Below are 57,671 nucleotides of genomic sequence, written 5' to 3' on the forward strand. Positions count from 1 at the left end.
TTCGAACCGCGGACCCGCTGCTTGTAAGGCAGCTGCTCTGAACCAGCTGAGCTATGCTCCCGAAAAATTGTTTTAAAGAACTACCGTTTGTCTTACGGGATTGCAAAGATAAGGGCTGAAAGTTTTCTGCAAAATTTTTTTGAAATATTTCTTGAAAATCAAAGTTTCCAGTCAACCAGTTCATTCACCCATTCCTCCCGGAAAGGGGTACTTACACGGATATAGTTATCCGTATAACCTTCCATCATCCCGTTTTTCGCGTGGCCTTCAAACAGTACTTTCCGGGTCTGGCCGGCATGCTGCTGCTGGAAGAACTGCTGTTTCATATAACTCAGGTTTCTCAGACTTTTATTCCTGTCATTCCTTACCGGAACCGGAACCACCGGTTTGATATCCAGGGCAACCGTGTTGGCCCTTTCCGAGTAGGTAAACACATGAAGGTAACTCACATCCAGGGAATGGATAAACTCAAAGGTTTCCTGGAACAGATCATCGGTTTCTCCGGGGAAGCCGACAATTACATCCACCCCGACAGATGCATGGGGCATGAGTGTTTTTATCAGTTGCACCCGCCCTGCATACAATTCACGCTTATAACGGCGACGCATCAACGATAACAAATGGTTGCTGCCACTTTGTAGTGGTATATGGAAATGCGGCATGAATTTGTTGCTGTTCGCAACAAACGCGATGATATCGTTGGTCAGCAGATTGGGTTCAATAGAAGAAATCCGGTACCTTTCTATGCCTTCCACTTCATCGAGGGCACGCACCAGTTCATAAAAGTTCTCTTCATTTTTTTTGTTGCCATCGGGTCCTTTGCCAAAATCACCCAGGTTCACACCCGTCAGCACAATTTCCTTCACTCCTTTAGAGCCAAGTTCCCGTGCATTGACCAGAACATTTTCAATACTGTCGCTCCTGCTTTTACCCCTGGCCATTGGAATGGTGCAGAAAGAACAACTGTAATCGCACCCATCCTGCACCTTAAGGAATGTCCTGGTTCGGTCATTCACTGACCAGGAACTGTTGAAACCTGTTACTTCTTCAATATCACAACTGCAGATCTTTGCGGAATCGCCCTTGGTTAATTCGGCCAGGTGAGTGGCAATATTGAATTTTTCCGCAGCCCCCAGCACCAGGTCAACCCCGGGAATGGCGGCGATCTCCTTTGGTTTCAACTGTGCATAACAACCGGTGATCACCACCATACTCTCGGGTGAGCGGCGTTGGATCCGCCTCACCAACTGGCGACATTCCTTATCGGCATTATCCGTAACCGAACAGGTATTGATTACATACACGTCGGCATCCTCTTCAAACTCCTTTTTTTCAAAACCTTCATTCTCCATCAGCCTGCTGATGGCGGAGGTTTCTGAAAAATTGAGTTTGCAACCCAAAGTATGAAAGGCAACTGTTCTTTTTTCGGCCATAGGGCGGCAAAGATACGTAGATTTGAGGCCATGCGAAAGAAGCAGCTCATCTCCGCTCTGATCCTTATTATCCTGGCCCTGGCTATCCTGTATTTCAGGGGAACATTGACGCAAACTATTGATAATGAAGAATTTGACAGGCAAGTGTCTGATCTTCAATATACCCGTCATGCTCGCTGCAGGATGGATTGCCGCCAGATCACGGAGGCTGAAATAATCGATATCCTTCAAAACGGAAGCCTGAACCATCGCAAATCGGACCCGTACGATAAACCTTGTCCCACCTATGCCCTGGAAGGCTATACCAGGCAGGACCGGCAGCATGTGCGGATCGTTTTCGCACAATGTGATAATATTACCAGGGTGGTTACCTGTATTGACCTCGATCGCGAATTCACCTGCAATTGCAAATAACCTAACCATGAAATTGATGAAAAAATCGGTGGTATTTCTGTTCAGCCTTTATGGATTCATACTTTTTGTGGTTTTGTTGCTTTTGCTGATTCCCTTTTTCTTCATGGCTTCACTATTCGGAAAGGTAAGGGGAGGTAATATGATCTATCGCCTCTGTAGTTTCTGGGCCGATGCCTGGCTCCTGATGATTGGCATTCGGGTTCCGGTAATCCATGAGGCCCGAAATGCGGAACAAAGGCCATGCATTTTCGTAGCGAATCACATTTCTTACCTGGATATTCCCATGATTGTAAAAATTGTCCGGGAGCCGGTTCGGGTTTTAGGTAAACAGGAAATGGCAAAAATCCCTGTTTTCGGATTCGTTTACCGCAATGCCGTAGTTATGGTGAACCGGAAAAACCCCGAACAGAGAATGCGTTCGGTGGCAACGCTGAAAAAGGTGCTGGGAAAGGAAATTTCCATTTTTATTTTCCCCGAAGGCACTTTCAATGAAACCGGAAACCCCCTGAAAGACTTTTACGATGGCGCTTTCAGGATTGCGCTCGAAACCCAAACCCCCATCCAGCCAATTATTTTCCCTGATACCGTGAAAAGACTGCATCATGCCACCGTTTTTTCACTTAAGCCGGGAACCAGTCGTGCTGTATATTTACCCATGATCGGAGCCGAAGGGCATGAGGAAGAAGAAGTGGCTGAATTGAAACAAAAAGTTTACGCGGCTATGGAAGCAGCCCTGAACCGGTACAGGCAAAATCAATAATAAGTTGACAGAACTGGAATTCAATAACAATACTGATGTGAGTAATTCGGTTACCCATTACGTTGAGGTGCTGATACCGCTTGCTCTTCCCAGAAATTATACCTGGAAGGTTCCGGTGGAAATGCTTCACCTGGTTCAGCCCGGTGGAAGGGTGGAAGTCATTCTCGGCCGCAATAAAAAATACGCAGGTATTGTCAAGCGCCTTCACACCAATAAACCGGCAGCTTTTGAACCCAAGGAAATCCTGAATGTGCTGGATGATGCTCCCATTGTTTTCAGCCAGCAGCTTGATTTCTGGGAATGGATGGCGCATTATTATTTATGCAGCGAAGGAGAAGTGATGCAGGCCGCGCTGCCAACCCATTTCAAACTGAGCAGTGAAACTGTCCTGCTTTTTAATGATGAAGCCGGTGATGATTTTTCGCACCTCGATGACGAGGAATTCCTGGTGGCTGAGGCGTTGTCGATCCGCAAGGAGTTACGCCTGGCCGAGGTTCAGCAATTGCTCGATGTATCACATGTTTATCCCGTCATAAAAAGATTGCTCGAAAAAAATATCTGCCTTGTCTGGGAAGAGCTGAAACATACCTACAAGGAAAAGAAAGAAACATTTGTCTTACTGCACCCCAAATACATGCAGGAAGAAGCTTTGGCTGAATTGATGAATACATGGGGGAAAGCACCTAAACAACTTGAATTGCTGCTGGCATACCTTCACCTTTCCAAAACGGAAGGACAGGTTACCCAGCCCGAACTACTCAAAAAATCCGGAGCATCCGCCGCACAGTTAAAAGGATTGGTGGAGAAAGGGGTATTGCTGACCGAAAAGCGTTCCGTGGACCGCCTGCAGCAGCTTCCAAAGGAAATCAGTATCAATTTTCAATTGACTGCCGTGCAGGAACTGGCCCTTGAACAGGTTAAAAAACACCTGGAACAAAAACAGGTTTGCCTGCTGCACGGAATCACATCCAGTGGTAAAACCCTGGTATATATCAGGATGATGGAAGACGCCATCCGCCAGGGCAAACAGGTACTTTATATGCTGCCCGAGATTGCACTAACTGCACAGGTTATACGCAGATTGCAACTTTATTTCGGTGGTTATATCGTCATTTATCATTCCCGTTTTAATCCCAATGAAAGGGTAGAACTCTGGAACAAAGTGAAATCCGGTGAAGCTAAAATAGTATTAGGGGCAAGATCCTCCCTATTCCTGCCGTTCCGGAACCTGGGACTTGTCATCTGCGATGAAGAGCACGATCCTTCTTTTAAACAGCAGGACCCGGCCCCGCGTTACAATGCCCGGGATGCTGCCATTTACCTTGCTTCCCTGTTCCGGGCAAAAGTCCTGCTGGGCAGCGCTACACCATCTCTGGAATCTTACTACAATGCGATGCAGGGCAAATACGGACTGGTTGAAATGACGCAACGATTCGGTGACATTGCACTTCCGGAAATCGAACTGGTGGATACAAAAAATATCCGGACGGCAGATAAAAGCAAGCCGATCATCACCCCGGCTTTGCAGCAGGCTGTAGAAGATTGCCTGACCCGTAGCAAACAGGTAATCCTTTTCCAGAACCGCCGTGGTTATTCACCTTACCAGGTTTGCCAGAGCTGCGGATGGATCCCGCATTGCAAAAACTGCGATGTGTCGCTGACCTTTCACAAACTTCAGAACAAGCTGGTCTGTCATTATTGCGGGACCACCTATCCACCGGTAACAGTCTGTGAAGCCTGCGGCAACCATCATTTCACTCAGCAGAATTTTGGTACGGAAAGGATCGAGGAAGCCCTGCAGGAAATTTTTCCCAAGGCAAGGATCGCAAGGATGGACATGGATGCCGTCAAAGGAAAACATGCACACGATGCGCTGATCCAGTTGTTTGAACAACACCGGATTGATATCCTCGTTGGAACACAAATGGTGGTAAAGGGACTCGATTTTGAACATGTTGCACTAGTGGGCATCCTGGATGCCGACGCGATCCTTGGCTTTGCCGATTTCCGGGTAAATGAGCGCGGATTCCAATTGATGGAACAGGTGAGTGGCAGGGCGGGCAGAAAAGGGGAGCAGGGCAAAGTGCTGATCCAGGTACGCAATACAAGTCACCCGGTTTTGCAATTTGTTCGGGCACACGACTACCAGGCTTTTGTACAGACGGAACTCCAGAACCGGCAACAGTTTGGCTATCCGCCTTTCAGCCGCATGATCCAGCTCACCTTCAAACACAAATTGCAGGAAACCGTTGTGGCTGCTGCCCGCCAGATGGCCGACTGGATGAAACCAGCCTTCGGGCATTACCTGATTGGTCCGGCTGCTCCTGTGGTAAACCGGGTGCGCAACCAGTACATCATGGAACTAATGATAAAACTTCCCAAAGACCTCCACCTCCTGCAGCAATGCAAGGACCAGGTGCATTTGCTTACGGCACACCTTCACCAGCAACAACCCTTTAAATCGGTGGTGGTTATTCCGGATATTGATCCTTTGTAAATTTCAGGATATCATCGTAGGTATGGATGAATATCCCCCTGTTCTGCAGTTTCGCAGCAGACAGCATGGCTTTCGCCACAAGCGCTGCCCGGATGGGTTTATATACCCGCCACTTACCGACCATCAAACCGGAAAAAATGGGTGCCATCATTTGCGCAAAACCTTCCCCTGTGCGTTTTTCATTCCGGTGCCCGATTAACAGTGACGGCCTGAATATATGGATCTGCGGGATGTTTTCTTTTGAAATGGTTTCCTCAACAACACCCTTCAGTTTCAGGTAGAAATTATTGTTATTGGCCGCATCTGCTCCGACAGAGGAAACAAGCACAAAATTAAAGACCCCTAACCCCGCTGCAGCTTTTGCCGCAGTCACCGGGATGTTAAAATCCACCTGCCTGTAAGCATCATGATCGCCGCTTACTTTTTTCATGGTAGTGCCGATGGCACAGAAAACAGTTTCGGCTCCGGCAATTCCGGGCTCATAGGCTTGAGAATTTTCGAAATCTATGATGATCTCCGTTAATTTGGGATGGGTTCTGCCCATGTTCCGCCTGACCAGGATGGTTACCTCATCATAATAGGGGTCCGCAAGCAGCAAATCAAGCAAATGACTGCCAATTAATCCGCTTGCGCCGAGTAAGGTTGCCTTTCTGCCCATACCTTTGATATATATTTATTGTTATGAATATCCGGGATAATTATTCACTTCGAACTTCTAACAGTTTCGGAGTCGATGCAATAGCCAGGCACTTTGCCAGCTTTGAAGATACCGAAAGCCTCGAAGATTTATTATCTGTTGTTCAGCAATCTCCACTGCATGAGCAGGAAAAACTGATCCTTGGAGGTGGCAGCAATGTATTGTTTACACGCGATTTCAATGGCTGGGTGTTGAAGAATGACATACTCGGAATTGAGGAATTGCACGAAGACAATGAATTTGTTTATGTCCGTGCCGGGGCAGGGGAAAACTGGCATGCATTCACCAGTTATTGTATTGAACAGGGCTGGGCTGGACTGGAAAACCTATCTCTCATTCCAGGCAACGTTGGGGCCGCGCCAATGCAGAATATCGGTGCATATGGCGTGGAACTCGATGATGTCTTCTGGGATTTGGAGGCTTATCACCTGAACGATAAGGCTGTTCATACATTTACATTACAGGATTGCGAATTTGGCTATCGTGAAAGCATTTTCAAGAAAAAATACCGTAACCAGTTTGTGATTTTGAATGTCACTTTCCGCCTGCATAAACACCCGGTATTTCACACCAGTTATGGAGCAATTACCCAGGAGCTTGAAAAAATGGGCGTGAAGGAACTCAGCATCAAAGCCATTTCACAGGCTGTAATTAATATACGCAGGTCCAAACTGCCCGACCCGGCAGTAATCGGAAATGCAGGTTCGTTTTTCAAAAATCCCGTGATTCCGAAGGCCCAATTCAATGAACTTCAAATTTTGTATCCTGAAATGGTTGGTTATGCCCTGCCTGATGACCGGGTGAAACTCGCTGCAGGCTGGCTGATCGAAAGTTGTGGCTGGAAAGGGTTTCGCAAAGGCAATGTCGGCTGCCATGAGATGCAGGCCCTGGTCCTGGTGAATTATGGCAATGCCACCGGAGCGGAGGTTTTTGCATTCAGCCAGGAAATCCTTGACAGTGTGGCATTTAAATTCGGTATAACCCTGGAAAGGGAAGTGAATATTTATTGATCCGCAAGCAACAGTTATTACGTTTGATCTGTCATATTCAAAACCTTTTCACTATGACGCGTCTGTTAAGCCTGCTTTTACTGCTCGTGACCTGTTCTCCTGCCTTTTCCCAGGACCAGATTTACAAAAAAAGGGGAGAAGTGATCAGGGCGAAAATTACCGAGATCGGTGTTTCTGAGATCAAGTACAAATTATTTGATGAACCTAACGGTCCCGTATATGTGATCGAAAAAGCGCACCTGCTGAAGATAGTTTATGAGAACGGCCGTACCGAGGCCTTTAAAACAAGTTTAAAAGACCCGGAATTGTATGAAGGGCAGTCAAAACAGGCATTGAAATTCAACTTTCTGTCACCCTTGTTTGGCCATACCTGGCTGGCTTATGAAAGGAGCCACAAACCCGGCAGGTCAATGGAATTAAGTCTGTCCGTCATCGGCCTGGGGAAAGACATAAGCTCGGAGGATTATTATTATGACCCCGTGACCAATACAAGTCATTCCTATAGAAGAGGCTCGGCCGGAGGTGCATTGGGTTTTGGATACAAATTCATTAAAACGCCGGATTTCATCAGCAATGGAAGTATTCGCTATGCCCACCTCCTGCAGGGATCTTATGTTAAACCGGTTGTGTATGCAGGGGTTTACAGGGAAAATGCCATCATCGATAAAGGCAATACCACCACTAAGGAAAAGAAGACGATAGTATATGGAACTATGATGATAGAACTGGGTAAACAATGGGTTATTGACAATAAGATATTACTCGATATGTTCTTCGGTATAGGTTATTCCATTGACAATATTCGAGACCTCAACTACCAGTATTCACACAGCGATGAATACAGCGCCTGGCATTATACGCATGCAAAAATCGGCAAGTCACCCGGATTGGCCATCAACACCGGATTCAAGATCGGATTACTGCTGGGTCAGGAGAAATCCTCCCCGTCAAAATCTTCCTCACGGTAACCTGATCCGCCAAGGTTTACCATTGACCCGATCAGGTCCTTGAATTCAATTTTGTTTCCTATCAGTTTTTTGCTGATCAGCGAATATGATGATAGGCCATGCAAAACAAACTCCATCAGAAGGGTGGTTTCTCTTTCATTGGCTTTTGGAAAATATTTTTTCACCAGGGCATGAAGGCCGTCAACCGTGTATAGTTTCAGTTGTTTGTCCTTGTCTGTGGTGTTAAAATAGATATCAAGCTGATTGCCTGCATCAAACCAGCGGGTGATGGCTTTATAAGGATTCTCCTCCTCCTGCAGGGATGCTTTTCCTGTACTCTTTCTTTTCTTCAGGGTTTCCGGGTTAGGAAAATACTGGGCAAACTGTGTACGGATGGCTTTGTCAACCAGGTTCATGGATACCTGGAATGGACCTTCCTGTTCCCCTTCGTAAACCAGTTCAATTTTTCCCGTCAGCGAGGGGATGATGCCTGCAAGGTCACTCATCCATACCTGCGTCTTCTTTTCTTTGTTAAGGATGGCCCTTCGTTCGGCTGAACTGACGGCGTTTTCAAAAGCGGAAATGGTCAGCCTTGCAGATACGCCGCTTTTCTTGTCAACGTATTCATTGTTGCGAGCTTCAAAAGCAACCTGTTCAATCAGTTTCTTGATGAGGTCACTGATGAAAACCCGTTCCAGCTGGTCCTCTTTTACATCTGCTTCCTGCTCAGTGATGGCCAGCGAATGTTCTATTGACCTGGGATAGTGGGTGAGAATCTGGCTCTGGATCCGGTCCTTCAACGGAGTAACGATGGAGCCACGGTTCGTATAATCCTCGGGGTTAGCCGTGAATACGAACAGGATATCCAGCGGCATCCTGAGTTTAAACCCACGTATCTGAATGTCGCCTTCTTCCAGGATATTGAAAAGTGAAACCTGAATCCTTGCCTGCAAATCGGGCAGTTCATTGATAACAAAAATCCCACGGTTGCTTCGCGGTATGATTCCATAATGGATCACCAGTTCATCGGCGAAATTCAGGCGCAGGTTGGCTGCTTTGATTGGATCAATATCACCGATCAGGTCGGCCACGCTTACATCGGGAGTGGCCAGTTTTTCACCATATCGGTCTGAACGATGTATCCAGTGTATAGGGGTTTCGTCACCGTGCTGCGCTACCTGGTCGCGGGCGTATTTTGAAATGGGATTCAGCGGATCATCATTTATTTCACTGCCTGCAATGGCTGGTATATATTCATCCAGCAGGTTGGTCATCTGCCTTGCCATCCTCGTTTTGGCCTGGCCGCGTAAACCAAGGAAAAGTATATTGTGCCGACTCAGCAATGCCCTTTCGGTATCGGGAATTACAGAATCTTCATATCCAATAATGCCTTCAAAACTCTGTGTGCCTTCTGCGAGGTTCTGCAGCAGGTTTTCCCTGATCTCTTCCCTCACCGACCTGCTCTTATAACCGGATGCTTTTAACTCGCCAAGTGTAGTAATTGTATTGTGATTCATTGAACTGTTTGTCGTTTGTTTTTCTGTGATCAGTAGACTGTTTTTCTCTTACCACTTTCAAAATCCCGGAAAATAAAGGCTCCCAGGTGATCCAGTGATGCAAAGAAGGCTTTGCCCTGGTTGGTTTCCGTGAATTCATTTACGAATCGCTGCAGATAAGGGTCTGATGCGATCATAAAAGTGGTGATGGTTATTTTTAATTTCTTGCATTGTGCTGCCAGGTTGAGACAGCGGGTGGTGATCTTCCTGTCCAGGCCAAAACTGTTTTTATAATAGCGTTTGCCGATTTTCAGGCAGGTTGGCTTCCCGTCTGTGATCATGAAAATCTGTTTGTTGGGGTTCCGCCTCCGGCGCAGGATATCCATGGCCAGTTCAAGTCCCGCTACAGTATTGGTATGATAGGGTCCCACCTGCAAATAGGGAAGGTCCTTGATCTCCACCGGCCAGGCATCGTTTCCAAATACTACAATGTCCAGGGTGTCTTTGGGGTAACGGGTGGTGATCAGTTCGCTGAGCGCCATCGCCACTTTTTTCGCGGGCGTAATACGATCTTCTCCGTAAAGGATCATGGAATGCGAAATATCGATCATCAATACGGTGGATGTCTGGGATTTGAAATCACTTTCCCTGATCTGCAAATCGTCTTCCTTCATGTTGAAGGATTCGATGCCGTGGTTGATCTGTGCATTCCTGATGCTCTCGGTAAAATCTATCTGCTCCAGCATGTCGCCGAACTGGAAGGGCCTGGTTTCAGAGTTCTGTTCGTCGCCCGACCCTGGTTTGAAAGTCTGGTGGTTACCTTGTTTGGTCTTTTTGAGTTTACCGAAAATCTCCTCCAGAGATTTCTTCCGGATGCCCTGTTCCGTTTTTGGGGTTATTTTGATGGACCCATTTCCCGGGTTTTCGTCGATATACCCCTTATCCTTCAGTTCTTCAATGAAATCACCCATCCCGTATTCCGGATTGGTCAGTTCATATTCCTGATCAAGTTTGTTCAGCCATTGCAGGGCCTCGCTCACGTCTCCACTGGTGTAGGTGAGCAGCTTCAGGAAGATTTCCAATAACTGATCGAATACTGATTTTCCATCCTCCCCGGGCCTGAATCCTGTAAAATGGTATCCTTTCATTTTTATGCGTCTGACGTGCGTCTGACGTACGTCAGACGCTATACTAACAATTTAAGCGATATAAGGTTCTCAAACAAAAGTGGGGGGTAAAAATATAGGGGGGGCGGGCAGTTGAAAACCGCCTTGGGCCAAAAAAAGAGGTTGTGCCTTTTAAGGAACAACCTCTGTATATTTTCGATAGGTGTCTGACGTACGTCAGACGCACGTCAGACGGGTTATTTTCCGCTGTCAGCAGGAGTAGAGTCTTGGGCACCGATTCCGATTGGCGTTCCGCTTTCCAGCGTTGGCTGAACCGTGCTGCCACCTTTGTAATTATTATCCAGCATCTGCAGCATCTGCAACAACTGCTGTGCACCGGCTATCTCGTTGCGCATGGCCTCCTGCTTGCGCTCCGGTAACTGGCTGTAGTATTTCAACTGCTGTTCGAAATCCTTGTTTAGTTGCCTGGATACTTTTTCTGCCATTTCCTTATAACCTGCCTTATAGGCTGCTTCCAGGAATTTGAAGGTGAAGTAATTGTGCTGGTTGTTCCGGCTCACCATGGCATAGGGCATGTTTACTTCCAGGATTCCTTTGTCAGCAATATCAAGGATCTGTTTGGCCTCATCTTTACGGTTCTGGTCAGCCAGGCTTCCGGCTGCATCAGCATAAGTCGCCCGGATGGAATTCAGATGCCTCCGGTTTTCTTCATCAAAATACACACCATTGATATTGGCACTACCGAAACCGAATTTATTGCGGAGTTTGTCCACCATCCATTCTGTATTGATACCGGTATTATTACCTACCGGAACCAGGCGATAGGTCATACCATCTTTGCGGACAAAATTGCCAAAACCCAGTTCTGATGCGGTATATGGCGCCGTGAAGCAAATCGGGCGCTTCCATTTGTTGGCAGCAATGATATTCAGGATGGCCAGATCATTCTTGAGCAGGGTATTCCTGTTTTCCGGAATCACCACCGGCACAGAAGACACCACACTATCATTCTGATTCACCGTTCCATTGCTGCGAACCAGGTTTTCGTCTACCGGAAGAATGAACTTCTTCGCCGGCAGATAATTGATAGTTTCTCCTCCCTGAAGCGCCACTTTAAAGGCTGCGTCCTCACTTCCTACCACATTCTTCATCACATCATAAAGATCATAATATTTGTCCTGGCTTACATCCGGGCGGGGATTGTACACAATATAATCGCGCTTCCGTCCGCGAATCTGTTCCGCAGACCAGATTACATCGATGGGATCGCTTTCATTCACCTTGTAGCGCAACTGGTTGATGTACCAGTCAATACCCAGCAGACTATTATTGATCACCCTGATATCCCGACGGATTCCTTCCACTTCCTGGGCGTACCAGAGCGGGTAAGTATCGTTGTCGCCATAGGTAAAAAGTATCGCATTAGGCGGACAGCTTTCCAGGTAATCTTTTGCCAGGTCACGTGCCAGTACTTTTTTACTACGGTCATGGTCATCCCATTCCTGGAAGCCCATGAGGACCGGAACGGCCAGTAGACAAACCAGCGCAGCGCTCATGTTGGAAACCGATTCACCGGCCTTTTTCATCAGCCATTCGCGGATCTGCAATACCCCGAGGCCAATCCAGATGGCAAATGCGTAGAAGGATCCCACATAAGCGTAATCTCGCTCACGGGGTTGATTGCCCGCCTGGTTCAAGTATAGAACAATAGCGAGGCCGGTAAAAAAGAAAAGTAATCCCGCCACTATAAAATCACGGCGATTGGCAAAATACTGGTACATCGCACCGAGTATACCGAGCAGTAATGGCAGGAAAAACAATTTGTTATTGGCCTTATTATGCTTAATACTGTCAGGTAAAGTGTCCTGGTTACCAAGGCGCAGGTTGTCAATAGGGGCAATACCGCTGATCCAGTTACCGTCGCGCACATTACCCGGACCAAAGCCCTGCAGGTCATTTTGTTTTCCGGCAAAATTCCACATGAAATAACGCCAGTACATCCAGTTCAACTGGTAACCGAAGAAGAATTTGATATTATCACCCATGCCCGGTTTCTCCCCATCAGCCAGCCCCAGCCAGTCGCGGTAAAAATCCGCATGTTGCTGGTCATTGCTGGCATCCCAAACACGTGGAAACAGCATCATATCTTCAGCTGCATACACCGGCTTGATATCATAACCAACTTCCTCATAGGATTTTTCACCCTTGGTATATTTCATGGAAGTCTGCTCATAGTCAACCGGGGAAGCAGTAAAGACCTGGCCGTATAGAAGTGGGAAATCACCGTACTGGTCACGGCCCAGGTATCCAACAAGTGAATTCGGGTTGTCTACATTATACATATCCACTGCCGGGTTGGCATTGGAACGGATCATGGTAGTGATATAACTGGAATAACCCATCAGCATGAAAACCACGCACCAGATACCCAGGCGGAGGAAGTTCCAGTGGTTCTTTTTGGCGATGCGGAGTCCGATGAACATCAGCGCGCCCAGGAATACAAAGAAGAAAATAAAGCCGGAAAAGAAAGGCATGCCCAACAGATTCACGAACCGGATATCGAACCATCCGGCCAGTTTAACCGACCATTGAATGACCACCACCTGCACAAATCCGGTGATAAGACAACCCATAATGAAGGCCCAGAAAGTACCCCATGCAGTTGGCTGGTATCGCTTGTAATAATATACCATTACAATCGCGGGAATGGTCAGCAGGTTCAGCAGGTGAACACCGATTGACAGTCCCATCATAAAAAATATGAATACGATCCACTTGTCTGACCCCTTGTCATCGGCATGGTGTTCCCATTTCAGGATAGCCCAGAATACCACCGCAGTAAAGAGGGATGACAACGCGTACACCTCACCCTCCACGGCGCTGAACCAGAATGAATCACTGAAGGTATAGGCCAGGGCACCCACCGCACCTGCGCTCATGATGGCGAAGGTTTGCTGCGATGTTGGAACCACCCCACCCGGACTCACCAGTTTTTTGGCGAAGTGTGTAATGGTCCAGAACAGGAACAGGATGGTGAAGCCGCTGCTAAGGGCACTCATGATATTGACCGCAATGGCGGGATTACTTCCCCCGAAAACAACCACGAAAAGCCTTCCCAACAGCACAAAGAGTGGTGCTCCGGGAGGGTGGGGAATCTGTAACTTATAAACACTGGAAATAAATTCGCCGGTATCCCATAAACTGGCTGTGGCTTCCATTGTCAGCAGGTACACCGAACAGGCGATGGCACAGACGATCCATCCGACAATGTTGTTCACTTTGTTAAAATTCATAAAGCATTGGTTTGTATAAGGCTAGGCAAATATAAGGTTTGGTGCATCGCAAAGCCCAAACGCCTAAGGTAATGACTTAGTTTTTCACTAACTGAAGAAAATTTTAACGGTTTGGTAAAATAAACGGTTTTGCAGGTAGGTGTTCTGTGCCTGTTCCAGGTAACCCTGCAGGCCAAATAATCCTGCTGCATTGCCTTTGTTGATGGCGATCTCCAGGTAACCTGCTGAATTGAACAGTGCAAGTTTTTCGCCCTCGGGTACATCGGCATAGGTTTCGGATATCCTGTCTATCACTTCATCCCGTTTAAAAACGATGGAGAATTTGCGGCCTTTGCGCTGCGCTTCAAACTGGTCGCGGGTAATATTTACCACTACATTCTCAAAATTATCAATATAGATTATCTGGCCTTCTATCCAGGCATCGCTCAGCATAGGCCGAAGGGGGTTCTTCTCCACGAAGCTGATATCAGGTTCACCGATATCGGTAAGTCTTTCCCCCCGGTTAACAGCATCAATGGCTTTGCCAAATACCGAAGCGCAATAGAGCGTGTTTCGTATGATATTTTTTTCAGATGGCAGGCCGATGACCATATCAGGTCGGTCTTCCAGGATCATGCCCAGCAATCCGTTATCCGCACAAAGAATGTACTGGTCATTGTGGAAAGCCATCAGCAACCTGTCGGGTTTTCTTTCGAAAAGGTTCACCATAATAACATGAAAAGTCTGCGCCGGGAAATGGCGGATGGCGTTGCGGCAGATATAGGCAGCCTGCGGATAATTGAAAGGGCTGATGGCATGGGTTATGTCAACGATATTGAAGGTGGGATCAATTTGCAGCAACTGTCCTTTGACAGCACCTGCAAGATAATCCTGCATGCCAATATCAGATGTAAGCGTAACAATTGCCATGAATAAATTTCAAATGTACTATTTCACCAGTTTGCCTTCCCGGAAAAAAAACTTGTGAGTGAGTTTATCAGTAAGAGCAGGGAAGAAGCGGTTCATAAACACTGTTCGCTTACCTGTGAACGTTAGTACCAATGAACGTTTCCTTTTCTCGATGGCATGAAGGATATGTTCAGCGCATTCCGCTGCAGACATCATGCTGCCTTCATCCATGGGAGATTCACCCTGTGATTCGGCTTTTGCATTCAGCGCGGCATTGCGGATATTCGAAGTGGTGAATCCTGGAGACACCCACATCACATGCACCTGTTTGTCGAGCATCTCGGTACGAAGAGCTTCCAGCCATCCCTGGAGGGCGAACTTGGAGGCTGAATAGGCGCTGCGGCCGGGAAGTCCGCGGTAACCTGCAATGGATGACACACCAATTACCATCCCCTGCTTTTTTATGAGTGAGGGGAGGGCGAACTTGGTGCAGTACACACTTCCAAAAAAATTGATGTCCATAACCTTACGGAATACTTCAAGTTCCGCTTCCTCAAAAAGGGCGCGCATGGAAATGCCGGCATTGTTGATGAGGATATCAATATCGCCAAAGGTTTCTACGGTAGATTCAATGAATTTCCTGCAATCGGCTTCCTTGCTGACATCGGCCACTACCGTATGCAGCATTACATTGGTATATTCCATCTGCAGGTTATACAGTTTTTCATAACTGCGACCACAGGTGGCCACTTTTGCACCCAGGGGAATCAATGCATCGATCAGGGCCTTACCGATACCTTCACTGCCTCCGGTGATGGCCACTACTTTATTGGTAAAAAATGAAGACATATAATGGGGAAGAATTAAACGCAAACCTACCCTAAAATTGAGTACATTGTATAAAGGGTAATGAAAAGATTTGCAAACAGGGACTCAGGATTTTTTTTAAAATTTTTTCCGAAAAATTTGGGAGTAAATGTTTTATTCCTATTTTTGCACTCCCAAAACAAACGACACACAGTCGAAAGTTCTTAAAAAAGGGATGATTCCGTAGCTCAGCTGGTAGAGCAATACACTTTTAATGTATGGGCCCTGGGTTCGAGTCCCAGCGGGATCACAGAAAAAGCCTCCTGATTCAGGAGGCTTTTTTTATTTTATACACACCCCCCAAAAAAATACCGGATCAGTAAATTATGATCCGGCATTTGTGTCAAGCTGATTTTCACCGCCAGCACCACCCGCTTTATCTATCCTGTTATTTCAACAGGAGCAGCGGAAAATCAAGTCCAATTCCGTAACTGCTGGGATACTGCGGACTGCCGTGAAACTTGCGTGTCAGTTCAGGCACTTTGGTTTCAAGGTAATTTTTCAGTTCATTGACGGTCACTTTTGCATCACCGTTATCTGCCGTTCCTTTCATTGCTTCCAGCAGGGTATAGGTGAAAGCTCCATGACCCAGTTGGGAAAATTCATTGGCAAATTGCTGCGAACCGGATGCCGCCATCCAATGGGTTCCTGTACTGCGTGCCAGTAAGGCAATTGACTTACCCTGTTCAGAGGAACTGACCAGCATAGATTCAAAAGCCCCGGCCGACTGGCAGGCATCCAACACAAATAGTTGTTTCTGGGCAGCGATCTGAATGGCATATGATTGCAGCTCCTTTGAGGAGATTCCATTCATTTTCAACGTGGCATCCAACTGATCCAGTGCGGCTACATTATTGGGAACCAGGTAAAACTCTTTGGAACCTGAACCACTCATGATTCCATGCCCGGCATAATAAAATACAAATACGTCTTTTGGCTGGGCTTCCTGGCGAACCTGGGCAAAAGCTGCCATAATACCTTTTTTATCCGCCTGCCCGTCGGTAATATAAAATGTTTCCACCTTGCTGATTACAGTTTTGCTTTTTGCTTCCATCTCTGTTTTAAAAGAAGATGCATCTGCCAGGGCATAGTTCAGGTTCATTTTGGGGTTTTGGTATTGATTGATGCCCACCACCACAAGGTAAAGTGTGGCCGATTGATCTACTTCGGCCAGCGGACCGGTTGGCAACCGTTGAACGGTTCCCGAAGAGGCAGGAACTGGCTTCACACCAACACCGGATGAATTGTACCTGATTGTAATCTCCGAAGGCTCACTTTCCGTACGCTGGCTGTTCAGCGCTATGGCTCGAATATTATTTTCACCCGGCAGCAGGTTCAGGTCAACCGTCCATTGATCAGTACTGGTATTATCATCCACCACCACCAGGTTGCGGGTGCCTTTACCCACAGCTTTGCCGTTATGAAACAAACGAATCTCATCCACCTGGTCCTGTGGCGCATTTGCCTTCACAGTTATCCTGGCCATGCCCGTTGTATTGTCATACCCGGGGATATCGCTGGTCACTTCCAGGTTTCTTGTCGCAGCATATTGAATATCCACGGTTGGCACGGGATGCAGTTTTGCCAGGTCAGGCGGATAGAACTTTTCCCCACCGATCTTGCGCAACAACAGGTTGGGGGTATAGAATTTCTCAAAAAGATTCCTGAGGTCCACGATCTCTTTATCACGTACAAAATACAGTTCCTTTAATCCGGCCTCACTTCCATCAAACAAGCCATCGGGCGACAGAAATATCCACTCATCAGTTCCTCTTACAAAATAATAGGTACCCAGGAGTTCACCTGTCTTAACTCTGTAAATATTGAGATCTTTCAGGTAACCGTGTACATAGACGATCTCATTGTTATCAGAGAAATAGGCGTTATTGAAGGCACTTCCTGTTGGCGGCCTGAACGATTTCAATTCCTTTCCATCCAGTGAAAACAATCGCAGGATATGGCTGTAACCACCAGTCATCAACTGGTTGGTTTCACCGATGGCCAGCCATTGCATACCATGCGCCGCACCAATTACCTTTACACTGTTGTTATGCGGCACGGTAAATTCAGATACCAGTTTTCCGGTCTTCGACTCCAGGACAGAAACCAGACCCGACTGGGCTTCCACCACTACCAGTTTACGGTCATTGTCCACCCAAACCAACTGGGTCACCCAATTGTCCACTTTGCCTTCACTAACCCGTTTGCTGTACAGGATCGCTTTTGTTTCCAGGTCCATGACCTGTAGCGTGGGCACATTCTTCAGCAACAGGGTATAGGCGAGGTAGCGGGCATCCCTGCTGTTGACAGGTGCTGTCAGGGGGCCGGAAAATGTCGCCACCCGACTTGCTGCCCCTGTGGCAATATCGATTGCACCCACCAGCTTTTTATACGCATTCACATAAATAATCTTCCTGCCATCACGTGAAAAAAAGATAGACCCGTAACTTATATAATCCGCAGGAGGCTGAAGGGTTTTGATGAGTTTCCCGGTGCGTCTGTCCGCTATACTTATTTTATCACCCCTGTTGGCAATCAGTTTGCCATCATTAGAATAAACAACCTTGGGAAATCCGTGGGTAAGGTTCAAAGGCCGATGGGTTTCACCGTCAAAACCATGGATAAACCCATCATCCGTAACAAATTCATAGCCGTCTTCCGGAAGGTTGAAACTAAGATCCTCCCTTGTATAATCAGCGACGATATGGGCAATGGAATTTCCGAACTGCTCTTCGTAATGGAGGGTTTCCGGATCCATCCTGTACAGGGTGGACCCAATGGTGAAGAAGGTTTTACCTGAACCTTTCAACACCCTTGTTAAACGGCCATATTCATATGACAAGGGCTTCTCATCTGGCCTTAGTTTCAGTGTTACCGTTTTAAGTACCTTAAAACTATTAGGATCCAGAAGTTCCACCACAGATTTGGGATTTGCCAGGTCCTTGGAAAAGAAAATACACTGCCCGATCGAATTGACGGTCAGACTGACCGGCATATTTTTTATGGCTTTCCGGTTGAGGATTTTATTGGCATTGATATCAAATCTTTCCAGGGAGTCTTCCGTTGCAGCCAGTAACTGTTCCTGTTCCGGCCAGTAGGTCCAGGTAAGGTATTTCCGTTTTTGTCCTTTGGGAAACTCGTTTTTCATCACCACTTTGCCCGCTTCCAGGTCAACCACGAAAGACCCCCATTGACCGGCCATCATTAATTTATTGGGGTCTTTAAGCGGGTAGAGTTTCATCTCGGTAGCATCATAGTTCAACACCCTGTAAATGCGTTTGAACAATTTACCGGTAAATGCTTCGTACAGTTCCAGGTCTGTTGAACTATTCAGGTAAACCAGACGCTGGTCATGGGAAAAGCAGCTGCCATAATAGGTAGCACTGCTTTGAATGATGAAATTACCGGTGCGAACGTCAACCAAAAAAGTGCCTCCGCTTCCCGTGACCAGGATTCGGTTCCCGTCGTCTGACACAGAAAGAGATTTCATTTGCATATCAAGTCCGCCACCAAGCCGTTTTTCAAATATCTTTTTTTGCTGACGCATGTTCCACAACACGATGGTTTGCCCACTGATGGTGGCGGCATATTTTTCATCTTTCGTAACGGCAAAGTCATGGAGCACACCGGAATTTCCGGTTGGCAAAACCAGTTTGATCTCCTGGGCACACAGGTTAAACAAGGTTGTCAGCAAAAACAATAACAGTGCTAAATTTTTCATGGTATTCTGCTTCAATTGCCGGTTGGTCAATGGTGTGAGATTTCGATCATCAGCGGTACTATGCCTGGCTGGTCTCCTTCATATTTGAATCCTGCCTGCAAAGCCTCATAGTGCACCAGTGATTTGTCAATGAGTTTGTTTCCCAGTACCTGTTTTATTTTAGCCGACAGTCCACCCTGCGAGGCATTCATCTTTGCTGCAATACCTGCTGCGTCCAGTTTTTCCGTACTGAACAGAATCAGGAGATAGTCACTGCCTTTGTTCTCGTCCAGTTTAATCACTTTGGTGTCGGAAGGGAAAGCCACCACACTGTTACGACCAACATGGGTGGAAGTTATATCGTCATAGGGCAAAATTCGGTTTACCTTCCCCGTGAGGTCCGACGCAAATGCATAGACGTAGGCTTCCTGTTCGATATTCAGGAAGAAACGAAATTTAGTGCCACTGCCATAGCTGTCTGCCATCGTATAAGCTACCAGGTCTTCTGTCGATGCCAATGCTTCTTCTACCACCAGGTTGCGGCTGCTTGTCTTGTTAACCGGCATATTGGCGCCGTTGGACAGTTTAAATTCCAGGCTGCCGCTGAGGGCTGATTTCCGGGGAGCCGGAGAGGGTGCGGGAACTGGTTCAGGTCCTGGCTGCGGGACAGGTTGTGGCGCAGGCTGCGGAGATGGCGCCGGTTTGGGTGAGGGTGTTCCGGGATCTCCAAAAACCTGTAATGCCAATACACACCATTTTGCATAATCTGCATACCGTACCCAGATAAATCCGCCATCCCCCCAACCAGTTCCCCAACTGTTCATCACCCTGAAAGCACCGCCTGCCTTCTGGTCATCATACCCCACCACCACCATAGCGTGGGCCGCGTGTTTCCAGTCGCTCAATGAATCTTCAGGAACCGTATTCCAGGTATCTGATTTCACCTTGAAAAAACTTTCGGGCAGGTAAAACCCGGTGGATACCGGTGTTCCTTCCAGGATGGCTTTTTTGGTGATATCGATCATGGCCTCTGCATCCTTCACATAAGTATCTCCCTCCAACAATCCTTTTCCCGCAAATAATATGGCTGCATCCTTTAACTTGTAATTGGCAGCTTCCTTTCTGGCATGCTCCTGCAAAGGTAGCCCACACTGGTAGGGCACTGTTTTCAAGAGCGCATCCCCGCCTTCTATCATGGTGATAATGGCTTTAACCGGATCTGAACCTTTCTGGCAATTGCCGTCTTCCGGATGCTTTATTTGTTCATACAGGTAGGTGGGCGAAAATGCATACTCGTTAATCAGGTCCCTGTCGGTAATATTATGATTGATGGCATACAAAATAGTGGCTACACCATAACCATTGGCAAATGCCACACAGGTGCCGTGTTCCCCCTGGTCGCCGGGAGTGGGACAAAATTTTTCAAGTGAATAGGCTGCTGGTAAACCCCGGAAACTGCGAAAGGAAAGCGGCAGTTTTATGGGTGTAGCGGCAATGGTGGTGGCGTTGAATTGTGCACCGGTGGCTCGCTGCTGGGCTTTCAGACTGATAACAGGCCCCAGCAGGCAGGTCAGGATAAAAATTTGTTTCATGGGTTAAATACCTTTTTCGAATGGTCAAATTATGCCAATAACGCAGTCCCCGGCGGATTCCAATATATTTTCAGAAAAAAATACCCGCTGGTGGGTATGAGAAAGTTTTTTCATAAATTGTGTCAAACTAACACAATGAAGAATTGCCATATGCTGAAGCCTGCTTTGCTTGCAGGTATAATCCACATTGCTGCAAGTGTTACTGCCCAGCAATGGACAGAAACAAATAAGGAGAACTTCTCCCTCATCACCAACAAAGGCGGACAAATGCTTGGCTATTCTCCGGCATCGGGTATCAAAATCCTGACTGTAAATGGACTGGCATTTAAAGATCTGAACAAAAACGGTCAGCTTGACAAATATGAAGACTGGCGGTTATCCTTTGACGTTAGGGCAAAGGATCTGGCATCCAAAATGACAATTGAGCAGATAGCCGGACTGATGTTATACAGTGGACACCAGTCAATTCCGGCCCGGCCCCGTGGCTTTGGCGGCGGTACCTATAATGGTAAACCCCTGGCAGAAAGTGGTGCCAGGTCCACTGACCTGAGCGACCAGCAGAAAGCATTCCTGACCAAGGACAACCTGCGGCATGTGCTGGTCACCAGTGTGGAAAGTCCGGAAGTGGCAGCCAAATGGAATAATAACATGCAGGCACTGGTAGAGGGACTTGGGCTTGGTATCCCTGCCAATACCAGTTCCGATCCGCGTCATACTGCTGCAGCCACCACGGAATACAACGCTGGAGCCGGAGGAAAGATATCCCTCTGGCCCGAAGAACTGGGGCTGGCAGCTACCTTTGACCCAGCCATTGTTGAGCAGTTTGGAACAATCGGGGGACGGGAGTACCGTGCTTTGGGCATCAGTACCGCGTTGTCGCCCCAGATTGACCTGGGTACCGAACCACGCTGGAACCGGATTAAAGGTACTTTTGGCGAGGACCCATATCTTGCCGCCGATATGGCCCGGGCTTATGTGGACGGATTCCAGACTTCCAAAGGCAGGGATGAGATCAGGGATGGCTGGGGCTTTACCAGTGTAAATGCCATGGTTAAACACTGGCCTTCCGGCGGACCGGAAGAGGGGGGAAGGGACGGCCATTTTGCCTATGGTAAATTTGCAGTCTATCCCGGTAACCAGTTTGAATTGCAAATGATCCCATTCTTACAGGGTGCCTTCAAACTTAAAGGCAAAACAAAAATGGCATCCGCCGTTATGCCTTATTACACCATCAGCTACAACCAGGACAAAAAAAATGGGGAGAATGTGGGCAACGGCTTTTCCAAATATATTGTTACTGATTTGCTACGGAATAAATACGGGTATGACGGAGTGGTATGTACCGACTGGCTGATCACAGCGGATGAAGGGAAAACACCGGATGTGTTTTTAGGAAAATCCTGGGGAGTGGAAGCCAATACGATTGCGGAAAGGCATTATAAAGTGATCATGGCAGGATTGGATCAGTTTGGGGGCAACAATGTGGCGGGGCCGGTTATTGAAGCTTACCAGATGGGCGTAAAGGAACACGGTGAGGCATTTATGCGCAGGCGTTTTGAACAGTCTGCCGTAAGACTGCTGATGAATATCTTCCGAACCGGGCTGTTTGAAAATCCATACCTCGATCCGGAATATACCAAAACAACAGTGGGTAAACCCGAATACATGAAAGCCGGTTATGATGCCCAGCTGAAATCCATTGTGATGCTTAAAAACAAGGATGGTATCCTTCCCCTGCAAAAAAATAAAACAGTCTATATCCCCAAAAGACTGACGCCTTCCATGCGCGACTGGTTTGGCAATGTTACACCGGAAAAACTGGACTATCCGGTGAACCTTGAAGTGGTCCGCAAATATTTCAACATCACCGACGATCCTGAAAAGGCCGACCTCGCGCTGGTCTTCGCACTGAGTCCTATGGCCGGAGTAGGATATGACATTGAAGACCGCAAAAAAGGAGGCAACGGATACCTTCCCATTTCACTCCAGTATTCACCATATACGGCTACCCATGCCCGTGAAAAAAGCATTGCCGCGGGAGATCCGGTCATTGATCCAACAGTCACTGACAGAAGCTATAAAGGAAAATCCTATACTGCCGCCAACCAGGCCGAATTAAAAACCATCCTCGACACCAGGGCAGCCATGAAGGGCAAGCCGGTGATTGTGTGTGTGGAAGCATCCAGTCCGATGATCTTCTCTGAATTTGAAAAGCAGGTTAATGGCATCATACTTGGCTTCGGCGTGCAACACCAGGCCATGCTTGATATTCTTACAGGTGTAGAGCCATCGGGATTACTGCCTGTGCAGATGCCCGCTGACATGAAAACTGTTGAGGAACAATATGAGGATGTTCCCCATGACATGAAAACACATGTGGACTCAGAGGGAAATGCCTATGATTTCGGATTTGGCCTGAACTGGAAAGGAGTTATCCGTGACAGCAGGACCCAGAAATATGTAAAAAAGAAAAAGCCATAACAAGGAGGGGCTTCCTGTACCGGAAGCCCCCTCCTTTATAACTTACACTTCACAGTTATACAATCCTTTTTACCCTGAAATATCCCTCAATTTGTTGTGTGCCGAGTTGTTTTCCCGAACTGACTGAAAACTTACCCGAAGGGCTGACCGAAAATGACCCGATGATCCATTCGCCCACTGCTCCCCATTTATCAATTTTCAGCGAGCCGCCACTGTCCAATACTTCGTCATTGGCACCCAAATACCAGGAAGCATGGATATAACCGGCACCAAGATTACTCAGGTTGATGGCAGTATTATGCGTCTCATTTTCATGTACCCATGAAAAATTTCCTGTGCCCCCCGGCCAGATGATGGAAAGGTTGAAAACCTCAGACACGCCGGCAACACCGCTTTGGGTTTCATCCAGGTAGGATGCCCCGCCCGGCAGATGTTGCCATTCTCCGCCACCTATCCGATACACTACTCCATCTGCCAGTATCCTGATATGTGCCAGCAGCAGGAGTTGATGTTGTTCACTTACTATCTGGGCAACTGCAGTGGCTTCAGCCTGTTCTATAACAGTTGCCGGTGCCTTGTAGGTTGCTTTGCTGCCATTTCCACTAAGAGTACCCACCCCGGTCAGGCTCCATTTTTTGACCAGGCTGGCCAGTACCGGTACTCCTTTCCCAAGTGGAAGACTGGTAACGTCAGCATTGTTCAGTGGTGCCAGCAGGTCATCCGCATAGGGATGATAATTCAACACCTGGAGCGGAAGCGTTTCGTTTTGACCTGCAACGGAACTGGTTGGAACGAGTTTCAACCAGGTTACCAGGGTCCAGTTGCTGAAATGACTGGTGGTTACAGTTACAGTTTTGCTGGTGGGATCAATTGTCACGGGTCGCACCATCTGCCAGATTCCCTGTGCATCCTGGAATGCAATGGACAATACCTCTTCAGATGCAATTGAATCCAGCAGCTTGTCATATGAAAACCGGATGGTCACAGGTTTTGCAAATTGCTTTCCATGGGGCAAAAGACTGTAACTCTTTCCCAGTCCGGCATCACAGGTGTTTTTAACCGGCTGCAACTGAAATGTTGTTTGCTCACTTACTGCACCTGCCGGAACCGTTACCTTGATAAATCCATCAGGGGAACTGAATTGTCCGCCGCCGGCCCCGATCGTAAAACTAAGTGCCGCACCATCCGGCTCGCCAACCGGCCTGGGCAGTGGCTGGTGATCAACAGGAGGAATGATTTCTGATCCATCAGATTTTTTACATCCGCTTAATACGTTTAAAAATACTGATGCCGTAAAGAAAAGGTTTAATAGTTTTCTGGTATTCATCTTGCGTTTAATTGAGTCCGCAAGTTATCCGAATACCAGGGCCTGCCATGTCACATGATGATGTGAAATCAGGTCTTTGGGATCAAATCTAGACAAGTAAACATCACAGCAGGCTATTCGGCTATTGTACCTTTCATTGCCTGCTCGCGGTATTTTTTGGGAGAATGACCGGTGGTTTCCTTGAAAAGCTTATTAAAATTAGAGATCGTTTTATATCCGCAGTTATAGGCAATTTCAGAAATGGTCCAGTCGCTGTTGAGCAGCAATTTACAGGCATTGCTGATCCGCACCTGGTTCAGGTATTCCACAAAATGAATCTTATTGCGCTTTTTAAAAAGACGGCAAAAACTTTGGGGAGTCAGGTTGGTAAGGCCCGCTACATCCTTTAACTGGATATCGGAACGGAAATTGTCATTCACATATCGGTATACATCGCAGAGTCGGTCTTTTTCCGCTTTGTTTTCATGGTTCAGCAATTCCTCCGAATTAATATGAACCAGGTCTGTAGACTGGGATAAGAGGTGCAATATTTCAAGAAGTCCCATTACCTTATCAAACCCTTTTTTCTCCAGTAAACTTTCCATCCTGGAGGCAATCAGTTGCCTTGTATTATGCTGAATAAAGATGCCGGATTTCGATTGCAACAGAAGTTGCCGGATATTCTGGGCCTCCGGCAGGGAAAATAATCCTGATTCAAACAGGCAGGGATGGAAATACACAACGATTGCCCTCGCCCTCTTACTTGTTTGCCCGTTCACATAACAATCGTCATTGATCCAGATATGTGGAAGGGATGGACCGATCAGCACCATATCCCCGGGCTCAAAGGATTCAATGAGATTGCCGACAATTCTTTTGCCGTGACTTTCCCTTATATATACAAGTTCAATTTCCGGATGAACATGCAGGGGGGAACTGAAAAATGATTCATCCCTCTCCATTACGGTGAAGAGACTATTATGCTTTACTGCTATTTCAGTTTGTAAGATTTTCATGTGGCAGTCTGTCCTAAACCTTTCAAATGTAAAAAAAATCGCGCCAATTGCCGTAATTTAGGTGCCCTATAGCAAGCAATCAACGATTCATGACCCCTTCTGCAAAAAAACTGAAGGCGCCAACCCTGTTGTTATCACAGCAGGCCGTGACGCGTCAATTTATAAAGGCCTTCCAAACCGATCCCGAATTAGTTGTCAGTTCTCCGGGAAGAATTAACCTGATAGGTGAGCATACTGATTACAATAAAGGCTTTGTTCTTCCCGCTGCCATCGATAAAAGTATCAACCTGGCTATATCAAGGCGCAAGGATGAGGAGCTCCATTATATTGCCATCGACTTTAAACAGGAGTTCAGGGGGAATATCAGCAAACTTGAAAAATCTGTCCAGTTATGGCCTGATTACATCAATGGTGTATTGCAGCAACTAAAGGAACTGGGCTTCCGGTTTGGCGGCCTCAACATTGTATTGGGTGGCGATATTCCCGCGGGAGCCGGCCTATCCTCTTCAGCTGCCCTGGAATGCAGTGTGGTTTACGCCCTTAACGAAATTTACAGGTATGATCTTCCCAGGCTTGAAATGGTAAAAATTGCACAGGCGGCGGAAAATAAGTTCGTTGGGGTAAAATGCGGTATTATGGACCAGTTTGCCAGCATGTTCGGTAAAAAGGACCATGCCATCCTGCTGGACTGCCGCAGCCTGAAATATGAGTATATCCCTCTGGACCTTCACCAGCATGCCATTCTCCTGATGGATACCAGGGTAAAACATTCACTGGCATCGGGTGAATACAATGTCAGAAGGGAACAGTGCGAAATGGGTGTAAGGGCACTCCGTAAAATTTATCCGCAGGTTGAAAGCCTCCGGGATGCCAACAGGGCAATGATCGAATATACACTCAAAGATGTAGTTCCGGATGTGGTGTATAACAGGTGCAAATATGTGGTGGAAGAAAATCTCCGCCTGCAGGTTGGATGCGAAGCCCTCCGACGTAATGACCTTGTTGGCTTTGGTAAAAAAATGTTCGCATCCCATACAGGACTGAGTAAATTATATGATGTCAGCTGCCCGGAACTCGACTTCCTGGTGGAATTAGCCAGGGAAGAACACGCGATCATTGGCGCAAGGATGATGGGTGGGGGCTTCGGAGGATGCACCATCAATATCATTCGCAAAAGCTTCATCAATGAGGTCGTGGACCGAATGAGCAATGCCTTCCGGAAGCGTTTTGGCGAGGAACCGCTGGCTCATATCTGCAGTATATCCGGCGGAACCCAGGCGGTTCCTGGCAGTTAAAAAAGAAATAGTATTTTGCCTGCCCGAAATGTTATCAGCAAAAGCACAATACGCAATCCACGCCTTAACCTACCTGGGAGAACATTTCCAGCAAGGCTATATTCCCATCAACCAGATTGCGGAAAAAAGAAAGATTCCCGCCAAATTCCTGGAAGCAATTTTGCTGGAACTCAGGAAAGCGAATATCCTGGGCAGTAAGGCCGGGAAAAATGGTGGCTATTATCTCCTGAGAGAACCCGGAGAAATTCCCATGGTGCAGATATTAAGGCTGATGGATGGTCCTATTGCCCTGCTTCCCTGCGTCAGTAAAAAATTCTACGAACCCTGCCGTCTTTGTCCCTACCCTGAAAATGACTGTAATATCCGCCGAATCTTCCTGGAAGTAAGGGATGCCACACTGCTGGTCATTGAAGGAAAATCACTGGCCGACCTCATGCAAATCTCACCCGGCACAGATTCCGATTTTGTCATTTAAACTGTAAGCTGCTAATATTCAATCTATTGGAGATAGGGAAACAATTTTTTCTATTATTTCCTATTAAAACCATAGGAATTATAGTATTTAATTTTATTTTTGTTTTGAACTTATCACCAAACAGTTACCATGAGCGCATCGAGTATAGGTTTACCCGCCAATATTTTTTCACCTGCTGAACAGGTGCAGGTGCAGGATATCATTCATAAATTTTCCCAGCAACAGCTGCAATGGCTGGCCGGCTACCTGACCGGATTGCAACACAGCAACCAGCAGTTGCTGCAACTGATCAACAGGATCCCTGTAACCCAGGAGTCACTGACTGCTGAACCACTTAACGGACAGGATTCCATCACCGTTTTATACGGATCAAAAAGCGGTAACAGTAAAAAAGTAGCCAAAAACCTGCATGACAAATTAATTGCAAGGGGATTTACCTCGGTTTTGCAGGATATGAACCAATACCAGGGCAACCGTCTCAAGGATGAAAAATGGTTGCTGGTGGTAGTCAGCACCCATGGTGAAGGGGATCCTCCTCCGGCCGCTGAAGATCTGCATGCGTTTATCAACAGCCGTAAAGCACCGGCCCTGGATAGTACCCGGTATGCTGTGCTGGCACTGGGTGATAAAAGTTATGCCAGTTTTTGCCAGACGGGACGCGATTTCGATACCCGTTTGTCTGCACTGAAAGCTATTCCCATCCTGAGCAGGGTAGAGGCTGATGTGGATTATGAGGAGACAGCGGAAGCCTGGATTGAATCCGTGCTGGCTAAAATCCAGGAAAACTTCGGAAGCGCTGTTCCTTCCGGATTACCGAACCTGCAGCATACCAGCTCAGTGAACCAGGACGGGCAGCTTGTGTCCGGGACCCAGATCAAATACAGCCGGAAAAATCCGTTCCGGGCAACCATCCTTGAAAACATCCGTCTTAATGGCCGTGGTTCAGCCAAACAAACCCACCATGTTGAAATCTCTCTGGAAGGAAGTGGACTCAGCTACCAACCCGGCGACACCCTTGGGATTTGGGTTGAAAATGAACTTTCGCTGGTTAATGAACTGACGGAATTCAAAAGATATAATACCACTGATCCGATTGTATATAAGGACACCACTTTGTCACTGGAAGAGTTCCTGCTGAAACATGCCGAGCTCACCACCATAAGCGGCTCATTCCTCTCCGCCTACTGCCCTTTTATATTGGATCCGGCGGTGGCCCATTCACTGAAAAACATCCTTGCCGATAAAGAAACCCTTTCTTCCTTTGTGTATGGACGTGATATCCTGGATATCCTGGTGCAATTCCCGGCCGACATTTCAGCGCAGGAACTGGCGGCCATTCTCTTACCCCTGCAACCCAGGTTATATTCCATTGCCAGTTCCCTCAGTGCACACCCGGAGGAGGTTCACATTACAGTCGGTCGCGTAGAATATGAAGCCAATCAAAGGGTTCGTCGAGGAGTAGCCTCCAATTTTATTACCGGCCGCTTACAACCCGGACAGGAAGTTTCGGTTTTCATTGAAGAAAATGAATCCTTCCGGCTGCCCGCAAACGGCGACACTGCTGTTATCATGGTTGGCCCCGGCACCGGTATTGCTCCTTTCCGCGCTTTCGTGGAGGAAAGGGCAGAATCAGGGTTTGGCGGCCACAACTGGCTGTTTTTCGGCGACCAGCATTTCACCACTGATTTCCTCTACCAGACCGAATGGCAGCGCTTTATCAGGCAGGGAGCGCTGAGCCGCATGAATACAGCCTTTTCAAGGGATGGTCAATCCAAATTATATGTTCAGCACAGAATGCAGCAGCATGCATCCGAACTGTTCAGCTGGCTGGAAAATGGTGCCCACTTTTATGTTTGCGGAGATGCCAGAAAAATGGCCCGGGATGTAAAACAGACACTTATAGGTATCGTCTGCGAACAGGGTCGTATGGAACCGGAAGCGGCAGTTGAATACGTAAAGCAAATGGTAAAAACTGGCCGCTACCAGGAGGACACCTATTAGAATGCAATAACAAACCAACAACAACAACCATTCCATGGATCTCAATAAGGATAAATCAAAACTCAGCGAGGTTGAGCATATAAAGGAAAAAAGCAAATACCTGGAAGGCACCATAGAAGACAGCCTGAAAGATGAAACTACCGGTAATCTTTATGCGCAGGACCAGCAGCTGATAAAATTCCACGGCAGTTATGTGCAGAGTGACCGCGAACTGGATAAGGAAAGAAAGGCCCAGAAACTGGAACCCCTTTATTCCTTCATGATTAGGGTAAGGGTTCCGGGCGGTGTGGCCAGTGCAGCCCAGTGGATCACCATGGACAACCTGGCGGCCAAATATGGGATGCCAACGCTAAAACTCACTACCAGGCAGGCTTTCGAGCTGCATGGTATTCTGAAACACAATCTCAGGAACACCATAAAGGAGATCAATAATTCTCTCATGGACTCTATCGCAGCCTGTGGTGATGTCAACAGGAATGTGATGAATACCGTGAACCCGAATACTTCCGCCATTCACGATGCCGTTCAGGATATTGCCCTTGCTGTCAGCGCCCACCTGACGCCAAAAACAACCGCTTATTATAAGATCTGGGTAAACGAGGAACATGTTGCCGGCCAGGCAGAAGAGGCGGAAATAGAGGAGCCCATTTACGGAAAAACTTACCTGCCACGGAAATTCAAAATAACATTCGCTATTCCACCTTATAACGATACCGATGTATATGCACATGATATCGGCCTGATTGCCATTGAGGAAAACGGTCAGCTTAAAGGCTTTAACTATTCCATCGGCGGCGGAATGGGTATGACTTTCGGTGATGAGACGACCTATCCGCGGGTAGGTAATTTAATTGGGTATGCATCCGCAGAAAAAACCGTTGACATTTGCGAAAAACTTGTCACCATCCAGCGCGACTTCGGAAACAGGGAAAACAGGAAACTGTCGCGGTTCAAGTATACCATTGACAGGGTGGGACTTGACTTTGTAAAGGCAGAACTTAACCGTCGCCTGGGTTATGAACTGGAAGCGCCAAAGCCATTCCGATTTACTACCAACGGTGATAGTTTTGGTTGGATCAAAGGAGTTAACGGCAAATGGTTCAACACCCTGTATATTGAAGGTGGCCGGGTAAAGGACACCGAAAGATTCAGGCTTCGCGCCGGTCTTCGGGCCATAGCCGAAATACTGGGGGAAGGTGATTTCAGACTGACTGCCAATCAGAACGTGGTAATCGGGAATGTGGAAGAATCAATCAAACCACAGGTAGAGAAGCTACTGGAAGAATACGGTATCAGCGAGCACCAGCAAGTGACCACCCTGCACCAGCATTCCATTGCCTGCGTAGCCCTGAATATGTGTCCGCTGGCCAATGCGGAAGGCGAACGTTACCTGCCGTCACTTATTACTAAAATTCACGCCATCCTTGAAAAATATGGAATCGGTCAGCAACCAATTACCATCAGGATGACCGGCTGCCCCAATGGCTGCGGCAGGCCCTACCTTGGTGAGATCGGGTTTGTGGGAAGGGCCCCGGGAAAATATAATCTTTACCTGGGCGCTGCCTTCAATGGAGAAAGGTTGAACGTGTTGTATAAGGAAGCCCTGAATGAAGAGGAAATCCTCGGAACCCTTGATCCGCTCATCGCCTTATATGCCAGCGAAAAATCAGCTACAGAACATTTTGGCGATTTCATCCTGCGGAAAGAAATCATCCGACAACAGAATCCAAAAGCAGATTTTCATCTGAGTTAACCATGAAAGCAGTACATCAACCCATAGGCAAAGTCTATATCACAGGTGCTGGACCAGGTGATATCAACCTGGTAACCCTGCGTGCAAAGGCAGTGGTGGAACAGGCCGATGTGATTCTGTATGACAACCTGGTGAACCACGAAATCCTTGACTGGGCCCCGGCGCATGCGGAAAAGATCTTTGTAGGAAAACTGCCCTATTGCTCAATTATCACCCAGGAAACCATCAACGAGTGGCTGGTTAGCCATGCCGAAAAAGGAAAGCAGGTAGTGCGGCTGAAAGGCGGTGATCCATTGATTTTTGGCCGCGGTGCTGAAGAAGCTGCCTTTCTTAAAAAGAATGGAATTGAATTTGAGATCGTGCCGGGCGTAACCAGCAGCCTGGCTGCGGGAGCCTATTCCGGTATTCCCCTGACACATCGCGATGCCTCACAAATGGTGCTGTTTGTCACTGGCCATACAAAAAAAGGACGGGCAGGCGGACTGAATTTCAACTGGCCGATGCTGGCAGCATTTGATGGCACTATTGTGTTTTATATGGGTGTAAAAAATATAGGGCAGATCTGTGAAGAATTGACCAGGGCTGGAAAATCAGCCGAAACCCTGGTTGCAGTGGTTGAAAATGGCTCTCTCTTGCATCAACGGGTAATTTCCGGTAATTTGTCAACCATTTCTAACGAGGTGATCGCTGCTGCCGTAGGCACACCAGCCCTGATCATTGTTGGTGAGGTTGTACGTTACCACCAGGACCTGAACTGGTTCGCGGACATTCAAAAAAGTTACCGGCAGCAGATAGCCTAAAAAAAATTGACATGAGCCTGATACACGGTTATATCCTCAGTTCTTCGGTACCTAAGAAAAAACAGGTAATCGATTTCGCGCAGGAATTGGTCGATTTTCTTTTTCCGGTAGTGGAAAATGAAAAAACTTATGAAGCCAAACACCACAGAAAACTCGATGCCCTGAAAAATCAGTTTCTTGAAATTCTTTTTGCCTTCAGTGAAACCTATAAACTCGAGGAAGAAAAGATCTGCTCAGATTTTTTTGCATCGATGGACGAATGCAAGGGAGCATTACTCGAAGATGCCAAAGCCATGCAACAATTCGACCCTGCTGCGAAATCCATTGAAGAAGTGGTACTCACATACCCAGGTTTTATGGCCATTACAGCCTATCGTGTGGCCAACAAAATTTACCAGTTGCAGGTGCCGCTGATTCCCAGGATCATCAGTGAGTGGGCACACTCTATTACTGGTATTGATATCCACCCGGGGGCTACTATCGGTGTTCCTTTTATGATTGACCACGGTACTGGTGTGGTTATTGGAGAAACAACCGTAATCGGCCGTAACGTGAAAGTGTACCAGGGGGTAACATTTGGCGCCCTGGCAGTTAAAAAGGAAGAAGCCGAAATAAAAAGGCATCCGACCATAGAAGATGGCGTGATCGTATATGCGAACAGTACCATCCTCGGTGGCAGAACCATCATAGGGCGCGACAGTATCATTGGTGGCAACTGCTTTATTGTTGAATCGGTGCCTTCGCAAAGCATTGTATACCATCAGCCGATCATCACGGTAAAAAATAAAAAAGATTTCACTGAACCCCTCAACTGGATCATCTGAAACCAAACCAACAACAATAAAATTTAAACAACAAATCAAAGTTATGGTTGCTTCAAACATACTCGAAACAATAGGAAACACCCCTCATGTAAGGCTGAACAAGCTTTTTGGAAATTCCCATAATGTATATATCAAGCTTGAGCGGAACAACCCGGGTGCCAGCATTAAGGACAGGATAGCACTGGCCATGATAGAAGACGCTGAAAAGAATGGTATCCTGCATAAAGACAGTGTGATCATTGAACCCACTTCAGGCAATACAGGAATCGGGCTTGCAATGGTGGCGGCAGTGAAAGGATACAAACTGATCCTTGTAATGCCTGAGAGCATGAGCGTGGAAAGAAGAAGGCTGATGAGTTTGTATGGTGCCAGTTTTGAACTGACTCCACGTGAAAAGGGCATGAAAGGAGCCATTGAGAAAGCCAGGGAACTCGTAACGGTAACCCCCAATGCATGGATGCCCCAGCAATTCGATAACCCGGCCAATACGGAGATCCATCGCCGTACCACAGCCCAGGAAATCATCAATGATTTCCCCCAGGGCATCGATTACCTGATCACTGGTGTAGGAACCGGCGGACATATCACCGGATGTGCGGAAGTCCTGAAAGCAAAGTTCCCCAACCTGAAAGTTTTTGCGGTGGAACCAGAATTGTCGCCCGTACTCAGTGGCGGTTCCCCTGCTCCGCATCCCATCCAGGGAATTGGCGCCGGATTTGTGCCGGGCATCTACAACCCCGGTGTGATTGATGGCATTATTGGAGTTGGCAAGGATGAAGCATTTTCCTATGCCCAAAAGGCTGCAAAACAGGAAGGTATTTTCATGGGAATCTCCAGTGGCGCATCTTTGGCAGCAGTAGCAAAAAAGCTGGGTGAAATTCCTGCCGGCAGTACCATCCTCACGTTTAATTATGATACCGGCGAAAGATACCTTTCCATTGACGGTCTCTATTAATTCATCTATCAGCCATCCGATTCATGGATCTCACTGAACTCAACCAAAAGCTTTCTTCCCTTTCTGCTCCCGAAAGGCTGGCACATATCTGCCGGCACTTCGGGGATGGACTGGTGTTTTCAACCTCGCTGGGACAGGAAGACCAGGTTATTACCCATTTAATTGCCAGGCAATCACTGCCCGTTACCATATTCACGCTTGATACCGGCAGACTTTTTCAGGAAACCTACGACCTCCTCGATAAAACCAGGGCCCGGTATAAAGTACCCGTAAAAGTTTATTTCCCCGATGCAAAAAAGGTGGAGGAAATGCTTTATGAAAAGGGTCCCAACAGCTTTTTCGAATCCGTAGAAAACCGCAAGGAATGCTGTTTTATCCGTAAAGTGGAACCACTCAACAGGGCACTGAAAGGCGCGAAGGCCTGGATCACCGGACTGCGTGCTGAACAAAGCGACAACCGGCAGCACCTGCCTTTTGCCGAATGGGATGAGTCGCGCGGGCTGGTGAAAATTAATCCGCTGCTCGACTGGACTTATAAACAAATGCTCGCTTTTATTGAAGACCAGAATATTCCTTACAACAGTTTACATGATAAGGGATTCCCAAGCATTGGCTGTGCGCCCTGTACCCGCGCCATTGAACCTGGTGAAGACATCAGGGCCGGAAGATGGTGGTGGGAAATATCTCACAAAGAATGCGGCCTGCACCTTGAAAAAGTAAATTAAAGATCATCATACCACAAGAAGAAAAGCTGAAAAATATGTCGACCATTTCAACCATACCCGCATTTCCCAGGATGTTAGAGGATGAAAGCATTTATATCATGCGGGAAGTGGCTGCCCAATTTGAAAAACCAGCCTTGTTATTCAGTGGCGGCAAAGATTCCATTACACTGGTAAGGCTTGCCCAGAAAGCATTCTGGCCAGGCAGGATACCTTTTCCGTTATTACATGTAGACACAGGACACAATTTCCCCGAGACCATTGAATTCCGAGACTGGCTGGTAAAGGAAACCGGTGCGGAACTGATTGTCCGTTACGTTCAGAACAGTATAGACGCCGGAAAAGTAAAAGAGGAAACCGGGAAATACGCGAGCCGGAATGCCCTGCAGACCATAACCCTGCTGGATGCCATTGAAGAATTCAGGTTCGATGCCTGCATTGGCGGCGCACGCAGGGATGAAGAAAAAGCCCGTGCCAAGGAAAGAATATTTTCTGTCCGGGATGATTTTGGCCAATGGGATCCGAAAAAACAAAGGCCGGAACTCTTTGATATGCTGAACGGTAAAATCAATATCGGTGAAAACGTAAGGGTATTCCCCATCAGCAACTGGACAGAACTGGATGTATGGACCTATATCAAAGAAGAAAAAATGGCCATTCCATCCATTTATTTTACCCACAAGAGAAATGTGATTGAAAGGGATGGTATGATTTGGCCCCATAGTGAATTCCTCCACACTACCTCCGATGAACAACCCTTTGAAGAAACCGTGCGTTTCAGGACGGTGGGGGATATGACCTGTACCGCAGCAGTGGCGTCCACGGCAGACAGCATCGATGATATTATCAGGGAAATTTTGGCTGCAAAAATTTCCGAACGCGGTGCCAGGATGGACGATAAACGTAGTGAAGCGGCCATGGAACAACGAAAAAAAGAAGGTTATTTTTGATGACCAGGGCAACTGAAAACCCTGGCCAGACACATATGGACAAATTTATATACGGCTTGCGGCAACTGATTTTTGGTTTTTTATTAATCCTTACGCCAATATTCGCTGCTGCGCAAAGTACCCGGATCAACGAAAACAATCTTACTGCCTGGGGAACCATTAATGCAGACTGGAACCTGAATGAAAAACTTGGAATTCACCTCGACATCAACCAGCGGCGGGTGAACATTACAGAAGACATTTTCCAGCATCTATACCGGATAGGAATGAATTATAAACCAAATAAAAATATTTACCTGCGGGCGGGTTATGTTCTTTCCCGAACCTCACCCTTCGGTGATATTCAGGAAGCTGTATCGCACCAGACTTCAACCGAACACAGAACCTACGAATCTATTAGTTTTTCAAGCAAAGCAGGCAGGCTGGAAACAAGCCACAGGATTATCATGGAGCAAAGATGGAATGGAAAATTCAGCAGCCCGGACCTCAACAAACAGGATTCATGGTCCTATGCCAACCGGGCCCGTTACAGAATCAGGTTTGATTATTCCTTCCAAAAACATACAAACCAGCAATCATACCCCTATATCGCAGCATATGATGAGTTAATGATTCATTTTGGCAAGCAGGTAAAGGAAAATGTATTTGACCAGAACAGGATCGGCTGCCTGACAGGTTATGCCATATCACCGGTTACCAGGCTTGAGTTTGGGTTTATGTACCAGGTACTCCAGCTCTCCAAAAAATATTTTGATAAAAATGTATTCCAGAACAACAGTAACCTGATGGTGAACCTGTTGCTGAATCTTCCCGGCCATGCAGCCACAAAATAAAATATGATACCCCAACCTGCCAATAACCTCTACCCGGTTTTTTTGAAACTCGACCACCTGCGAATGCTGGTGGTGGGCGGAGGCCATGTAGGTGAAGAAAAACTGAATTCACTCCTGCGAACCTCACCTGGTGCCAGTATTACCCTGGTGGCCCCTGAAATAAGTGAGGCCATCCTTCAAATGGCAGAAAAACATCCATCCCTGAAGCTTGTCCGGAAAACATTTGACAGGAGCGACCTTATTGAAAAAGACCTGGTGATTGCAGCCACCAATGATAAAACGCTGAATGCGGAAGTAAAATCTGCAGCCACTGAATCCGGTGTGCTGGCTAATATTGCAGATACACCTGAATTATGTGATTTCTACCTGGGTAGTATTGTAAACAAAGGTGACCTGAAAATCGCTATCAGCACAAATGGGAAATCACCCACCGTGGCCAAAAGGCTTAAGGAGGTGTTTAATGATTCCATTCCTTCTGAAATGGACCAGGTACTCGACAACATGAAGGAACTTCGGTTACGCCTCAACGGTAATTTTTCTGAAAAGGTCAAGCAACTCAATGACATTACCCGTGTACTTGTAGAAGACACCCAGCCCAAAAAGCTGACGGAAGAAAAGAAGTGGAAACAGATCGCTTCCAGGCTGATCTGGTTGTTTGGCGCCATGATCGTCGGCCATATTCTGCTGTCTTCTGTTCCGCTGCCACCGGTTCCCGAGTTGTGGAGCATGACAAAGGAATACATCAACCAGCAATTCCTGTTTTTTATGCTGGCCGGTTTCCTGGCACAAATGGTGGATGGTTTGCTGGGAATGGGTTACGGGGTTACATCGGCAACCTGCCTTATTACAGCAGGCGTAAACCCGGTTTCCGTGAGTGCCGCCATCCATACATCGGAAATATTTTCTGCAGGGGTAAGCGGCTACAGTCACTACCGCTTTGGAAACGTGAATAAAAAACTATTTAAACACCTGGTTATCCCGGGTGTGCTGGGAGCCATACTGGGCGCCGCTTTGCTGGTACTGGTTGGTGAACATGCCGGCAACTGGCTGATGCCCGTGATCGCATTATATGCCATGTTCCTGGGTTTTAAAATCTTTGTCCGGGCATTCCAGCAGAATACACCAAATGGAAAAATAAAAAGGGTGGGATGGCTGGCCTGGTGCGGAGGTTTCCTCGATTCATTCGGTGGCGGTGGCTGGGGCCCCATAGTGACCAGCACCCTGATCTCAAAGGGCAAAAGCCCAAGGTTTACCATCGGTACCGTAAGCCTTACTGAATTCTTCATTACCCTGGCCAGTGCTGCAACCTTCTTTTTTACTGCTGGCATCGGGCATTGGCCGGTTGTGGTTGGATTATTACTGGGAGGTTCATTTGCAGCACCTATCTCCGCCCGGCTCGCCGGTAAACTGCCCGCTAAATCTATGATGATCGGCGTGGGGGTAATCGTCATGATCTGGAGCATCCGGCTGATCCTTAAATCAATTTTGTAACAGAATAATAAATTAAAATGGATATCGTAAGAATTGCAACTGCAGGCAGTGTGGATGATGGGAAGAGTACCCTCATAGGGCGTTTGCTTTTTGAAACCAACAGCATTACTGCCGATAAACTGGAAGCCATTGAAAGAGCCAGTAAAAGAAGGGGAGTGGATTATACCGATCTTTCCCTGCTGACCGACGGGCTTATTGCGGAAAGGGAACAGGGCATTACAATCGACGTGGCACATATCTATTTTTCCACCCCATCAAGGAAGTATATTATTGCCGACACACCCGGACATTTCGAATATACCCGCAATATGATCACGGGCGCCAGCAATGCCCAGGTGGCTATCATCCTCATAGATGCCCGCAACGGAATCGTGGAACAGACCCACCGCCATTTCTACATTACCCAATTGCTTCGCATACCCTATGTAGTGGTATGTGTAAACAAAATGGACCTTGTAAATTATTCAGAGGAACAGTTTGAGGCGATCAAAGAACAATTCAATGAACTCTTTAAGAAAGCCAATTACAGGGAGCAGCAATTGCAGTTTATTCCCGCCTCCTCCCTGTTCGGGGACAATATTTCCTCGAGGTCAAACCAAATGGATTGGTTTAAGGGACCGGCATTGCTCGAATACCTTGAAAGCCTTGAATGGCATTCACTGGAAAACAAATTCCCCGCAAGGTTTCCCGTACAGTATGTGATCAGGCCCAAATCAGATCAATGGCATGATTTCAGGGGATTTGCAGGAAAGCTGGCCAGCGGTACCATCAGGAAAGGTGATACCGTTGTAGCCCTTCCTTCCATGCAGGAGTCTTCCATTGAACAGATTTACCGCTTCGAGGAGCCAATTGAAGAGGCGGAATCAGGCGATAGTATCGTACTGACACTTGCCACGGAAATTGACATCAGCAGGGGCGACATGCTGGTAAGGAAAGAGGAATTGCTGGAACCCACAAAGGAGTTGGCAGCACAGGTATGCTGGCTCGACCACACCCCCCTGAAAACAGGAAAAAATTATTTGCTGCAACATGGTAGTAACCGGGTGAAAGCCAAAGTCACCAACCTCTTCAGCAGCATTAATGTATTGGATTACCAGACCATTGAAGGAGTTGAAGAAATCGGCCTGAATGAAATCGGCTACATCTCATTGAAAACCGCCAGGCCGGTATCTGCGGATAATTATTCCGCCAATAAACACAATGGAACCTTTGTGCTGATTGATGAGGCCAGCAACAGTACGGTTGGCGTTGGTTTTATCGGCTGATTCAGGTGTCTGACATCTTTTAAAAGATGTCAGACACCTTCCTTATTTTTGCCAGAACCAATACACAGGAAATGGCAGAAAAGATCATCGAATTACGAAACGCAAATATTTACCAGGGCGAGAACCTGATCCTCTCAGATGTAAATATCACCATTAACAGGGGTGAGTTCGTTTACCTGGTCGGAAAAACTGGTACCGGTAAATCAAGCCTGCTGAAAACACTTTACGGTGATCTCACCCTCAAAGAAGGAGAGGGTACTGTGGTGGGATTCAACCTGAAGGAAATGGACTGGAAAAAAGTTCCTTTCCTGCGCAGGAACCTGGGGGTGGTGTTCCAGGATTTCCAACTGCTTACAGACCGTAATGTGAACGATAACCTGAAATTCGTATTGAGGGCTACCGGCTGGAAAGATGAAAAACTGATGGATGAAAAAATCTCCGATGTACTGGATAAAGTAGGGTTGAAATCAAAGGGATTCAAGATGCCATTTGAAATGAGTGGTGGAGAACAACAAAGGGTGGACATCGCGCGCGCGCTGCTGAATTCACCCAAACTGATACTGGCCGACGAACCTACCGGAAACCTTGATCCGGAAACCTCAGATGAAATTATGCAGTTGTTGTTTCATATCAGCCGCGATTATGGTGCTGCCGTTGTCATGGCTACGCATGATTATATCGTGATCAACAAGTATCCTGCCAGAACACTGCGCACGGAAAAAGGCAGGGTTGAGGATAATGCTACGATAAATATGCAATAAGGGCGGCCGCGCTGTCCGCATTGTTAAAATGCTGGTATAAAATCTTTTTTCGCAACCTGATTTCCTCGTCTGCAAAAGGCATATGATACAGTTGCTGGATCACCCGCTGCATTGCATCGGGTGATTCTGTTATATGACAGAGCGGTCCCAGGGGCGTACCTTCAACTGCTGCCTGGTTTACAATACAATGCCGCCCGTTAAATAGGGCATTGAGTAACTTGAGTTTAACCCCCGTTTCATTGAACGATGGCAGGATATTGATCTGTGCCTTTGTAATCAGGTCATTTAATTCCTTGTCGCCGGGATTCGCTATCAGGCAGGTATGTGCCGACAAATGGGCAATTCTTTCCAGTTTCTTTGATGGGTTTTTCCCTGCAATTACAAAAGGAATTTTCAATTGGGAAAATACATTTTTCAACAGCCACCTCGCCACTTTTTCATTTTCAGCTACCTCCAGGTTACCATGATACAGGCAGAATGAACCAACGCCCTCCTCTGATTTAACCTCGTTATAGGGAAGAAAAACGGGCAGGTTATAAACCGATTTCGCTCCCAGTTTTTCCTTGTAATAATTCAGGTCTTGTTCTGACAATGTCAGAACGGTCATACGGTTAGCTGTTTTTAACTCATAGGCCCGCAATAACCTGCTCTCATTAAAATAATATGCTTTTTTAGCCAGTGAACGTTCATGCATGAACAAACGATAATAATATCTGCTTTCCACATTGAACAAACGCAGGGCCATTTTCCTTCCTGCGAATCGCTTGTCCTGGAGAAGATAGGTACTGTGGATGCCTTCCAGCAAAATCGGATAGTCATCTGCGGCAAGGCGGTCCAATAACTCGGGATGGGACCTTGATGCAACTATATAGGGCAGGTGGAAACAAAAACCTTTATGCCCTTCCAGCCGCCTGTAATAATGGACTTCACGGCAATACCTGTTTAATTCAGGCTGTTCCCCACGACCATACTCGAAACAGTGAAGGATAATATCAACCCCCATCTCATGCAAGGACCTGATGGTACAGAATATATCGATCACGCCACCGTAATCTATGGGGTAGGGTACATCATGACTGACAATATGTATTGTGTTTGCCTTAGCCACCAGTCGGAAGTATTTTTTTATAAAAAGCCAGTAATAACTCCTGCTCTCTGCCCCAGTTCCACTCCAATCGCAACTTCATGCAGTTTTCCTGCATCTTTTGATAACCGGCGCGATCTGCAAGGGCCTTGTTAATGTGCTCAGCAAGCACAGCCGGATCCGTTGTGTATAATAGAACAGCAACCGGGGCTTCTTTGTTTAAATCTTTGTAAACCGGGAAATCCACACATATCTGCGGAGTGGCAGCATGAACGTAATCAAAAAACCGATTGGCAAGGGAAAGATAATTGCTCAGCCCATTGTTTTCAAAAAGGGTAAAACCCAGGCTGGCCCTGCTGGTTACGGTTCTGAGTTCGCCGGGCAGGAGTTTACCCTTCAGTAAAACCTTTCCTTCCAACCCATACCTGCTGATCAGTTCCCTGGTCTTGTCAAGAAAATTACCATCCCCATAAATCCATAGTGGCCTGTCTACAAACTGCATGGCCGGAATCAATACTTCAAACAATCGACCTTCATTCACTGCTCCCTGGTATAAAAGAAAAGGTTCCTTTTCGGTTGAATCCTGTGCCTCCCGAAGCACCGGCACATTCCTGATAACTTCATACTGCACGCCATAATCCCGGCGGAAGATGTCTGCAATTGGCTGGTTCACCGTATACCCCAGACTGAACCTGGGAACATAAAATCGTTCAATGGACTTCCATATCCGTTGTATGAATGGCCTTGTGACCACTTCCTTCATTTCACAAAACAGCTCATGCGCATCGTACACACGGATGAAATTCCTGATCCGGGAAACCCAATACACCGGTATAATGGTATCAAGGTCAATGGCACAAAGGCAGTCGGCACGTTGAAACAGCAGCCACCAGAACAATTTTAAGTTGTACTCCAGGTAAAACAGTTTTCCCTTTTTAAAAAAGACAGGGATCCGTTTTAAGGAATAAACCGTAATATCCGGGGGACCTGCATTTTCCGGTTTGACTCCAACCAGCAGCACATCATATCCGCCATTTTCCAGGCTGGTGCAGATACGTTGCATGCGCTGGTCAAAACTCAGGTCATTCGTTACCGTGAAAATGATTCTCTTTTTTGTCATTTTCTGATGCCCTCCACTGATCGCATGACATGGTATATATTGGTAATAATCTCCACTGTTTTAAGCGATTCCTTCGGGTCCATAAAATACTGGGCGGGGTCATCAAGCGTCCTTACAAGGGCTTCGTAAACCAGGTGATGGTTGCCCATACTGCCCTGGTAGGCACCATAGTCGTTGGCCGCGCCCGATGGTGTCAATTCCGGCATGACCATCCCATCCACCGCAAAATGTTCAATTTTATTCAGGTAGCTGCCGCCGATTTTGACGGTCCCCCTTTCCCCAAAAAGGGTAAGGGAGCCTTCCATATTACTGCCATTTGCATTCAGGTTGTATTGCAGGGTTCCCCTGACGTCATTCCGGAAAGCCAGTACGGCCATCCCTTCGTCTTCAAAATCGATGAGGCCTTCATGCTGCACATTCCTTCCGGAAGCATATAGGACAGAGGAAAGATCGCCAAGAAACCAGTAAAGCAGGTCGATAAAATGACTGAACTGGGTAAACAGAGGGCCACCGTCAAGGGAGAGGGTTCCCCGCCAGGGTGCGGACTTAAAATAAGTCGCATCGCGGTTCCAGAAGGCGTTCAGCTGGAAACTATGGATCCTGCCCAGGGCATTCCGGTCCAGGAGGTCTTTTACCAGCAAAACAGGGGAATTGAACCGGTTCTGCTTTACCACAAACAACCGCTTGCCATTTTTTTCTGCTGCCAGCAACATCTGCCGGCCATCTTCCGGAAGCAGTGCCATGGGTTTTTCACAAAGCACATGATAACCAGCTGAAAGAGCGGCAATCGACTGGCTGGCATGCAACCCGTTGGGCGTACAGATAACCGCGATGTCAAAATTACCATCCTTTAATAGTTGGTCCGGATCACTGTACATTTGCGCACCATATTTATATGCAATGGCTGCCGCTTTTTCATTGACAATGTCGCAAACGGCCACCAGCTGACCATAATTAGCAGCATGGATAGCATGACGCTGTCCGATCTGACCACATCCGATAATTGCAAAACGATAGGGCATGGGCTATGAATAGAGGGGCAAAATCCAAAAAAAATAGCACTTGGCAAGCTAAATCCCGATATTTCCCTTAACTTTGCCGCCAATTTAAGCAGATTTAACTATTGGATGTTTCGTAAAATCACAAACGATGTCTTATTTAACTAAAGAAAAAAAAGCTAACATTTTCGCTGAATTTGGTGGCAATGCGGCAAACACGGGTTCTATCGAAGGACAAATTGCCCTGTTGACTGAGCGTATCAGCTCTATTTCAAAGCATTTGCAGGCTAACAAAAAAGATTTTTCAACTCACCGTGGACTGATGCAAATGGTTGGTAAGCGTAAGCGCCTTCTGACCTATATGAGTAAACACAACCTGACTGGTTATCGCCAGCTGATTGAGAAACTCGGCCTCAGGAAATAAGAGACCCGATGATAAATGAAACTATTCCCAGCTATAAATTTGTTGGGAATAGTTTTTTGCGTTTACACAAATTTATACTGGATTAATTGTTGGATGCTCCGATGGCAACTGTCGTCGGCCAGTTAATTAGGCCAGGTTAGCCAAAAAACCATAGAATTCTATGTTATCACAACCCATTAATGTCAGCTTCGAAGTAGGTAGTGGCCGTACGGTTACCATCGAAACCGGAAAGCTCGCCCGCCAGGCAGATGGAGCGGTTACCGTTCGCCAGGGAAATTGTATTATCCTTGCCACCGCCGTTGCCAACAAAGAACCTAAAGAGGGACAAAGTTTCTTCCCCCTGACCGTTGACTACCAGGAGAAATTTGCTTCTGCGGGTCGTATCCCCGGTTCTTTCTTCAAGAGGGAAAGCAAACTGAACGACTACGAAGTCCTGACCAGCCGACTGATTGACCGCGCCCTGCGCCCCCTTTTCCCGGAAGATTATTTATGCGATGTACAGATCCTCGTAACCCTGGTTTCCAGTGATCCCGAGGTAATGCCCGATGCACTGGCCTGCCTGGCCGCGTCAGCAGCACTCGCCGTTTCCGATATTCCCATCCAGGAGCCGATTTCTGAAGTACGCGTTGCCCGCATTGAAGGACAATTCGTGATCAACCCGCTCCGTTCCGAGCTGGCCAAAGCAGATATGGATTTCATCATTGGTGCAACCGAGAAAAACATCATGATGGTGGAAGGTGAATCCAAGGAATGTTCAGAGGAAGACCTCATCAAAGCCATTGAAATAGCCCACGAAGCCATCAAGTCCCAGGTGAAAGCCCAGAACGAACTGCGCGCGCTGAAAGGTGTAACCACCAAGCGTGAGTATGCGAAACCTGAGCAGAACGAAGAACTGCGTGCCAAAGTGGAAGCCTTCGGTACCGACAAGGTGTACCAGGTAGCCAAGAGCGCCCTGGCCAAGCACGACCGCAGCGACAGGTTCGAAGCAATCGGAAAGGAATTGATGGAATGGCTCAAAACCGAATACAAAGTTGCTGAAGGAGAGGAGCTGGAGCCTTCTATCAAGAAGCTTGCAAAAAAATATTACGAGGACCTGCAGTATTACGTGGTTCGCGATATGATCCTGAACGACCGCGTTCGTCTCGATGGCCGCAGCCTCGACCAGGTGCGTCCGCTCGCTATGGAAGTGGATATACTGCCCTCACCGCATGGTGCGGCATTGTTCACCCGTGGAGAAACACAATCGCTCACCACCGTTACCCTGGGTACCCCCCTTGATGAACTGCTGGTGGAAAGCGCAGCAACCTCGGATTATACAAAATTCATCCTGCATTATAACTTCCCGCCGTTTTCAACCGGCGAAGTGAAAATGATGAGGGGACCCGGCCGCCGCGAAGTGGGTCACGGTAACCTTGCCATGCGCTCCCTGAAGCAAATGATGCCTGGTGATAATTTCCCATACACCGTGCGTGTGGTAAGTGATATCCTGGAATCAAACGGATCTTCTTCCATGGCAACCGTATGTGCCGGTTCACTGGCCCTTATGGATGCAGGTATCCCGATGCCAAAACACGTTTCAGGTGTTGCCATGGGACTGATCACCAAGGAAGGAAAATTTGCCGTTCTGACCGATATCCTGGGCGATGAGGATCACCTGGGAGATATGGACTTCAAAGTAACCGGTACCCGCGAAGGAATTTGCGGTGTGCAGATGGATATCAAGGTAGATGGTCTGAGCATGGACATCATGCGCCAGGCACTGATGCAGGCCAATCGCGGTCGACTTCATATCCTGGATGCCATGTATGAAACCATGCCTGCAGCACGTGAAGACGTGAAGCCGCATGCACCGCGTATGGTGAAGATCATCATCGACAAGGAATTCATCGGAGCAGTGATCGGACCAGGTGGTAAAGTGATCCAGGAAATGCAGCGTGAAACCGGAACTACCATCAACATTGAGGAAAAGAATAACCAGGGTGAAGTAAGCATCTTCGGTACCAAGAAGGAAAATGTTGACAAAGCAATGGCCTGGATCAAAGGCATTGCCGCACAGCCAACCGTGGGTGATGTGTACGAAGCAACGGTTAAGTCTATCCAGCCTTATGGCGCATTTGTTGAATTCCTGCCAGGTAAGCAAGGCTTGCTGCACATCTCTGAAGTGAGCTGGAAACGCCTTGAAACGCTGGAAGGTGTACTGAAGGAAGGCGATGTGGTAAAGGTAAAACTCACCGGAACCGATCCCAAATCAGGCAAGTTCAAGCTGAGCCGCAAAGTATTACTGCCAAAGCCTGAAGGGCAGGGAGCACCCCGCCAGCAGGAGCAGAACGACTAGCCATCCGCTTTCAAATAACCAAAACCCCGATCACTGGTCGGGGTTTTTAATTAAATACAATGATCAATAGTTATCAACAGGTAACCATCACTGTTAGTGACAACAATGTAAGGGATATCCTCATCGCCTTACTCAGTGATGCAGGGTACGAAGGCTTTGTGGAAGAACGTTCCGTACTGAAGGCCTTCATTCCGGCAGGACAGTTTGACATTACATCCCTTGAAGATCTGCTCGGCCCATTCGGCCTGGCTTATGAAACAGAAACAATAGAGCAAAGGAACTGGAATGCCGAATGGGAAGCAGGTTTCCAGCCGGTTATAGTAGATGATTTCTGTGCTATCAGGGCCGATTTCCACCAGCCGGCGGTAGGGGTTATGTACGATATCAACATTACTCCCAAAATGAGTTTTGGCACCGGCCACCACGCCACCACCTGGCTGATGGTGCAGACTATGCGCAGGATTTCATTCGAAGAGAAAAAGGTTCTTGACTTTGGAACCGGAACCGGCATCCTGGCCATCCTGGCAGAAAAAATGGGTGCCAGTGAAATCCTGGCCATCGACAATGATAGCTGGAGCATTGAGAATGCCGCAGAAAATATTACCCGCAATCAATGCCGTCGCATAAAATTATTGCAGGCAGATACGATTCAGGTTCAGGAACAATTCGACATCATATTAGCAAATATCAACAAGCATGTGGTGCTGTCACAGTTGCATGTGATGTTGGAACATTGTAAACCAGGGGGATTGATTGTGGTAAGCGGCCTGCTGCAATCGGATGCAAATGATCTCAAAGCCGCAATAGAAGCGCATCCGCTGACGTTAGTGGATATGCAACAACACAACAGTTGGCTATGCTGGAAGATGATTGTTAAAGAAAACGGATGAGTGGATTTTGAATTACCGTTTTCATTATTTTTGAAATCCAACTTAACCGGAAAATGAAAGAGGCTCTGCTGATATTTTTGGCCTATTGTATCGGCTCTATACCTACCGCAGTATGGGTAAGTAAATATTATTTCGGGATAGATATCCGCGAATATGGAAGTGGCAATGCCGGCGCTACCAATACATTCCGTGTGCTCGGTTCCAAATGGGGCACACTGGTGATGATCATTGACGTGTTAAAAGGTCTCGCAGCAGTTAAACTGGCACTCCTTTTACCCTATTATGTTGAAAATGACCTGGCGCTTACCAATTTCCAGATAGCGCTTGGAATGACAGCCGTTCTGGGTCATATTTTCCCATTATGGGCAGATTTCAAGGGTGGGAAAGGGGTGGCCACTTTATTCGGACTGGTTATCGGAATTTCTCCCTGGACAGCCCTTTGTTGTTCGGGCGTATTCCTGCTGGTTCTTTATCTCACCCGGTTTGTTTCATTAAGTTCCATTCTCGCAAGCGTTGCCTTTCCGGTTTTTATACTGGTGATCTTTAATGTGGACAATAATGCCTATCGTGTGTTTGCCATTGTTGTAGCCCTCCTGGTGATCCTGACCCACCAGAAAAACATCAGCCGCCTCCTGAGAGGAAGTGAAAGCAAAGTGCCGATTCTGAAATACCGCGACCGGAAACGAAAGAGAAAGCCCTAATCCGTTCTTTTTGAAGGTTTAACGTCTTCTTCGTTAACTTTACACCGGGTTGGTATAACAATTGAATAACCATTCCTGAAAACCCGAATACACATGAAAAATTTCCTCCTTGTTGCAGTATTGGCAACCAGCCTTGTTTCCTGTAGCAAAAACCCCATTACGGGGAGAAGTCAATTGACCCTCTTTTCAGAAGCCGAGATCCAGACTATGGCTTCAACGGAATACACTACTTTCCTCTCTCAGAATAAGGTAGTAAGTACCAATACCAGCAAAGACGCTGAAATGGTTAGACGGATTGGTCAGCGTATTTCTACCGCAGTAACCAAGTATTACACGGAAAAAGGCCTCAGCCAGGAATTGGCTGGTTATAAATGGGAATATAACCTGGTCGATTCAAAGGAAGCCAATGCCTGGTGTATGCCCGGTGGGAAAATCGTAGTTTATACGGGACTGCTTCCCATAACCCAGAACGAAGCGGCACTGGCTGTTGTAATGGGGCATGAAATTGCCCACGCCCTCGCCAAGCATGGTAATGAACGTATGAGCCAGGGTATGATCCAGCAACTGGGCGGTGTGGCCCTTTCGGTGGCAGTTGCCAATAAACCTTCAGAAACCCAGAATCTTTTTATGACCGCTTATGGCCTGGGTACTACATTGGGGGCAATCCTGCCTTTCTCCCGGAGCAATGAACTGGAAGCGGATAAATTTGGCCTGATGTTTAGCGCGATGGCTGGTTATAACCCCCAGGAAGCCATCGCCCTCTGGAAGAGAATGGCAGCCGCAAGCGGAGGAAACCGCCCCCCCGAATTTGCCAGTACACACCCTACTGAGGAAACACGTATTAAAAGATTGGAAGAGATGATGCCGGAGGCCCTGAAGTATTATAAGCCGGTGAAACCTTGATTTTCATCAAAATATTGAATCCCGCTGCATTTCAGCGGGATTTTTTTGCTTTTTTCCCATGTCCTTCGGGCATATTCCGTTAAATTTGCATCCCGCTATAATTATCTTTTTCAGCTAAATTATACCAGGTATGTCGCAGGATTTATTCGAAAAATTACAATATAAAGACGAAAGAAATCTGCTCATCCAGGGATTACCTTCCTCTATAGAAAAGCAGTTCAACAAATTGACTTTTGCTAAAAATGTAACCCCTTTACTAAAAAGCAGACGCATTGATTTTGCCCTGGTTTTTGCCATCAATGAAAACCAGTTGAATGGCATCCTGAAAGATGTATTACCGGCTTTGCACGAAGAATCCAAACTCTGGATAGCCTACCCTAAAACCAGCTCCAAAATTGTCACCAACCTGAACCGCGACTGCAGTTGGAATATGGTGGTGAACGCTGGTTATGAAGGTGTAAGGCAGGTAGCCCTGGACTCAGTCTGGAGCGCTCTTCGCTTTAAAAAATGCGAACAGATCGGTGAGATGAAACGGGCATCAGCCAATGGAGGAACTCCGGCACCGGTTGAGGGGGTGGATTTTAAAGAGAGAAAAGTTGAGATCCCGGAAGAACTCCGCAAACAACTCTGCCTGAAAAAACATAAAAAAGCACTCGACTTATTTGAAACGCTTTCTTTTACCAACAAGAAAGAATATGTGCAATGGATCAATAGTGCTAAAAAAGAAGAGACCCGCCAGAATCGGTTAAGCGCCACCGTTGAAAAATTGCTGGCAGGGAAAAAGAATCCAACAGAAAAATAGGATTTCATTCCTCCCGCTTTCCCAATATTTTTTCCAGGTCTTCCTTGAAGACCATTTCTTTTTTCAGCAGCAGGTCAGCCACCTGTTGCAATAAGTGTTTGTTCTGCCTGAGTATCTCCAAAGCCCGCTGGTAGGCAGTTTCCACCAGTTTCCTCACCTCTTCGTCTATGATCCTGCCGGTTTCTTCACTATATGGTTTTTGAAGGCTCATGTCGCGCTGGCCGGTAGAGTCATAGAAACTGATATTACCCAGTTTTTCATTGAAACCGAAATACACCACCATCATATATGCCTCCCGCGTAACCTTTTCGAGGTCATCCAGTGCTCCGGAAGACACTTCCCCAAAAGCCACTTCCTCCGCGGCCCTTCCGGCCAGGGTTGCAGAAAGTCTTTCATTAAAAGCTGTTTCACTCCGCAATTGTTTTTCCTCCGGCAGGTACCAGGCAGATCCAAGTGATTTACCTCTAGGAATGATCGATACTTTTACTATCGGATCAACATGTTTGAGCAACCAGCTTACTACCGCATGACCTGCTTCGTGAATGGCAATGATATTTTTCTCCTCCCTGGAGATGATCTTGCTTTTTTTCTCGATTCCGGCCACAATTCTGTCGATGGCATCCATAAACTCCTGTCGTCCGATCCTTTCCTTTTTTCTGCGGGCTGCGATCAGTGCCGCCTCATTACAGATATTGGCAATATCAGCACCGGAGAAACCCGGGGTCTGCCCGGCCAGGAGCGCCAGATCTATGTTGTCCTCCATTACCAATGGCCGCATATGTACTTTGAAAATCTCTTCCCTTTCTTTCATGTTGGGAAGCTCGAGGTAAATATGCCGGTCAAATCTCCCGGGTCTTAACAGGGCCGGATCCAGCATATCGGCCCGGTTGGTGGCAGCCAGCACAATTACACCACTATTGGTTCCGAAACCGTCCATCTCGGTCAGCAACTGGTTCAGCGTACTTTCCCTTTCATCATTGGCACCACTCAGGAAAGCTCCTTTCCCTCTGGAGCGACCAATGGCATCAATCTCATCAATAAAAATGATACAGGGGGCTTTCTCCTTGGCCTGCTTGAAAAGGTCCCGCACCCTTGAAGCACCTACTCCCACAAACATTTCCACAAACTCCGATCCGGAGATGGTGAAAAATGGTACCTGGGCTTCGCCTGCCACGGCTTTGGCCAGCAAGGTCTTACCGGTACCAGGCGGGCCAACCAGTATTACTCCCTTGGGTATCTTTGCTCCCAGGCGGGTAAATGTTTCCGGGTTCTTCAGGAAGTCTACAATTTCCCGAACTTCCTGCTCCGCTTCCTCCAGTCCGGCAACATCATCGAAACTAACCTTGCTCTTTTCCTTTTCTATCAGGGTGGCGGTAGACTTTCCGAAATTAAATATGCCGGCGCCACCGGCTCCACCTGATCTGCGGAGAATGTAGGACCAGAGAAAAATCATTACTATTAACGGTAATACCCAAACGAATATATTTCCGATCCAGTCCTGTTCTTTTACATAACTTACCTCGATTTTATCACTATCCGGAATCCCCTTTTGTGCTTCCTCCAGCTTCTTCTCAAACTGCTCGACTGAACCGATATTGAAGCTGTAATGCGGACCTGCCTGTATACCTTTCCCGAAGGGTGGTTTCAACACTTCCCTGAACATCGAATCATTGGCGAATTCCTTTTTAATGTACACATCGGCCCTTTCGTTATTGATAACCACCACCTTCTCTACAGCCTTTCGGCTGAGCATGTCTTTTTCAAATACCTTCCAGGAGATCTCAGAACTGGAAGTATATCTCGACAGAAGTGTCGGCAGCAAAAAAAATAACAATATGAGCAGGTAAACCCACCATTTGCCGGAGCTGAATAAACCACCACCCGGCAAACCATTTGGTTTTTTGGAAGAAGGCCCGGTTTGTTTTGCCATAGTGACCAAAAAATAATCATTATTCCCGAGCTGGCAAATGACTTGACTATGTAAGGAAATCAGGTCCGCTATCAGGCAATTGATCTCTGGCTAAGGCCGGGGGTAGCGGCTGCCGGCTTTTTCTTTTTGAGTTTGTTGATCCAGATAAGCGTTCCCGTTACAGGCAAACTGGTTGCAACCAGGCATGCTATAAAGTAAAGTATCTTACTGAAACTGCCATATACGTTTCCAATATGAAGGGCTTTTACAGAACCTGAAATCCTTTCGTTCACGGGTTTGCTGCTGAAAATTTCAGTTTTTAATACGGCTGCACTGTATTGGTCCAGCATAATCCTGTCACCCGCGGCAGGAGCAAAAAAACCGGTTTTGTTTTTGGTTACAGTTACAATACCGTCCGGAGAGCCGGCAAAGGCAATCCTGCTGATACCTGCATAGGGGAGTTGAGCATTGACCTGTTCAAGATAGGCTGCAACTGTTGGTTTTATGGCTTGGCCTTCTGCTGGTAAAACTGATTTCAGGGACTCTTCCCGCGATGCTCCCCTGGGCTTATACGTTCCAAGTACTTTATGAAAACCATCTCTGTACCATTCAAAGGACCAGGTCAATCCGGTAAGGCTCATGATGAGCAGTAAAAATGAAGAATAAAAACCAAGTGTGTTGTGAAGATCATGGTTAACACGTTTCCAGTTGGCACTGAATTTCACCTTAAGTCCCTGCCGCCACATGCGTGCCTTTTGCGGAATCCAGATGATCAATCCTGAAATTACCAGTAAACTAAAGATAACCGTTGCCCAGCCTACAATCGGGCGACCGATTTCCATATCCAGTAATAACCACCTGTGCAATTTGAACATGAACATAAAAAAGCCGTAACCGGCTCCTTCGGTGGTTCCCAATACCTCACCGGAATAAGGATTTACAAAATAGGTAGTTCCCCTGTCGGGCCTGGGAGCACCAGCACTCTTTGTCGTTTTTTCCGTGGTTTTCATCACTGTAACCTGCCAGGTCCTCAAACTGTCGGCAGGAATCGTAACAGCGGTAATCCGGCCATCCTGAAGACTATCCATCACCTTTGCCATCAGCGTTTCTGCGGTAAGCAGCCGGGTCTTTTGTTCTGATGCCAGTTTGTATTTGCCGGGCTCCAGCCATTCCTGTATATCGGAGCTGAAAGTATAAACAGTACCACTGAGACAAACAACGAAAAGGATCAGGCCACTTGCCAACCCCATCCACAAATGCAAATCATTCAGGAGTTTTCTGACCTTTTGCCAACCAGATTTGGACGTATTTACTTTCATATTCAGCAAAAATCTGTAAATACCACTCATAGCTGTTTATGCAATCAGGAAAAAAACGGCCCTCACTCAGCGAACAATTACTGTCCCCAGGTTTTTAAGCAGTTCGCGTTCCATCTGCTTGAGGGCCTGGTGCGTTTGCAACAGGGTGATCTGTTCTTCCGGAGAATGCTGCAGCCCAAGGTCACGCTGGTTTTCTTCCATCATCCGCTTTATTTTGCGAAGCTTCAGGTATCCGAGTGTTGAGATCACTTCCTCCCGAAAAGTTTCCTCACGCGATACCACAGGCAACTGAAATTTGTCTTTCCATTTCAGACTCAGTTCATATGGAAATTCAAGCAGGGATACAACCACAGTACTGAGCGTCTGGTTTTCATGATAAAAGAAATTCCTGGCAGTAGGTTCCAGCCCTGCATCATACCATAGTTTATAGGTATTGACAACCTCCAGCAGTTCCTTGTTATCGAACAGGTCTTCCTCTGCCAGCTCATCGAAAATATGGTCAGCCACTTTATGCCCTTCATCCCAGGGCTTCAGTCCGAATTCGATCAGGGCCCTAACGACGGCCCTTTCCTGTAATTCATCTTTCAGTAAAAGTTGAAATCCTTCATCAGTGATTTCAACACTCTCCATAGGAGGAGGCATTCCGTCATCCGGGAAAGGAGGCATATCCTGCTGGGATTTGCTTTCCATTTTATTCACCCTTTCGCGGATAAATTTATTCACCAGGTTGGTGAAACCTGTTTCCTCAATTTTCAGCAGTTCAGCACATTGCCTGATATAATCCTGCTGGCGCGTGAAATCCTCCGTTTTATTGATACGCGAAAGGGTCTCCGCAATCTGGTTCACCACAGCCGCTTTTTTCTGGCTGTCGCTGCCGGCGTCTTTAAGGGCCACTTCCAGTTGAAATAAAATGAAGTCCTTTTTGTTGTCTGCCACAAACTGCCTAAAAGCATCAGTGCCTACTTTGTTTACATAACTGTCAGGATCTTCCTTATCGGGAATGAGTACCAGTTTTACATTCAATCCTTCTTCGAGAGCCATATCCAGTCCACGCAGCGCGGCTTTCACCCCGGCAGCATCACCATCATAAATGATGGTGAGGTTATTGGTGTATTTTCTCACCAGCCTGATCTGGTCCGTTGTCAGTGAAGTGCCGCCGCTGGCCACTACATTTTCGATACCGGCCTGGTGAAGGGATGTTACATCGGTATAACCTTCTACCAGCAGGCATTCGTCGAATTTATCGATCACCTGCCGGGCAAAATACATCCCGTACAGGATCCGGCTCTTGATGTATATCTCGTTTTCCGGCGTATTGATATACTTGGGGGCCTTGTCATTCTTTTTAATGATACGTGCCCCGAAACCAATCACTTTTCCGGTGGTATTATGCACCGGGAAAATGATCCTGCCCCTGTAATTGTCCACCAGCTCCTCGTTGCGAACGGCCGCCAGACCGGATTTCACCAGCAGTTCACGGTTATATTGTTTACCCAGCGCTTCCGTTACAAATGCATTGCGCGATTCCTTGCAATAGCCGATCTGGAATTTTCGTATAATGCTCTCCGTGAATCCCCTTTCTTTCAGGTAACTGAGTCCGACAGCCTGCCCTTCTTCATCTTCCAGCAGCACTTTGGAAAAATACTGCTGCGCAAAGCTGTTCAGGATATAAAGACTGTCGGCCACCTGTTGCTGTGCCCTGACCTCCGCACTCACCTCGGTTTCTTCCACCTCGATATTGTAACGGTTGGCCAGCCATTTCAGGGCTTCCACATAGGAGTACTTTTCGTGCTCCATGATAAAGCTGATGGTGTTACCGCTTTTACCACAGCCAAAACATTTATAGATCTCCTTGTTGGGCGAAACGGTAAAGCTGGGAGATTTTTCGTTGTGAAAAGGACAAAGCCCCAGGTAATTGGTGCCTCTTTTTTTCAGCTTCACAAAGCTGCCCACCACATCAATGATATCAATGCGGTTAAGGATCTGCTGTATGGTAGCCTGGGTAATCATGTAGAAAAGGGCAATTTACAACAAACCGGAGAGATGGAGGAAGGGAGAATTTCCCTTCACCCGTCGGGTGCCACCCGACGGGTGAAAGGTGGCAGATAGCGGATGGCGGATTTCCTTAGATTTGCAACCCAAAATTGAATTGAATGATTCCTTACTGGATGTCGCGTACAGAAATGTTACTGGGTGATGAGCCCATCGAAAGGCTGATGACCCGGAATGTTCTGGTAGTGGGATTAGGCGGGGTAGGTGGTATTTGCGCCGAAATGATTGCCAGGGCCGGAGTGGGCAGGATGACCATTGTCGATGCAGACCATGTTGACCTGAGCAATTGCAACCGGCAGATCCCGGCGTTACATTCCACAGCAGGTAAACTGAAGGCGGAAGTGATGGCCGAACGGCTGAGGGACATTAACCCCGCCATTGAACTGACCGTATTACCGGAATACATCAGGGACGAAAGAACCCGCGAAATCCTTGCCGCCCAGCACTACGATTATGCGGTGGATTGTATTGACACCCTGTCGCCAAAAGTATTTTTCATCAAATCCTGTGTGGAAATGGGAATCCCGGTGGTCAGCGCCCTGGGGGCAGGAGGGAAGGTTGACCCCAGCCTGGTCGAGATTAGTGAACTGGAAAACACCCATATCTGCAATCTTGCAAGGTATGTGCGCAAAAGGCTGAATAAACTGGGTGTCAGGAAAGGTATCAAAGTGGTCTTTTCACCGGAGAGGGTGGACCAGGACAGAATCATAGAAACAGAAAAAGCATATCCGAAAAAGTCCCTGATCGGAACCATTTCCTATATGCCTGCCATTTTTGGGTGCATGTGCGCCAGTGTAGTAATCCGCGACCTGTACCAGCAGCCGGTTACAACTGAAGGGCCTTCTTCAGTTCTTCCAGACTGACGATACCTTGCTTGTCCCATACTTTCTGGCCGTTCTTATAAACAAAGAAATGCGGAAGGGCTTCAACATTCATTTGTTTCATGAGGGCAGTATGAACACCCGCATCTATTTTCGTCAATGCAAACTGACCCGATAAATCCTTCTCCAATTGCTGAAGAACCGGCTCCATCTTGCGGCAGGGAGGGCACCAGGTAGCCCCGAAATCAACCAGCACCAGGTTGGATTGCTGAACGAGCTTGTTGAAATCTTCCGTTCCCATCTGGGAAACAGGCTTATCACCTTTTACCGGCTTCCCTTCGCGCTTCCATTTATTCATACCACCAACCAGTTCGAATACGGTATACCCCCGGGTCCGTAAAACCTCAGCAGCTTCTGCACTGCGGATACCGGATGCACAATAGACCAGTACCGGCCTTGATTTATCCAGGTGCTGGGTACGCTCATTAAACTGTTTTTCATTCAACCAGTCTGCCAGCATGGCGTTGTCTATATATCCTGACTTGTACTCTTTGGATGTCCTGACATCCAGGATTTGAACCGATCCGGATTTGATTTTCTGCTCAAAAGCGGTTGGGTCCAACCTTGACTGAGTCTGGCCATTTAACTGGCAACTGCCCGCAAACAGGACAATGGCGAAAAGCAATACTATTTTTTGCATGAAGATTTACTTTAATTCAGGTACAAATTTAGTGTGCTGCTTCAATGCTTCCATCACATTATAAATAATCGGACATCGTCCATAATGCATCAGGGTGCCAAAGATCCTTTGGTGGAAGCCATTTTTGTGCAAATGAGGAAATTCACGGCAATCTGCGAACCGGTTTTCGTAGATGGTACATTTATTATCAGCCAGGAAATGACAGGGGATGGTATTGATGACCAGCATACCCCCTGTGCTTTCTTCCAGGTACTTTTCCTTAACAGCTGCCAAACTGGTATGCAACCTCTCTGCCAGTGACTGTGCCTCATCTGCACTTACATTAATCATCAGGCTCCGGCAGCAATTACCACAGGCAGTACAATCAATCAGGGGTTCGATCTCTCCGTTCAACTCATGAACAAGACTGTCCAGTTCAATGTCTGAGTGCTTCAGGAAATCCCTGAATGCTTCATTTTCCGCGGTCTTTGCTGCTGATTCACCAGCAATAAAGGAAAGGTCGGTTACCAGCTGAAGATCCTTATTCCTCATCTTCTTCCTCCCATTCTTCCTCGTCTCCCTCTTCATCATAAAGGGAAAGGATGGCAGCAGCACTGTCATAATCCAGTTCTTCAATCACCTGGTAAATTGGGTCGGTACGCATTTTCCAGAAATCTTCCTCTACCTGTCCGAAGCTCCTCAGCAGGATACATTTATCCGTTAAAGCAAGTACGGAGATCAGTTCGATGTCTGACTCCTCCGTGTCCCTGAGCAGGTAAAAATTTCCTGGTTGCAGATCGGCGTAATTTGCCATGGGAATAGGGGTTTATAGTGTTGTTAATAAATGCAATTCTCACTCCTCACCATTGCCATCCTCAAAATACGCATCTTCATTGCTGTAATAAGCAGTCTGCCATTCTTTTACTTTTTCATCACTCAGCAACTCAAGAATTTCATGAATCGGATCCTGCTTCTTGCGCCACTCAGTAATCTCCGTTTCTCCAAAACGGGTGATAAACAAACAATAATCCGTTTCCATGTTCACCTTGATCAATGAAATCGGTCCCTCTTCTTTTTCCTGGATGAGATAATAACAACTCGTCTCCAATAAGGAATAGCTATACATACTCTACAATTTTTCAACAGTTAAAACTAAATAACGGGTTGTAAATCAGCACTCAATGGGTTAGTATGGGCCGGGTGGTTAAGGCAGGGCGAAAAGGTTAGTAGTAATGCTTCGCTGCTGCTTGTTAACCGGTGCGGGAGATCAAAAATATGATTATTCTCATAGAAGAAAAATTCAGGACAGTATCCGGGGCAAATTTAAAATTAAGTTAACCAATAGGTATTGATATTCAATATTATACATATATGCTACTATTTTCCACAAAGGTGCAAAACCGGTGCGGTCATCATGCCCCTGCTTTCTTTATATTTGCCGGCTTAGTGCAATAAAGATCAGAACATGGCAGAAATCAACAAAGCAGGATTTGAGTATACCGAAGATTCCATCCGGAGCCTCGACTGGCGCGAGCACATCAGGTTGCGGCCGGGCATGTATATAGGCAAACTGGGCGATGGCAGTAGTGCGGACGATGGCATCTACGTATTGTTAAAGGAAGTGATCGACAACTGTATTGACGAACATACCATGGGCTATGGTAAACAGATCGAGCTGAATATTAAAGACCGTACCGTTTCTATCCGGGATTATGGCCGGGGCATTCCCCTCGGCAAAGTGGTGGACGTGGTCAGCAAGATCAATACCGGTGCCAAGTACGACAGCAAGGCATTCCAGAAAAGTGTGGGACTGAACGGTGTAGGTACCAAGGCGGTAAATGCCCTCAGTCAATATTTCAAGGTGACGGCATTTCGCGAAGGCAAGGAGAAAACAGCCGAATTCGAAAAGGGAGTGCTGGTGAAAGAACACAAGGAAACCGGTTCCAAAGAAAACAACGGAACCCTGGTTAATTTCATTCCCGATG

General features: G+C 47.1%; 48 protein-coding genes and 1 tRNA gene (1 of these 49 running past the window's edge). 28 read left to right on the plus strand and 21 right to left on the minus strand.

The genetic code is table 11. The features are described from left to right. Positions 1–158: 158 nt before the first annotated feature. The gene (gene mtaB / locus BC349_RS00005; RefSeq protein ID WP_187254701.1) at positions 159–1,433 is read right to left on the minus strand and encodes a tRNA (N(6)-L-threonylcarbamoyladenosine(37)-C(2))-methylthiotransferase MtaB; all 1,275 of its coding nucleotides are present in this window, start codon (positions 1,431–1,433) and stop codon (positions 159–161) included. A gap of 30 nt (positions 1,434–1,463) precedes the next feature. On the opposite strand from mtaB, the gene BC349_RS00010 reads away from it, so the two are divergent. From BC349_RS00010 to priA, 3 genes are read left to right on the plus strand one after another with little or no spacing between them, the layout of a single operon-like run. Continuing rightward, the gene (locus BC349_RS00010) at positions 1,464–1,847 is read left to right on the plus strand and encodes a DUF4258 domain-containing protein (RefSeq protein WP_187254702.1); all 384 of its coding nucleotides are present in this window, start codon (positions 1,464–1,466) and stop codon (positions 1,845–1,847) included. 7 nt (positions 1,848–1,854) lie between these two features. Beyond that, complete coding sequence (locus tag BC349_RS00015; RefSeq protein WP_187254703.1) at positions 1,855–2,607, plus strand: lysophospholipid acyltransferase family protein; 753 nt, start codon at positions 1,855–1,857, stop codon at positions 2,605–2,607. 4 nt (positions 2,608–2,611) lie between these two features. After that, positions 2,612–5,104: a replication restart helicase PriA gene (gene priA, locus BC349_RS00020; RefSeq protein ID WP_222840039.1), complete on the plus strand. Its 2,493-nt coding sequence runs from the start codon at positions 2,612–2,614 to the stop codon at positions 5,102–5,104. Here priA and BC349_RS00025 read toward each other — a convergent pair. Next, positions 5,079–5,762, minus strand: a complete 684-nt coding sequence (locus BC349_RS00025) for an NAD(P)H-binding protein (RefSeq protein WP_187254704.1) — start codon at positions 5,760–5,762, stop codon at positions 5,079–5,081. The two genes, priA and BC349_RS00025, sit on opposite strands and share 26 nt — an antisense overlap. 23 nt (positions 5,763–5,785) lie before the next feature. Between BC349_RS00025 and murB the strand changes: the two genes are divergently transcribed. Continuing rightward, the gene (gene murB / locus BC349_RS00030; protein ID WP_187254705.1) at positions 5,786–6,811 is read left to right on the plus strand and encodes a UDP-N-acetylmuramate dehydrogenase; all 1,026 of its coding nucleotides are present in this window, start codon (positions 5,786–5,788) and stop codon (positions 6,809–6,811) included. Positions 6,812–6,864: 53 nt separating this feature from the next. Next, entirely contained in the window at positions 6,865–7,779 is a 915-nt protein-coding gene (locus BC349_RS00035; protein WP_187254706.1) for a hypothetical protein, read from the plus strand. On the opposite strand, the gene BC349_RS00040 is transcribed toward BC349_RS00035, so the two are convergent. From BC349_RS00040 to BC349_RS00060, 5 genes are all read right to left on the minus strand, one after another. Next, positions 7,740–9,275 carry a magnesium chelatase gene (locus BC349_RS00040; protein WP_187254707.1) on the minus strand — a complete coding sequence of 512 codons (1,536 nt, stop codon included), beginning with the start codon at positions 9,273–9,275 and terminating at the stop codon, positions 7,740–7,742. The two genes, BC349_RS00035 and BC349_RS00040, sit on opposite strands and share 40 nt — an antisense overlap. Before the next feature lie 29 nt (positions 9,276–9,304). After that, positions 9,305–10,402 (minus strand): vWA domain-containing protein, encoded by a 1,098-nt coding sequence (locus BC349_RS00045; RefSeq protein WP_187254708.1) that lies wholly within the window; start codon positions 10,400–10,402, stop codon positions 9,305–9,307. Positions 10,403–10,617: 215 nt separating this feature from the next. After that, complete coding sequence (locus BC349_RS00050; RefSeq protein WP_187254709.1) at positions 10,618–13,674, minus strand: glycosyltransferase family 117 protein; 3,057 nt, start codon at positions 13,672–13,674, stop codon at positions 10,618–10,620. 87 nt (positions 13,675–13,761) lie between these two features. After that, positions 13,762–14,583, minus strand: coding sequence for an SAM hydrolase/SAM-dependent halogenase family protein (locus BC349_RS00055; RefSeq protein WP_187254710.1), 822 nt, complete (start codon positions 14,581–14,583; stop codon positions 13,762–13,764). Between the two features lie 18 nt (positions 14,584–14,601). After that, positions 14,602–15,411, minus strand: coding sequence for an SDR family oxidoreductase (locus tag BC349_RS00060; protein WP_187254711.1), 810 nt, complete (start codon positions 15,409–15,411; stop codon positions 14,602–14,604). Between the two features lie 195 nt (positions 15,412–15,606). Here BC349_RS00060 and BC349_RS00065 point away from each other — a divergent pair. Continuing rightward, positions 15,607–15,679 (plus strand) — tRNA-Lys (locus tag BC349_RS00065). Between the two features lie 138 nt (positions 15,680–15,817). Here the strand turns inward: BC349_RS00065 and BC349_RS00070 are convergent. Together BC349_RS00070 and BC349_RS20085 are read right to left on the minus strand one after the other, a co-directional pair. Continuing rightward, positions 15,818–19,150, minus strand: a complete 3,333-nt coding sequence (locus tag BC349_RS00070; RefSeq protein WP_187254712.1) for a caspase family protein — start codon at positions 19,148–19,150, stop codon at positions 15,818–15,820. A gap of 26 nt (positions 19,151–19,176) precedes the next feature. Continuing rightward, positions 19,177–20,721 (minus strand): C1 family peptidase, encoded by a 1,545-nt coding sequence (locus BC349_RS20085; protein WP_187254713.1) that lies wholly within the window; start codon positions 20,719–20,721, stop codon positions 19,177–19,179. 135 nt (positions 20,722–20,856) lie between these two features. Between BC349_RS20085 and BC349_RS00080 the strand changes: the two genes are divergently transcribed. Continuing rightward, positions 20,857–23,202, plus strand: a complete 2,346-nt coding sequence (locus BC349_RS00080) for a glycoside hydrolase family 3 protein (RefSeq protein ID WP_187254714.1) — start codon at positions 20,857–20,859, stop codon at positions 23,200–23,202. Positions 23,203–23,257: 55 nt separating this feature from the next. Here BC349_RS00080 and BC349_RS00085 read toward each other — a convergent pair whose 3' ends face one another. Both BC349_RS00085 and BC349_RS00090 read right to left on the minus strand, forming a co-directional pair. Then, positions 23,258–24,529: a hypothetical protein gene (locus BC349_RS00085; protein ID WP_187254715.1), complete on the minus strand. Its 1,272-nt coding sequence runs from the start codon at positions 24,527–24,529 to the stop codon at positions 23,258–23,260. Between the two features lie 113 nt (positions 24,530–24,642). Further along, positions 24,643–25,524, minus strand: coding sequence for an AraC family transcriptional regulator (locus tag BC349_RS00090; RefSeq protein WP_187254716.1), 882 nt, complete (start codon positions 25,522–25,524; stop codon positions 24,643–24,645). 89 nt (positions 25,525–25,613) lie between these two features. On the opposite strand from BC349_RS00090, the gene galK reads away from it, so the two are divergent. The 13 genes from galK (at position 25,614) to BC349_RS00155 (ending at position 39,649) form a co-directional block, all read left to right on the plus strand. Beyond that, positions 25,614–26,819, plus strand: a complete 1,206-nt coding sequence (gene galK, locus BC349_RS00095) for a galactokinase (RefSeq protein ID WP_187254717.1) — start codon at positions 25,614–25,616, stop codon at positions 26,817–26,819. A gap of 28 nt (positions 26,820–26,847) precedes the next feature. Next, a complete protein-coding gene (locus tag BC349_RS00100) occupies positions 26,848–27,294 on the plus strand; it encodes an RrF2 family transcriptional regulator (protein WP_187254718.1) in 447 nt (148 codons plus the stop codon). A gap of 129 nt (positions 27,295–27,423) precedes the next feature. Continuing rightward, on the plus strand, positions 27,424–29,295 hold the full coding sequence (locus BC349_RS00105) for an assimilatory sulfite reductase (NADPH) flavoprotein subunit (RefSeq protein ID WP_187254719.1): 1,872 nt from the start codon (positions 27,424–27,426) through the stop codon (positions 29,293–29,295). A gap of 34 nt (positions 29,296–29,329) precedes the next feature. After that, complete coding sequence (locus BC349_RS00110; RefSeq protein WP_187254720.1) at positions 29,330–31,048, plus strand: NADPH-dependent assimilatory sulfite reductase hemoprotein subunit; 1,719 nt, start codon at positions 29,330–29,332, stop codon at positions 31,046–31,048. 2 nt (positions 31,049–31,050) lie between these two features. Continuing rightward, complete coding sequence (cobA, locus tag BC349_RS00115; RefSeq protein WP_222840040.1) at positions 31,051–31,848, plus strand: uroporphyrinogen-III C-methyltransferase; 798 nt, start codon at positions 31,051–31,053, stop codon at positions 31,846–31,848. An 11-nt stretch (positions 31,849–31,859) separates the two neighbouring features. Then, complete coding sequence (gene epsC, locus BC349_RS00120; RefSeq protein ID WP_187254721.1) at positions 31,860–32,672, plus strand: serine O-acetyltransferase EpsC; 813 nt, start codon at positions 31,860–31,862, stop codon at positions 32,670–32,672. A 43-nt stretch (positions 32,673–32,715) separates the two neighbouring features. After that, the gene (gene cysK / locus BC349_RS00125; protein WP_187254722.1) at positions 32,716–33,627 is read left to right on the plus strand and encodes a cysteine synthase A; all 912 of its coding nucleotides are present in this window, start codon (positions 32,716–32,718) and stop codon (positions 33,625–33,627) included. Between the two features lie 23 nt (positions 33,628–33,650). Next, on the plus strand, positions 33,651–34,352 hold the full coding sequence (locus BC349_RS00130; protein WP_187254723.1) for a phosphoadenylyl-sulfate reductase: 702 nt from the start codon (positions 33,651–33,653) through the stop codon (positions 34,350–34,352). Between the two features lie 35 nt (positions 34,353–34,387). Continuing rightward, entirely contained in the window at positions 34,388–35,299 is a 912-nt protein-coding gene (gene cysD / locus BC349_RS00135; protein WP_187254724.1) for a sulfate adenylyltransferase subunit CysD, read from the plus strand. Positions 35,300–35,334: 35 nt separating this feature from the next. Beyond that, positions 35,335–36,132: a DUF2490 domain-containing protein gene (locus BC349_RS00140; protein WP_187254725.1), complete on the plus strand. Its 798-nt coding sequence runs from the start codon at positions 35,335–35,337 to the stop codon at positions 36,130–36,132. Positions 36,133–36,135: 3 nt separating this feature from the next. Beyond that, the gene (locus tag BC349_RS00145) at positions 36,136–37,623 is read left to right on the plus strand and encodes a TSUP family transporter (protein ID WP_187254726.1); all 1,488 of its coding nucleotides are present in this window, start codon (positions 36,136–36,138) and stop codon (positions 37,621–37,623) included. Positions 37,624–37,640: 17 nt separating this feature from the next. Continuing rightward, the gene (locus BC349_RS00150) at positions 37,641–38,888 is read left to right on the plus strand and encodes a sulfate adenylyltransferase subunit 1 (protein WP_187254727.1); all 1,248 of its coding nucleotides are present in this window, start codon (positions 37,641–37,643) and stop codon (positions 38,886–38,888) included. Positions 38,889–38,914: 26 nt separating this feature from the next. Continuing rightward, on the plus strand, positions 38,915–39,649 hold the full coding sequence (locus tag BC349_RS00155; RefSeq protein WP_246456725.1) for a cell division ATP-binding protein FtsE: 735 nt from the start codon (positions 38,915–38,917) through the stop codon (positions 39,647–39,649). Here BC349_RS00155 and BC349_RS20140 read toward each other — a convergent pair. The 3 genes from BC349_RS20140 to BC349_RS00170 are packed head-to-tail and all read right to left on the minus strand — an operon-like array spanning position 39,630 to position 42,875. Beyond that, a complete protein-coding gene (locus BC349_RS20140) occupies positions 39,630–40,757 on the minus strand; it encodes a glycosyltransferase (RefSeq protein WP_343063553.1) in 1,128 nt (375 codons plus the stop codon). The two genes, BC349_RS00155 and BC349_RS20140, sit on opposite strands and share 20 nt — an antisense overlap. Continuing rightward, positions 40,750–41,853, minus strand: a complete 1,104-nt coding sequence (locus BC349_RS00165) for a glycosyltransferase (RefSeq protein ID WP_246456726.1) — start codon at positions 41,851–41,853, stop codon at positions 40,750–40,752. The genes BC349_RS20140 and BC349_RS00165 overlap by 8 nt, the downstream gene beginning before the upstream one ends. Continuing rightward, positions 41,850–42,875, minus strand: a complete 1,026-nt coding sequence (locus BC349_RS00170) for a Gfo/Idh/MocA family protein (protein ID WP_187254728.1) — start codon at positions 42,873–42,875, stop codon at positions 41,850–41,852. The genes BC349_RS00165 and BC349_RS00170 overlap by 4 nt, the downstream gene beginning before the upstream one ends. A gap of 127 nt (positions 42,876–43,002) precedes the next feature. On the opposite strand from BC349_RS00170, the gene rpsO reads away from it, so the two are divergent. The 6 genes from rpsO (at position 43,003) to BC349_RS19900 (ending at position 48,906) form a co-directional block, all read left to right on the plus strand. After that, positions 43,003–43,275 (plus strand): 30S ribosomal protein S15, encoded by a 273-nt coding sequence (gene rpsO, locus BC349_RS00175; protein WP_187254729.1) that lies wholly within the window; start codon positions 43,003–43,005, stop codon positions 43,273–43,275. Positions 43,276–43,435: 160 nt separating this feature from the next. Beyond that, positions 43,436–45,610, plus strand: a complete 2,175-nt coding sequence (locus tag BC349_RS00180) for a polyribonucleotide nucleotidyltransferase (RefSeq protein ID WP_187254730.1) — start codon at positions 43,436–43,438, stop codon at positions 45,608–45,610. Between the two features lie 59 nt (positions 45,611–45,669). Beyond that, positions 45,670–46,500, plus strand: coding sequence for a 50S ribosomal protein L11 methyltransferase (gene prmA, locus BC349_RS00185; protein WP_187254731.1), 831 nt, complete (start codon positions 45,670–45,672; stop codon positions 46,498–46,500). 53 nt (positions 46,501–46,553) lie between these two features. Further along, positions 46,554–47,201, plus strand: a complete 648-nt coding sequence (gene plsY, locus BC349_RS00190) for a glycerol-3-phosphate 1-O-acyltransferase PlsY (RefSeq protein WP_187254732.1) — start codon at positions 46,554–46,556, stop codon at positions 47,199–47,201. 93 nt (positions 47,202–47,294) lie between these two features. Continuing rightward, positions 47,295–48,104, plus strand: coding sequence for a M48 family metallopeptidase (locus BC349_RS00195; RefSeq protein ID WP_187254733.1), 810 nt, complete (start codon positions 47,295–47,297; stop codon positions 48,102–48,104). A gap of 130 nt (positions 48,105–48,234) precedes the next feature. Next, complete coding sequence (locus tag BC349_RS19900; RefSeq protein ID WP_187254734.1) at positions 48,235–48,906, plus strand: YdeI/OmpD-associated family protein; 672 nt, start codon at positions 48,235–48,237, stop codon at positions 48,904–48,906. Between the two features lie 4 nt (positions 48,907–48,910). On the opposite strand, the gene ftsH is transcribed toward BC349_RS19900, so the two are convergent. The 3 genes from ftsH to dnaG form a co-directional block, all read right to left on the minus strand. Next, complete coding sequence (ftsH, locus tag BC349_RS00205) at positions 48,911–50,836, minus strand: ATP-dependent zinc metalloprotease FtsH (RefSeq protein WP_187254735.1); 1,926 nt, start codon at positions 50,834–50,836, stop codon at positions 48,911–48,913. Between the two features lie 71 nt (positions 50,837–50,907). Further along, positions 50,908–52,134 carry a PepSY-associated TM helix domain-containing protein gene (locus BC349_RS00210; protein ID WP_187254736.1) on the minus strand — a complete coding sequence of 409 codons (1,227 nt, stop codon included), beginning with the start codon at positions 52,132–52,134 and terminating at the stop codon, positions 50,908–50,910. A gap of 66 nt (positions 52,135–52,200) precedes the next feature. After that, positions 52,201–54,144, minus strand: a complete 1,944-nt coding sequence (gene dnaG, locus BC349_RS00215; RefSeq protein ID WP_187254737.1) for a DNA primase — start codon at positions 54,142–54,144, stop codon at positions 52,201–52,203. A gap of 143 nt (positions 54,145–54,287) precedes the next feature. Between dnaG and BC349_RS00220 the strand changes: the two genes are divergently transcribed. Then, positions 54,288–55,049, plus strand: a complete 762-nt coding sequence (locus BC349_RS00220; RefSeq protein ID WP_187254738.1) for a tRNA threonylcarbamoyladenosine dehydratase — start codon at positions 54,288–54,290, stop codon at positions 55,047–55,049. On the opposite strand, the gene BC349_RS00225 is transcribed toward BC349_RS00220, so the two are convergent. Genes BC349_RS00225 through BC349_RS00240 form a run of 4 tightly spaced genes read right to left on the minus strand, consistent with a single transcriptional unit; the run spans position 55,012 to position 56,812 of the window. Then, on the minus strand, positions 55,012–55,707 hold the full coding sequence (locus BC349_RS00225; RefSeq protein ID WP_187254739.1) for a thioredoxin domain-containing protein: 696 nt from the start codon (positions 55,705–55,707) through the stop codon (positions 55,012–55,014). The genes BC349_RS00220 and BC349_RS00225 overlap by 38 nt on opposite strands. 6 nt (positions 55,708–55,713) lie before the next feature. Beyond that, positions 55,714–56,277 (minus strand): YkgJ family cysteine cluster protein, encoded by a 564-nt coding sequence (locus BC349_RS00230; protein WP_187254740.1) that lies wholly within the window; start codon positions 56,275–56,277, stop codon positions 55,714–55,716. Next, positions 56,228–56,500 carry a hypothetical protein gene (locus BC349_RS00235; RefSeq protein WP_187254741.1) on the minus strand — a complete coding sequence of 91 codons (273 nt, stop codon included), beginning with the start codon at positions 56,498–56,500 and terminating at the stop codon, positions 56,228–56,230. The genes BC349_RS00230 and BC349_RS00235 overlap by 50 nt, the downstream gene beginning before the upstream one ends. 39 nt (positions 56,501–56,539) lie before the next feature. Continuing rightward, complete coding sequence (locus BC349_RS00240) at positions 56,540–56,812, minus strand: hypothetical protein (protein WP_187254742.1); 273 nt, start codon at positions 56,810–56,812, stop codon at positions 56,540–56,542. Between the two features lie 339 nt (positions 56,813–57,151). Here BC349_RS00240 and BC349_RS00245 point away from each other — a divergent pair, with 339 nt between their 5' ends. Then, positions 57,152–57,671, plus strand: partial view of a DNA topoisomerase IV subunit B gene (locus BC349_RS00245; protein WP_187254743.1) — the 5' end (the start) only. It continues 1,379 nt past the right edge of the window; only the first 520 of its 1,899 coding nucleotides appear in the window; the start codon lies at positions 57,152–57,154; its stop codon lies beyond the right edge, outside the window.

The organism is Flavihumibacter stibioxidans (assembly GCF_014332695.1).
GTDB classification, from domain to species: Bacteria; Bacteroidota; Bacteroidia; order Chitinophagales; family Chitinophagaceae; genus Flavihumibacter; species Flavihumibacter stibioxidans.

Excerpts from the sequence above, each read along its gene's own strand:
- mtaB (WP_187254701.1), bottom strand. The coding sequence starts at position 1,433 with ATGGCCGAAAAAAGAACAGTTGCCTTTCATACTTTGGGTTGCAAACTC.
- BC349_RS00010 (WP_187254702.1), top strand. The coding sequence starts at position 1,464 with ATGCGAAAGAAGCAGCTCATCTCCGCTCTGATCCTTATTATCCTGGCC.
- BC349_RS00015 (WP_187254703.1), top strand. The coding sequence starts at position 1,855 with ATGAAATTGATGAAAAAATCGGTGGTATTTCTGTTCAGCCTTTATGGA.
- BC349_RS00025 (WP_187254704.1), bottom strand. The coding sequence starts at position 5,762 with ATGGGCAGAAAGGCAACCTTACTCGGCGCAAGCGGATTAATTGGCAGT.
- murB (WP_187254705.1), top strand. The coding sequence starts at position 5,786 with ATGAATATCCGGGATAATTATTCACTTCGAACTTCTAACAGTTTCGGA.
- BC349_RS00035 (WP_187254706.1), top strand. The coding sequence starts at position 6,865 with ATGACGCGTCTGTTAAGCCTGCTTTTACTGCTCGTGACCTGTTCTCCT.
- BC349_RS00040 (WP_187254707.1), bottom strand. The coding sequence starts at position 9,275 with ATGAATCACAATACAATTACTACACTTGGCGAGTTAAAAGCATCCGGT.
- BC349_RS00045 (WP_187254708.1), bottom strand. The coding sequence starts at position 10,402 with ATGAAAGGATACCATTTTACAGGATTCAGGCCCGGGGAGGATGGAAAA.
- BC349_RS00050 (WP_187254709.1), bottom strand. The coding sequence starts at position 13,674 with ATGAATTTTAACAAAGTGAACAACATTGTCGGATGGATCGTCTGTGCC.
- BC349_RS00055 (WP_187254710.1), bottom strand. The coding sequence starts at position 14,583 with ATGGCAATTGTTACGCTTACATCTGATATTGGCATGCAGGATTATCTT.
- BC349_RS00060 (WP_187254711.1), bottom strand. The coding sequence starts at position 15,411 with ATGTCTTCATTTTTTACCAATAAAGTAGTGGCCATCACCGGAGGCAGT.
- BC349_RS00070 (WP_187254712.1), bottom strand. The coding sequence starts at position 19,150 with ATGAAAAATTTAGCACTGTTATTGTTTTTGCTGACAACCTTGTTTAAC.
- BC349_RS20085 (WP_187254713.1), bottom strand. The coding sequence starts at position 20,721 with ATGAAACAAATTTTTATCCTGACCTGCCTGCTGGGGCCTGTTATCAGT.
- BC349_RS00080 (WP_187254714.1), top strand. The coding sequence starts at position 20,857 with ATGAAGAATTGCCATATGCTGAAGCCTGCTTTGCTTGCAGGTATAATC.
- BC349_RS00085 (WP_187254715.1), bottom strand. The coding sequence starts at position 24,529 with ATGAATACCAGAAAACTATTAAACCTTTTCTTTACGGCATCAGTATTT.
- BC349_RS00090 (WP_187254716.1), bottom strand. The coding sequence starts at position 25,524 with ATGAAAATCTTACAAACTGAAATAGCAGTAAAGCATAATAGTCTCTTC.
- galK (WP_187254717.1), top strand. The coding sequence starts at position 25,614 with ATGACCCCTTCTGCAAAAAAACTGAAGGCGCCAACCCTGTTGTTATCA.
- BC349_RS00100 (WP_187254718.1), top strand. The coding sequence starts at position 26,848 with ATGTTATCAGCAAAAGCACAATACGCAATCCACGCCTTAACCTACCTG.
- BC349_RS00105 (WP_187254719.1), top strand. The coding sequence starts at position 27,424 with ATGAGCGCATCGAGTATAGGTTTACCCGCCAATATTTTTTCACCTGCT.
- BC349_RS00110 (WP_187254720.1), top strand. The coding sequence starts at position 29,330 with ATGGATCTCAATAAGGATAAATCAAAACTCAGCGAGGTTGAGCATATA.
- cobA (WP_222840040.1), top strand. The coding sequence starts at position 31,051 with ATGAAAGCAGTACATCAACCCATAGGCAAAGTCTATATCACAGGTGCT.
- epsC (WP_187254721.1), top strand. The coding sequence starts at position 31,860 with ATGAGCCTGATACACGGTTATATCCTCAGTTCTTCGGTACCTAAGAAA.
- cysK (WP_187254722.1), top strand. The coding sequence starts at position 32,716 with ATGGTTGCTTCAAACATACTCGAAACAATAGGAAACACCCCTCATGTA.
- BC349_RS00130 (WP_187254723.1), top strand. The coding sequence starts at position 33,651 with ATGGATCTCACTGAACTCAACCAAAAGCTTTCTTCCCTTTCTGCTCCC.
- cysD (WP_187254724.1), top strand. The coding sequence starts at position 34,388 with ATGTCGACCATTTCAACCATACCCGCATTTCCCAGGATGTTAGAGGAT.
- BC349_RS00140 (WP_187254725.1), top strand. The coding sequence starts at position 35,335 with ATGGACAAATTTATATACGGCTTGCGGCAACTGATTTTTGGTTTTTTA.
- BC349_RS00145 (WP_187254726.1), top strand. The coding sequence starts at position 36,136 with ATGATACCCCAACCTGCCAATAACCTCTACCCGGTTTTTTTGAAACTC.
- BC349_RS00150 (WP_187254727.1), top strand. The coding sequence starts at position 37,641 with ATGGATATCGTAAGAATTGCAACTGCAGGCAGTGTGGATGATGGGAAG.
- BC349_RS00155 (WP_246456725.1), top strand. The coding sequence starts at position 38,915 with ATGTCAGACACCTTCCTTATTTTTGCCAGAACCAATACACAGGAAATG.
- BC349_RS00165 (WP_246456726.1), bottom strand. The coding sequence starts at position 41,853 with ATGACAAAAAAGAGAATCATTTTCACGGTAACGAATGACCTGAGTTTT.
- BC349_RS00170 (WP_187254728.1), bottom strand. The coding sequence starts at position 42,875 with ATGCCCTATCGTTTTGCAATTATCGGATGTGGTCAGATCGGACAGCGT.
- rpsO (WP_187254729.1), top strand. The coding sequence starts at position 43,003 with ATGTCTTATTTAACTAAAGAAAAAAAAGCTAACATTTTCGCTGAATTT.
- BC349_RS00180 (WP_187254730.1), top strand. The coding sequence starts at position 43,436 with ATGTTATCACAACCCATTAATGTCAGCTTCGAAGTAGGTAGTGGCCGT.
- prmA (WP_187254731.1), top strand. The coding sequence starts at position 45,670 with ATGATCAATAGTTATCAACAGGTAACCATCACTGTTAGTGACAACAAT.
- plsY (WP_187254732.1), top strand. The coding sequence starts at position 46,554 with ATGAAAGAGGCTCTGCTGATATTTTTGGCCTATTGTATCGGCTCTATA.
- BC349_RS00195 (WP_187254733.1), top strand. The coding sequence starts at position 47,295 with ATGAAAAATTTCCTCCTTGTTGCAGTATTGGCAACCAGCCTTGTTTCC.
- BC349_RS19900 (WP_187254734.1), top strand. The coding sequence starts at position 48,235 with ATGTCGCAGGATTTATTCGAAAAATTACAATATAAAGACGAAAGAAAT.
- ftsH (WP_187254735.1), bottom strand. The coding sequence starts at position 50,836 with ATGGCAAAACAAACCGGGCCTTCTTCCAAAAAACCAAATGGTTTGCCG.
- BC349_RS00210 (WP_187254736.1), bottom strand. The coding sequence starts at position 52,134 with ATGAAAGTAAATACGTCCAAATCTGGTTGGCAAAAGGTCAGAAAACTC.
- dnaG (WP_187254737.1), bottom strand. The coding sequence starts at position 54,144 with ATGATTACCCAGGCTACCATACAGCAGATCCTTAACCGCATTGATATC.
- BC349_RS00220 (WP_187254738.1), top strand. The coding sequence starts at position 54,288 with ATGATTCCTTACTGGATGTCGCGTACAGAAATGTTACTGGGTGATGAG.
- BC349_RS00225 (WP_187254739.1), bottom strand. The coding sequence starts at position 55,707 with ATGCAAAAAATAGTATTGCTTTTCGCCATTGTCCTGTTTGCGGGCAGT.
- BC349_RS00230 (WP_187254740.1), bottom strand. The coding sequence starts at position 56,277 with ATGATGAAGAGGGAGACGAGGAAGAATGGGAGGAAGAAGATGAGGAAT.
- BC349_RS00235 (WP_187254741.1), bottom strand. The coding sequence starts at position 56,500 with ATGGCAAATTACGCCGATCTGCAACCAGGAAATTTTTACCTGCTCAGG.
- BC349_RS00240 (WP_187254742.1), bottom strand. The coding sequence starts at position 56,812 with ATGTATAGCTATTCCTTATTGGAGACGAGTTGTTATTATCTCATCCAG.